Origin of the sequence: Pedobacter sp., from assembly GCF_046462515.1 — a bacterium.
GTDB lineage: Bacteria > Bacteroidota > Bacteroidia > Sphingobacteriales > Sphingobacteriaceae > Pedobacter.
Genome location: NZ_JBKGVD010000002.1, coordinates 57,672 through 115,342, shown reverse-complemented (window position 1 = coordinate 115,342; position 57,671 = coordinate 57,672). Strand labels below are relative to the sequence as shown.

Sequence of the window (57,671 nt, the reverse complement as noted above, 5' to 3'; positions counted from 1 at the left end):
GGACAATGAAGTTTTGCGTTTGCGTATCTCGTCCGCTTTTTCAGGAAACTCGGTAATGTCGGGAACTTTCATCCACGCTTCACGGTGTTTGCCCTCTTTTTCCAACTCGTCCACCTTTGCCATACTTTCTTTGTACTTCTTGTCTTTGGCTTCTTTTTCCTTTTTGGCTTTCTCGGCTTTTTCTTTCTCCATTGCGGATTGTTTTTTGACTTCTTCCATTTGTTTTAGAAATTTTTCCATATCCACCATTACCCCCGAAATGGTTTGTATAGGCGTGGTTATCTGCTCAAAAAATCCCTCGTCAAACTCCTGTGGTGTGGCGTTAAATGTCAATGGGGGAATAAGTTTTTTGGCGTTATCTCCGCATTGCTCGTTATTGAGCAATACCGATACGATTAGGTTATTTTCTGCTCCTTTTGAAATGTTCAGTTGCAATACGCCTGTAAAGTCCAACTGCTGTATCTGATTGAAAAAATTCGTGTTCATCGTTCTGAAATTTTAATTGTTAATGATTGTTTTTTGAGTGTCGTCAGTTTTTCGTACATATCCGTCCAATACGCATTTTGCCGTTTGTCGAACTCGGAAAAACTTTTGTCCTTGTGCCTGTATTCTTTGTAATCTGCTGTTATTCTGATTGCTTCATCAAGGTCGGTTACTTCGATAGGGCAACCGTTCAAATCTGTTACTTTCATCGCTTTTCATCTTTTAGGATTACCATAGTATTGTAGTCAAAAGTATAGTCAAACGCACCGTTTGAAACCCTTTGCCGTCTTTGCAGTTCCACGCCCTCGTCATCCCAACCAAAGTCGGGCAGACCGTTTACCCTTGCCACAAGCTGTGCATTGCTAAGGTGCTGAAAACGCTCTCTGCAAAACCTTTCCAACTCCGTTTCTTCGGTGGTGGGATTGCACAGAATATTGAGGTCAAATTCTTCCGTCCAAAATTCTTCGCTCGTATGCTTGCCGTATGCTTTGTATATGGCGTTGCCACTACGGTACACGACAAGCCTGTAACAGTCCAACCGATTTTCGGGAACGGTAAATGTTTCCTGTTCCTCGTTTTCAAGTTCCACAAATGCCCATTCTTTACCTGCAAGTATTTCCTCAATGTCGGGTTGGTCGTCTTCGCTCGTTCTGTAAAAATCTACTGCGTTATCATAGTAGTTAAGGGATTGGAAATTGCAATCCTCTGCAAAAGGCTTAACGGCTTCCAATCGTTTTGCCTGTTCCTTTTTCCATTCTTCGGAAAGGTGGATTATTGCAAACTCGCAATTATCCCATTCGCTGTTGGTATTGGCTTTTACCAATAGGTGTGCTGTTGCTTTATCTGATAGTTTCATTGTTCTGAATTTTAATGTTGTTCAACTGATTTTCAATTTTCCGTTCCAACAAGGTTTCCAAAATCTCGTAATCACTTTCGTAGGTTTCGCCCTCGAAATGCCACACGGAATTTTCTTCGTCATACTCGTATTTATCAAAATCCTCATCGTCCAAATAAATATCCGTGAGTAGCCTGTCAGAAAATGTTGCCCTGCCAAATACCAAGCACCCCAATTCTTCATAGTCCTGTGTAAAATCTACTTTGTAGTGTTCTGCTATCTTTTGCAAGACTTCCGTATTGGGCGACCATTTTGTTTCATATTGAAAGGTGTCCGTATTGTCATAGTCTTGATAAATGCCGAAGAAATAACCTCCGTTGCTGTCTGCTACAAAGTCGGGCAGTTGTCCGCAACCCTCTTTTTGTTCCTGTTCTGCCATTTCTTTGAATAGCCGTTGTATCTGTCTGATTGCTTCGGGATTTCCCTCGAAAACAACCGTATTGTTGCACCAATTCGCCATATTTTTTGTTTTTAGTAGGCTACCACCGATTAAGGCGGTAGCCTGTGGTTATTTAATTAAGGTTTAGGATTTCCGCACCGTCCAATGCAAATGCGGTACACAATTCAAATGCTTTCTGTGATTTGAGTTGGGCAGTACCGCCCAATACAATGCTCTGTAACTTGGCTTCATCGTTCTTGTAACTTCTTACATTTTGATAGTAGCCTGTAACCGCATTGTATGCTCCAAACAAAGTGCCTTTTGTGGTCTGCATTTGTTGCGTGTCGCTTATCATAGCGTATGCAAATGCGTCCTCTACGGTGTTTTTGAACACGGTGGAAATTTCATCTTCCGCACCTTTCTTGATAAGGTCAAGCGTTTCCTTGTTCGGGCAAAGTGCCAATTGGATTAACTTTCTTACCTCTCGGTCTGTTACCTTTACTTTTGCCCATTCGTTGAAAATGCCCTCCAATTGGTTGCTCAACGTATTGGCAAGCCCCATAATCTTATGAGCGTTCTCGATACGCTGTTTTGCTCCCGAAGTGTGTTTGATACGCACCACATTGGTCATATTGCGGAGTGAAGCGTTAAGGGTATTTTGGCAGACGATACGGATAGGCGTAAACGCTGCGGTAATACTTCCGCTACCATCGTGCGAAGTGGTTAGGAAGATATATTTTTCCGTTACGTCATCGCCATTGCCTACACGGATATAGTCGGGCAGTTTGGCTGTGATAAAAATGCATTCTCCGTTGCCCAATGCTCCTGCGGTTTCGTACAGAATACCCTCGCCACCGCCTACAATGCTGTCAAAGAAATTAAAGGCTTCACGATTTTGTACAATGTGGTAATCCTTACCGACTACGCCCAATACTGCATTGTTGTCGGTGCGTATGTTGGCGAAATAATTGGGTACTTCCAATTCGTTACTGCCTATCTCTATGCCGTTGGAGGTTTCGAGAATGCCCGAACCTTTGGTAAACAGTGGGGATTTTACGACTTCGTAATCCAATCCTGCGTATTTGATAGCTTCCTCGCTTGTAGGGTATTGCTCCACGATTTGCCCCAAACCGTGCCATGCTTTTTGTTGTACGCTAAAGAATGAATAACGTCCTGTTCTCTCGTTGAAATTGATATTATGTGCCATGTTAAAATGATTTTAAATGTTTGAAATATTCGTTGTTAAAATGGGAGGTCGTCCTTTGCCTTGTTGTTGCTCGTTCCTGTGGTAGCTTGTGCAGTTTCCGATTTCTTGCCACCTCCGTGTAGTTTGATGTTTGAGGTATGGAAATTCAGCCCTGCGTGTGCTTCGCCGTCATTGCCTGTCCACGCCCTTGCACTTACCCTGCCTGTGAGTTCTACCAAAGTGCCTTTGGTGAGTATCTTCGCTACGTTCGGGCTAATCCAGTATGAGCAGTCGAAATAGGTTGTTTGCTCTATGCGTTCGCCCTGTTTGTTACGGTAGCTGTCGTTGGTCGCTATCGAAAAGTTTACTACTTGTTTGTCCTGTGACGTTGTGCGTACTTCCGCATCCCTTGTCAGTCTTCCTGTGATGTTCATGTTTTCTACTTTTTTGCGCTATGAAATTTGTTCTGATTTGATTTTTTTAGATTTATTCGGTAATGAGAGGAGGTGCTGAAGTTTCGTTTCACTCTGTTACCGTTTCCAATGCTGTATTTTTCCATTACTGACATTTTTTTTATTCGTCTAAAGAGCCGGAGTATGCTTTGTTTCGTTTCACGAGCATAAAAGGTTAGTGTTTAGCAGGAACAAAGTTTTGCCAAACAAATACGACCCGCATGGGTGGAGATTTTTTGGCAAACCCAAGGGGCATGACCTTGTTCCTGGGTTAAGAACACGATCATACCTTTGCTCTTGAAATGGAACAATAGGGCATACAGGCTTCTTTGAGTAAAAAAACAGTGGAAGCAATGAAGATGGTATTGGCAAATGGTTCCCAATGGATTGAAATAACACTTCCAATTGGTTGAATTTTTAAAACTCTATTTTTAAGTTGTGTGGCTGTGACAGCCACAGAGACAGAGGGTTGAAAAATCGTTTTGTGCGGGAGAAGTACCAGGGCAATATTTTTTAACCTTCTGTTTCAGCAGTAGACAAAAGCTCTTTTACAGAAGGGGAATAGGAGAGAAAAGTAAATGTGCTTTGGCTATAAAAAGTATAGACATAAAAAAAGCAGGACTTAATCCTGCTTCAATCTGACTGTTAAAAAATATACCCTGTTTTAAGCCATCACTTCTTCGGTATCATAAAATCCAAGTGGAGCTTCATTCAATAATTCTATTTCTTCATCTTCGATTTTGACAAGAAACGCATCTTCCATTGCCTTGAATTTAGGTGCTACCAAATCCATATCCTTACTGATTTTCTGGCTGGTAATCTTAGCATAGATCTGGGTGGTGGAAATATTCTTGTGTCCCATCATTTTGCTAAGGCTTTCAAGCGGTACGCCCTCGGTCAAAAACATGGTGGCAAATGTGTGACGTGCGGTATGGAAAGTAACTTTCTGTTCGGTAACAATGCCAGCTTCCTCAATAAGTTTACTGATATGCTTATTACAGGTCGCATTGGACGGAACAGGAAATATATAATCGCTTCTGGTAATGCCTCTGTATTTTTCAATAATGCGTTTGGGGATTTCCATCAGCCTTACGTTTGAAGCAACGTCAGATTTTTTACGCCTGCTGATAATCCACTGGTGGCCGTCGAAGAACGATTGAATATTGCTCCATTTCAGTTTCTTAATATCAATGTAAGAAAGTCCGGTAAAACAACTGAAAAGAAAGAGGTCTTTTACCAGTTCATATTTCTGTTTGGATGGGTTCAGGAACATTAACTTTTCCACATCCTCTTTTAGAAGGTAACTACGGTCGGTTTCCTCCATAGTGATCTTGTAATCATCAAAAGGATTATCCCGTAGCAAACCTTTTTTAATAGCCAGTTCTACCAGTGCAATAACGGGCATTGTATAAACCCAAACCGTATTGTGGGTACATTCTTTATCAATGCGGAGAAAGAAATCAAACTCCCGGATAAAATCGGAAGTGAGTTCCCGGAACGCCATATCCTCCCGATGGTACCGTTCCTTTATAAATTCGCTAAGATGATTGTAAACAGTGGTATACTTGGCATAGGTGCTTTTAGAGCGTTTCCCTTTAGCGACCATTTTTTCAAAGCCTTCATTCTGCTCCTTAAAGACTTTCAGTATGGCATCTTCCATCACACCGACACCCAGAAACGTGAGCTTTACCTTTTGTGCGGTTGCAAAGCCCTCGTGTTTTAGCATATCTTCATAAATCTTGTCGATACGGCCCCGTATGTTATCCAGCTTTTGATTAATACTCAAAGCTGTGGCACTCTTGCCCTCAACTCTTCCGTACTTCAAATCCCAATTATTGGGGTTTATTTCTAACTTTGTCCCGAAAGTCTTGGGTGTGCCATCAATAGTAATACGCCCCATGATCGGGGCATTACCGTTTTTTTTCAGTTCGTTCTTTTTCAGATAGAAAAGCAGCTTGAACGTCGATTTCTTTGCCTGCTCCATAACTCAAATGTTTAATGTTTAAAATTAAATTACATTGAGTTACAAGGGAATAGAGAATGCAGTGCAAAACACTGAAATATAACCTGTTAGGCTGTGTTATTACCTATGTCAATCGGTAACGAATTAGTAACCTAACGTTGTGTTTTCAAGCCCAAAACCTATCCGACACCGAGTTCCACACCAAGACTACTGTTTTATAAAGCGTTGTATTGCAATTGCTTTAACCGTTTTGCTTATTTTTGCTTTTATCTAATCTTTTTTTAAAAAAAAGATAAAAGTCTCAAAATTTTAAGATGTGAGGAAGAAATGGAATGGCTTTTCTGGTTATCCAGCATAGCGTCTCTCAACATCTTTAAAGCATTAGCGATATGATTTTCGACGGTACGCTCAGACAGATCAAGTTTTAAAGCTATTTCTCTATACTTTAACTTTTCAAACCTATTCATTTTAAAGATTTCACGGCATTTTAAAGGTAATTTTTCAATCTCGTCAAACAGCATTACAATTAACTCGTTCTCCTCATCTATTACCTCTGCCTGTTCTTCCGTAAACTCACTCAGCATCTTTTGGTGGTGTTGCTCCAGATTTTTCTGCCTGTTGATGTAATTGATTGAAAGATTAATTACAGAACGATATAAATATGATTTAATGGATTTGATCTGGCTCAGATCTTCAGAACGTTCCCAAATCTTAACAAATACATCTTGTACAATTTCCTCTGCTACATAAATATCTTTTACATATTTATCGCTCTCAATGAGCAGCTTTTTAAAAAATCGAGTGTAGAAATCCGTAAAGGCCGCTACTTGGCCTTTATCAAGCATTCGCTCTATGTTTTCTACTGTCTCTGTTCGTTGCACTCTGAAGGTTTCTGCTTTGGTGAATTCTAATATAAGAATTATAGCAAGTATGCAGCAGAAATTTTACAAATTATATACGATTTTAGAGAATTAAAATCTCGGATGTTCAAATATAATCATTAATTAACTGTAATAAGGTGAGATCATGAGATACACAATAACTCCTGTTACAGCAACATACAACCAAAGCGGATAAGTAATCCTTGCCAGCTTTTTATGCCTGTCAAAATTTTGTGCCAGTGCTCTTACATAAGTAACCAGTACAAATGGTATAATAACTACCGAAAGGCAGATATGTGTAATCAGAATGAAGAAATAAATATATCGTAAAACACCTTCTCCTCCATATTTTGTAGATTCTGATGTCATATGATAAGCTACATACATAGCCAGAAATAAAACCGACAGGGTAATGGCTAATTTCATTAAACGCTCGTGTAAAGTACGTTTGCCATTTTTTACCGCCCAAACGGCTAATATCAATACTATAGCAGTAATTCCATTAATAGTGGCGTAAATAGGGGGCAAAAATGTAAGCGGTTCTACATCATAACCCATTTTACGAAGGTTAACCCCAAAAAGCAAAGCAACAACCAAAGGTATGGCTATAGATAAAACAATAATCCACTTATTATATTTCTGCTCTATGTTATTACTCGTTTCAATCATTATCTACCGTCTTTAATATTTCTTAATTCTTCAGCTATTAATACTTTAATTTCATCTTCAAGTTTTGAAACTGCTTCTTTACTTGTTGCTTCGTAATATCCTCTAACCCTATGCTTGGTGTCAATCAGAACAAACATATTGTTATATACAAATTTTCCTTCGGCTACATTATAAAAAGCGTCTAATCGTAAACCGTTTCTAACAAACTGTTTAACTTGTGTGCTATCTCCCGTCAGCAAATCTATTGTTTTACCCTTTAGGCCAAAAGTTTTTGCATAGTTAGCCAAGTCTTGGGGTTGGTCATTCAAGTAATCTACACTCAGATTTACAAACTGTATAAGATGGTTCTTTTCAAATTCCTTATAAATATCCTTAAGATATTTGTTAGTAATGTCTATGCCATTGCCACTTGCTCTGGTATAAAATAAGTTCACAACTAAAACCTTATCGTTAAAGTTTTTCCAACTTACCTCCTCAGAGTTTTGATTGATGAACTTAAAATCATTAATAACATGGTAAATTGTATCGGGAATTTGCTTGCCTTTTACAGAGTGAAAAGTAGATGCTACTTGTTTTGGCCCAAAAATAGGCAATGGTTTATAGCGGTTTTCTCCTTGTTGCTGTAGCAAATAATATAAAAATCCCGGCACCAATAGTATGGTTGCCAGGATTAATATCTTTTTTGTTGGGTTGTATTTCATTACACTTTTGGCATATGCAGGTGTAAGTAACCACCTTCAATTAATAAAAGCGTTATGAAATAGATGATAAAAATAAATGAAATACCAAGTACCAACTGCAATCCAAATTTTTCAAATTTCAAGTGCATAAAATAAGCTACAATATAGTACGCTTTAAATAACGTTAAAGCAATATATACATAATTACCTACGGCTTGGGTCATATGATGACCTGGGATTGCCCATAACGCAATGATAAATTCTATAACGGTTAAGGCTAATAAGATAAAGAATACTTTCCAGATCCTGCCTTTGGTCATAGCACCGTGATCTCCATGATCATGTGCTTCTGCTGTATGTGTGTTATGCTCTGACATAATATCTTTCGTTGTTAAATTTTAAACCAAATAGAAGAAAGTAAATACGAATACCCAAACTAAGTCTACAAAGTGCCAGTATAAGCCTACCTTTTCTACCATTAAATAGTGACCGCGTCTTTCAAAAGTTCCATTGATTACCATACATAGGATAATGATATTGATTACTACCCCACTAAATACGTGGAAACCGTGAAATCCTGTAATGGTAAAGAATAGATTGGCAAACTGCTGTGCCGAAACTGCAGATATATCACCATCAAAGAAATGGCTCAGATCTTTAGGGATACTTCCCCACCAGAAACCTTCATGGTGTAAGTGTGTCCATTCAATAGCCTGACAGCCTAAGAACATAAAACCACCTATAATTGTAGCAATCATCCAACCGATTACTTCTTTTTTAGAATTACGGTGGCCTGCTTCTACTGCAAGTACCATTGTTACCGAACTCATGATCAAAATAAAGGTCATAATACCTACGAAAACCAACGGGTAACCATGATCAGCTATGCCTGGAATTGATTGAAATACAAGATCTGGGTCTGGCCAAGCAAACTTACTGAAACGTTGCGCACCATAATAAACCAATAATGATGAAAATGTAAAGGCATCTGATAGTAAGAAAAACCACATCATTAACTTGCCATACTCCACAGACCATGGCGAACGACCACCTGCCCATGGTGTAGTTTTAACTTGGTCTAATTTTGATAATGAATCCATTTAATAATTTGTATAAAAGTTTGTTAAAAATTTAACTGTTCAAAAGTAAAAAAACATACAGATATATCCATAATATATCTATAAAATGCCAAAAAATAGAGGCAATTTCCTGTCTATAAACCAATTTAGCATGCACTACATTTCGGTAAGAGCTTACCAATGCGCTTATCACCAATGCCAAACCTGCAACAATGTGCAACAAGTGCATTCCAGAAAGCAGGTAGATCATAGAAATAGCCGCATTATTATTGATTAGCACCGCACCACTCATGTATAAGCTGGTCCATGCCTGAAACTGCAAATAAGCGAAAGCAACCCCTAAAATTAATGTAATCCACAAGTATAACTGCTGCTGTTTTAACTGCTTATTACGCAGAGCTCTGGCAGCCAAAAATAAAAACAGACTACTTAAAACCAGTACAGCTGTACTGTACATGAAAGCATCTGGTAATACCAAACCATGGCCTTTACCTTTTGCCGCTGAAAAAACCAAATAATAACTCGTAAAACCGCCAAACATAATGGTTGAAGAAACCACGAACAACCACATCGCAAATTTGCGGGGTTTGGCATTAAATTCTATTGGAGCATTATTTTGTTGCATTGTATGTACCATAACTACTAAACTACTAAATCAAACAATAAAACAAGTTGCACTAACGGGATATAAAAGAAAGAGCAGAACATTACTTTCCTGGCGCTAGCCAAATCCTGTTTTTGCATTAACTGATAAGCATACCAGGCAAATATTAAACCCAGCACTAAAGAAACAGCAGCTATCACATATCCTCCAAATCCTAATATGGTAGGTAATAAACTTACTGGAATCAGAATCAACGTACTCATAAAAGTAATAGTTGCACTGGTTTTATCTCTTTCTTTAGTTGGTAATAATCTAAAACCCGCAAGCTTATAATCATCATCAACCACCCAGGCAATTGACCAAAAATGGGGGAATTGCCATACAAATTGAATTAAAAACAAAACTATCGCAATCTGATAATCTTTAGGAACATAACCTACTGGAGAATGGCCTATTGCAGCCAGATAACCAATAAGCGGAGGTAAAGCCCCAGGTATTGCACCTACAAATACAGCTACAGGTGATTTTCTTTTCAAAGGTGTATATGCAAATGCGTATAAAAGAATAGAGAAAACAGAGATTAATCCTGTTTCTAAATTCAACTTACCTAATAAAAAAGTACCTGTAATACCCATAACCAAACCAATTACCAAACCCTGCCCTGTAGTCATACGTCCGGCAGGCATTGGACGGTCTTTGGTTCTCATCATTAACTTATCAAGATCTTTCTCTATAATCTCATTGAAACTGTTAGCTGCACCGGTTACCAAGAAGCCTCCTATAATCAGGATCATCCAGTTATACCAGTTTATACTATCGGCCACAGCTCTATCAACCTGTATTTTAGAACCGATTAAAAAAGTAACAGATGCAGAAAAAACTACCAAAAAGGTTAATCTGAATTTTACTAATTTCGAGAAATCTGAAAAAAACTGTTTCAATTTTAATGATTTAAGTTGTCTTATAGGTTTTGGTTCTGTAAACCAGTAAATATAAATAATATTGTAAGCTAAACATCAGTGTTGCAAATAAGATGTGTATGGTTTGTGCGTATGGGGGTAATGCTAGATAAGACAATACAAAACCAGACATTAGTTGCACAATTAGCACGATCATGATATTGTTTGCCGTTATTAAAGGAGAGGCTTTGCCACTAAAACGATCTTTAACCATTTTATACACAATAAAATTGCTGATTGCAACCGCAATAGCCAGATCTCTGTGCAGAGAAAACACATTCCCTAATTTACTTATCCAGGTATTGCGGCCATTATAGCTCAATTCTTTGGCAATACTATCTATATGCTCTCTAACTTCTGTACCCAAAATAATCTGAATAACAGATAAGATTAAAGTAAAAGCCAAAAATCCTTTTAGCCACATGATTCGGTACATAATTACCGTAGGTTCCTGATACAATTGCTTAGCATAGTTATAAGTGTAAATTGCTATACTTAAGATTACAAGTGCTAAAAGCATATGAACAGTTACAACCCACTGCGTTAAATTAGTAGATACTACAATAGAACCCAGCCAAGCCTGATATCCAACCACAAAAAGGTTTAAAATACTTAATATTACTATTCTTTTAGCCTTATTTTTAAAAGTAAAAGAATAAACTGTGGTAAGCAACATAAATATTCCTAAGATTGCTCCCGATAATCTGTTAATGTATTCTGTCCAGGTTTTAGCTACATTAAATTCTTCATGCTCTAAAATAGATTTATCATTTCTGATACTGTTTGCCTGTTCTGTTTTGCCTAAACGTTCCAGATACTTTGCAAACTTCTCGTTTTTTTTCACCCTGCCCTCTACATATTTCTTCTCATAATCAGATGGAAGTTGCTTAACAGAAGTAGGTGGTATATACTGATCAAAACATTTTGGCCAGTCAGGGCATCCCATACCCGATCCTGTACTGCGCACAATACCTCCGGCTAAGATCACTACTAAGGTTAAGATGATAGTAATGAAATTAATTCTAATAAATCTCTTTTCAGATTTAGAAATCATTTCAAACACATTAGATATAAAATAAGGTATCTGTTAAGCCTTTTACTTTGCAGATACCTTATTACATTTATTACAAAGTAAGGTTACTATTCGTTGTTCTTACTCGGATTATTTTTTGCGTTCCATTCTCTCTGGATTTGTTCTGCCTCCGCATTTCCTTCAAAATCATGGAAAAGGTTAGAGTTCATGGTTTCAGAGAAAGGTGTGGTTTGAGGTATAAAGTCTGTCTCAGAACCTGGTTTACTGTAATCATAAGCCCAACGGTGAACAGTTGGGATTTCGCCCGGCCAGTTACCGTGTATACGCTCCACCGGAGTAGTCCACTCAAGTGTATTAGCTTCCCAAGGGTTTTGAGTAGATTTCTTACCTTTAAATATAGAATAGAAAAAGTTAAACAAGAAAGCTACTTGAGCTAAACCAGCAACAATTGCAGACCATGTAACTAATTTATTTACGGTAATCCATTTATGCATGAATTCAAACTCTGTAAATGCATAGTAACGACGTGGAACACCATCTAAACCTAAGAAGTGTAGAGGGAAGAATACCAAGTAAGCACAAATGAAAGTTATCCAAAAGTGTAAATATCCCAGCTTCTCGTCCATTAAACGGCCATACATTTTAGGGAACCAGTGATAAACACCTGCCAACATACCAAATATTGCAGCCGACCCCATTACCAAGTGGAAGTGAGCGATTACAAAATAAGTATCGTGTAAGTTAATATCCAAAGATGCGTTACCTAACCAAATACCTGTTAAACCTCCTGAAATGAATAACGAAACCATTCCGATTGCGAAAAGCATACCCGGGGTAAAACGGATGTTTCCTTTCCAAAGTGTAGCCAGCCAGTTAAAGGTTTTTACCGCAGATGGTACCGCAATAATCAATGTCGTAATCATAAATACACCTCCCAAGAACGGGTTCATACCTGTTACGAACATATGGTGACCCCATACGATAAATGATAATACAGTAATACCAATTAATGAATAAACCATCGCATGGTATCCGAAAATAGGTTTTCTAGCATTAACTGAGATTACTTCTGATGAGATGCCCATCGCCGGCATAATTACGATATATACCTCCGGGTGACCTAAGAACCAAAATAAGTGTTGCCATAAAATTGGCGATCCACCTTCGTTAGGCATGATCTGTGTACCAAAAACCATATCTGATAGGTAGAAACTTGTGCCTACACTACGGTCAAATATTAACAATACTACCCCTGCTACCAATACCGGGAAAGATAAGATACCTAAGATAGCTGTTAATAAAAATGCCCATATAGTTAAAGGCATCTTCCAGAAGTCCATACCCTTAGTACGCATATTTAATATTGTACTTACGTAGTTGATACCTCCCATTAAAGAAGAAGCTACGAAAAGCACCATACTGATCAACCATAAGGTCATACCTAAACCAGAACCAGGAATAGCTTTTGGAACAGCAGATAACGGAGGATATACCGTCCATCCTGCTGATGCTGGACCAGTTTGAATGAAGAACGACGACATCATAATCACACATGCCGTAAGGAAAAACCAGTAAGAAAGCATGTTTAAAAATGGCGAAGCCATATCTCTTGCACCAACCTGTAAAGGAATTAACAAGTTACTAAAGGTACCACTTAAACCTGCTGTTAACACAAAAAATACCATGATGGTACCATGAATGGTAACTAAAGCAAGGTAAAAATCAGGTCTTATTCTTCCTCCTTCAGCCCATTTTCCTAAAAATTGCTCTAAAAGAGGAAAGTTTTGATCTGGCCATGCTAACTGAATCCTAAACAAGATTGATAGAATCATAGCTATTACAGCCATAATGATACCAGTTATTAAAAACTGTTTCGCAATCATTTTATGATCCTGACTAAAAACGTATTTTGTTAAAAACGTTTCATGGTGATGTCCATGATCATCGTGATGCGTATCGTGTGTTGATATTGTTGACATAATAAGGTATTTCCAGTATTATTATTTTTTTAATGCAAGTTGATTTTCTGCCGGTGTTTTAACCGAAGCTGTAGCTGCTGTATCTGTCGCCTTTTCAGGAGTTGCTACAGGAACAGGTAAGTTAAATGCTTTTCTCAAACCATCGTTTAAATATGGTTTCTGATTTGTTAACCACTCTTCGTACTCTTTTTCAGAAACAACTCTAACAACTTTTTGCATGTTAAAGTGGTTGGTCCCGCAAATTTTAGAACAAAGTAATATATAGTGGAAATTAGGATCGCCTGTTTTAGCCTTCATTTCATCAGTTGTAATGGTTGGCGTAAACTCAAAATAGGTAGGCATACCCGGAACCGTATTTAACTGAACTCTAAAGTGAGGCATGTAGAAACTGTGGATAACGTCTTTACTGGTTAAAGTAAAACGTACAGCTTTGTTAACCGGCAATACAATTTCGTCAGCTACTAAATCGTCCTGGCTATTTCTATCATTGAAATCAATACCCAAATTATTGGTACTGGTAATTAATTTGTAGTTCTTTTTACCTACAATTCCATCTTTACCAGGATAGCGTATATCCCACTGGAACTGTGAAGAGGTAACCTCAATGCTCAGAGGCTTATTATTAGGGTCTTCAACTTTATGGAAAATAGATCTCCAGGTTAAAAAGCCCATTAATACCAATACAGTTAAAACTAAGGCCGGAATAATAGTCCAAATGCGCTCTATTGTATTGTTATGCGGATAGTAATAAGCTTTTCTTGCTTTATTGTATCTGTAGATGTAAGCAAATATGAATAATACAATATGCGTAGCGATGAAAACAACAGATGTTAAAATTAAAGTAATTTCAAACATCTGGTCTATTTTCTTACCATGTTCAGACGCAGCTTCAGGCAATATCATTTTGCCATGAACAGTATATTCAAAATATACACCGTATAATCCAACAATTAAAAATATCACAAAAAGAACCGCATTGATCAAATCCCAATTTATGCCTTGTGATTTACCCTGGGTCTCTCTGGTTAGCTCATAAACTTTTAAAGCTTTACCTACAATAGCGACGAATAAACATGCTAATAAGAACAGCAAAACATAAAAGATAGTAGACCTGTAAACCGGTTCCATATCTACTGGTTTTGCTATAGCGGCAGCTTCTTGAGCAAAAACGGCAGTACTCGAAAACAGGGTAAATATTACCGCTAACGCTGCCATTGTTTTATTACCTATTACTTTAATTAAACTCATTTTCTTTAAGTAGTACTAAGTACTTTATCTATTTCAATTATTATATTCTAAAATGCAAGCCAGTCTTACAAATGGTGATGTAAACTCTCTTGTAAGAAAGGGTGGTTTTTAGGCGCAAGGGCTTTTTTACTTAATGCATTTAATACAGTGAAAGTAAACAATCCTAAAAATCCTAAAGCAACTCCTATTTCTATAACTCCAAAACCGCTACCATCTTTAGTACCATGTTCAAAGATACCTGGCATGATCATTTGATAATAGTCAACCCAGTGACCGCATAACACAACTATAGAAACAAACAATAACATTTTCTCACTACGTTTGTTATCACGATCCATTAATAATAATAACGGAGCTAAGAAATTCATTGCAAGATTTAAATAAAACCAGAATTCATAGCTTTCAAAACGTTTATAGAAATAAACTGTTTCTTCAGACATGTTTGCATAATAGATCAATAAGAATTGTGCAAACCATACATAGGTCCAGAAAATTGAGAAACCGAATATCAACTGTCCTAAGTTATGCAAATGACTGTTATTTACCCAGCTCATATATCCTGCTTTTCTTAAGAGAATAAGAATAACTGCAATGGCTGCTAAACTACTTACCCACATAGCGGCAAAGTTATACCATCCAAACATTGTAGAGAACCAGTGTGCCTCTAAAGACATAATCGTATCAAAAGCAAAGATTGGAGTTGTAAAACCGTATATGACTAAGAATATACAAGAATTTTTAAAGCTTTTTCTGTAAGATTCTAAACCTCCGTTCAAATCTTCGTTATATGACCATTTGGCAACAGAATAAGCAAAGATTGAATAAATACCTAAAAACACAACTTGTCTGGTCATGAAGAAAGGTACATTTAAAAACACTGACTTACCAGCGATAAGGCTGTCATAATTTGGTGAGTTAGGATCAATTAATCCTTCTGCATGCCAGTGGTGATAAAGATTATGTGAATATAAACCTAAACCAATTACAAGCAGTAAAATAATTACAGCAAAAGGTAAGGTTTTAGCCATAGCTTGTGGTACACGTAAAATTGACGCAGACCAACCTGCCTGTGCTACAAATTGTACAGCCAGAAAAAATGCGGCCGACATACATACACAAGCAAAATAATAGGCCATTAGTAACAGGTTAGCAAAAGTACGTTCGCTAGCACCCGAAGCAAAGCCGTATCCAATAGCTGCCAGGCCAATTACAATACCTATTATACTTAGGTTTCTAACTTTTCCTGTAAACTCAAATTGTTCGGCTAAATTATAGTGATGAGTTCCCATTTATTTCTGCTTTTCTTATTTTATTTTTTGTAATTCCTGAACATACATTACTACTTTCCATCTCTCGGTCGGAGAAAGTTGTGACGCATGAGATCCCATTGCGTTTAATCCATACATGATGGTATGGTAAATTTTACCAGCCTGTAAATCTCTCATTAAGCCACCTCTAGATGAGTTGGCATCATCTCCATGATAAGCCGGCACACCAGATATACCTTTGTCTAATTTTACGATATGACCTTGACCATCACCTTTCTCGCCATGACAAGGCGCACAAAATACGGTATAAAAGTGCTTACCTTCTGCAAGGTTCTTTTCAGTTACCGGTAATGGGTTTACCAATGCCGCAGAAGCTTCATAACCTTCTTTGGTATTTGGCAATTCATATCTGTCAAAACCTATAGGATTAGTATTTGAAGGAGGCGTTTGCGCCGTTTGTCCTTTAAAACTTTCTAAATCTGGATTTGTAGTTGAAACTGGCTGATCCTGGTTGTAAGCAATTGGATCATACATATTTCTTGCATATTCTAAGCCTGTACTTTTCTTATCTCTACAAGCTGAGAACATTACTACAGCTGATAATAATGAAAAAGTGGCTAAAACTATTCTATTCTTATTCATAGCTAACATACTTCCTTTCATTGTACTTAACCTCTAGAGCTCCAGCACCTTTTAATAGTTCATCAATTTTAGCATGATCTGCGTTTTCTTTTGCATCAACCGCAATGATAAAACGATCATTCGTAGCGCGTAGATCCATTACTCTTGGTGCTCTTCCCGGAAATAAATGTGTTGATGCATAGTAAGAACCAACTAACCCGAAAGCACAGAACAAAATGGTTAACTCAAACGTAATTGGAATAAAATCTGGTAACGCAAAATGAGTTTTACCACCAATGTTTAAAGGCCAATCTACAACAGTTGCCAAATAAACTCCTGTAAGCATGGTTATTGTTCCGGTTATACCGAAAAAGAAAGCAGCAACGTCAAGTCTTGATCTTTTAACTCCCAGTTTTGCTTCAATACCGTGAATAGGCATAGGAGTATAAACATCATAAATAGAGATGTTGTTCTCCTGCAATTTGTCGATGCCATGCATCAACTCATCAGGATCGCCAAAACTGCCTATAATATATTTGATATTACTCATTGTTATAATTTTGCGTATTCTTCTTGTTTAACACTATCAAATTTTTCTAAAGACCCAATGTATTCTTTTACTTGTTCTTTATCCAAATGCCCCTCTTTGATCAGTTCCATTTTAGATTGCTCGCTTGCACTCTTCAAGATCATTTTAACCTCAGCAATAGCAATAGAAGGTAAAACTCTTAAGAACAATAAGAATAAAGTAAAGAATAAACCAATTGAACCCACAAATACACCTACATCAATCCAGGTAGGATAGAACATTGCCCAGCTCGAAGGAATATAATCACGGTGTAATGAAGTTACGATGATTACAAAACGCTCAAACCACATACCGATGTTTACCACAATAGATAAAATCCAGGTAGCAGCAATGTTTGTACGTATCTTTTTGAACCAAAATAATTGAGGAGAAATTACGTTACAAGTCATCATTAACCAGTATGCCCACCAATATGGTCCTGCAATACGGTTTTGGAACGCATACATCTCATAAGGAGATCCTGAATACCATGCGATGAATAACTCTGTTAAATAAGCCACACCTACGATTGAACCTGTTACGATGATGATTTTGTTCATCGATTCGATATGGAACATCGTAATATAATTTTCTAAACCTAATACTTTACGTACAACCAATAATAAGGTTAACACCATGGCAAAACCTGAGAAAATCGCACCTGCCACGAAATATGGAGGGAAGATTGTAGTATGCCACCCCGGAATTACCGAAGTTGCAAAGTCCATAGATACGATAGTGTGTACCGAAAGTACTAATGGCGTTGAAATACCTGCTAAAATCAATGATACCGCCTCAAAACGTTGCCAAGTTTTTACGCTACCTGTCCAACCGAATGAGAAAATAGTATAGATTTTTTTACGTAAGCCTGTTGCTCTGTCTCTGATCGTTGCGATATCTGGTAATAAACCTGTGTACCAAAATAATAATGATACCGAGAAATAAGTTGAGATCGCAAACATATCCCATACTAAGGGAGAGTTAAAGTTTACCCAAAGTGAACCGAACTGGTTTGGCAAAGGAAGTACCCAATATGCTAACCAAGGACGCCCCATGTGCGATACAACATAAGTTGCGGCACAGATTACGGCGAAAATGGTCATTGCCTCTGCTGAACGGTTAATGGAGTTACGCCAGTTCTGACGGAAAAGTAACAATACCGCAGAAATCAGCGTTCCGGCGTGACCGATACCTACCCACCATACGAAACCGGTGATATCCCAAGCCCAACCTACTGTTTTATTTAAACCCCAAGCACCAATACCGGTCCAGAAAGTATAACCAACCGCAAACACCCAAAGCGATGCGCCACAAAGCGAAACGATGAAACCAATCCACCATGCTCTGTTAGGTTTATTCTCTACTGGCAACAAAATCTCATCCGTAATTTGTGCATACGTGATGTTCTTGCCGGTAATTAATGGTTCTCTTAAAATTGATTCGTTATGTCCTGACATAATAATTTATACTCTAAATACAGCTGTTAAGCGTGCACTTCTTTTGTTTCTGAATCGATATTTCTAATTTTTGTCATGTAGCCAATTCCTGGTTCTACATTGATTTCCTCTAAAACATAGTATGTACGTTCGCTACGTAATGCTTTCGATACTTCTGAGTTAGGATCATTCTTATCTCCGAAGATGATTGCATTTGCCGAACAAGCTTGCTGACAAGCCATTTTAATATCACCATCTTTTAGTGCACGTTTCTCCATTTTAGCAGCTAATTTACCTGCCTGGATACGTTGAATACACATTGAGCATTTTTCCATAACACCTCTTGAACGAGTAGTTACATCAGGATTTAACACCAACTGCGTAAATTCATTATTTAAATAATTATCGAAACGAGAGTCGTTCCAGTAGTTAAACCAGTTAAAACGACGCACTTTGTATGGACAGTTGTTTGCACAGTAACGTGTACCTACGCAACGGTTATAAGCCATGTGATTTAAACCATCTGATGAGTGTACCGTTGCCAATACCGGACATACGGTTTCACATGGTGCGTGATCACAGTGCTGGCATAACATTGGCTGATGTACCACAGATACATTATCCAAGTTATCCATTTTAGCAATCTCTGTTTCTTTAGTTACATCATGACCTGTTTTCTCATCATTAAAGCTGTAATAACGGTCAATACGTAACCAGTGCATCTCTCTACGACGACGAACTTCGTCTTTACCAACAACAGGAATATTATTTTCTACGTTACAAGCAACTATACAAGCACCACAACCAGTACAAGCATTTAAATCAATTGCCATTACCCAGTTGTTACCCAACATTTCGTGCTTATCTGTAGTCCACAAATCATATACTTTATGTTTATGGTGGTTACCAGAACCTGCTGCCGGATCTTTTTGATAATCTTTGAAAGAAGCTTCACGTATTACGTTTCTTCCTTCAAAAGAATAGTGTGTTTGTGTTTGTGCTAATTCTTCTCTACCCCCCGCTGAAGCTAAGGTAGCAGTAGTAGCATATTGTAAAGTTCCGTTTGTAAAACTTACAAATGGATAAGCGTTTTTACCTACATTGTTACCTGCTTTACCTGCTTTGGTACGGCCATAGCCTAAAGCTATAGCGGCAGTTCCCATTGCTTGTCCAGGCTGGATCAATACAGGAAGAATAACTTCATATCCGTTTGCACCTTTTACAGAAACCAGATCAAACTCCTTGTAGCCTAATTTATCTGCCTGTTTAGGAGATAAAGCCAAGAAGTTATCCCAGGTTACTTTAGATACCGGATCTGGTAATTCTTGCAAGAAGGCATTGTTAGCCAGTTTACCATCACGCATTGGGATATTCTCATAAACCAATAACTCGATGTCTTTTTGTAAAGCCTTGCTGCTTGCTATAATAGAAGAAACTACGGCATCTAAAGCTAAGCTAAAGCCATAAGAAGAAGCTGCTTTAGGGGCTTTGGTTACCAATCCATCTTGTAGCAGATCATTCCATGATTTACCTGTTCCAGGTAAAATATTTTTCTCCCAGTTGCTACGTACATACTGGTAATAATCTTGTACCGGAGCATCAGACCAGATTAATAAACTCTGCTCTGGCTGACGTGAGTTGAATACCGGATTGATGGTTGGCTGTACAATTGAGTAATAGCCTTCGTAAGTATTGGCATCGCCCCACGATTCTAAATAATGAGGAGCAATAGCAACAACATCGCAGTTTTCAGCGGTTTCATCCTCTCTATCAGCAAAAGAAACTTTTAAACCAACTTTAGCTAAAGCTTCATTAAATGCTTTAGTATTAACAGCATCATAAGAAGGGTTCGCATCCATAAAGAATACTGCCCCTACTTCTCCTCTGTTCATCTCATTGATCAACTCTGCAAACTCTGCATCATTACCTTCATAACGTTTGCAAGGATTATCTATATCAATAGTGGCACCATAGCTACCAATAGCAACGTTAATGGCATTAACTAATGTTTGTGTAGACACATCATTAGAACCACAAACTACAAGCGCTTTACCTTTATTCTGGGTAAGTTCTTTAGCAACCAGCTTAATGGCTTTATCTGCTGTAGTGTTATTTGGTAAACCTGCTCCCGGTAAGCTGTTTCCTGTAATTGCATTATAAAGCGCAATTAAAGCAGGTCCCTGCTCTGATAATTTAACTGTAACACGCGTATCAGCGTTGGTACCCGTTAAACTCATACCAGTTTCGAACTGGAAATGACGAGACATTTTACCTTTTTCCAATGATTTGTAATTTCTGTTAGAAATGTACTGAGCAGTGAATTCTTCTCCACTGATCCATGTCCCTAAGAAATCGGCAGCAAAACTTACAATAAGGTCTGCCTTATCAAAGTTATATTTAGGCAATACGGCTTTACCAAAGCTGTTCTCATTTGCTTTGATAATACCTGTATATGAAACTGGATCGTATTGTACATGCTTTGCAGTTGGATATTTAGCTGCAAAATCAGCAATTACAGATTTAGCCGAAGGACTGTTTAAACTTGAAGATACAATACGGATTTTTTTGCCCGCAGCCTGTACCTTGTTCAACTCCCCTTTAACATAATCATCCAATTTAGCCCAAGTTGTATCTTCTTTCTTTAAAACAGGATTCTTCAGTTTAGAAACGTCATACAAATCTAAAACTGAAGCCTGAGCCTGAGCATCTGTACCATTATTGAAAACGCCTGCTTTAGGGTTTGCTTCAATTTTAATAGGACGCCCAACTACGGTTTTAACTAAAACGCTGTTACCTTTAAAGGTAGAAACATAATAGTTCGGGATACCAGGCACAACCTCTTCCGGTCTAATTAAATAAGGAATTGATTTATGTACCGGTGCTTTCTGACAGGCAGCTAAAGTTACAGCTCCCAAACCAAAACCTAACGCTTTTAAAAAGTCGCGACGTGGGGTTACCGTACTTAATCCTGCTTCACTTAAAACATCTTCTATTGGAAGCGGCTCAGCAAATTCATTCTTGTTATTTTCAAGAAACTCTGGAGTTTTATTTAACTCCTCTAAGCCTTTCCAGTATTTCTTATTGCTTTCCATTTAAGCTATATTACTGTTTATCGAACGTTCTTAACTAAACTCTTTATTAATAGTGACACTTACCACACTCTAAACCACCTAACATTGCCGGGGTAATTTTCTCACCTTTTTTGATTTTTTCGTGAGCAGCAATTACGTTAGCATAAAATGCATCGTTTTTCTTGTTAGAAATATCAGCTTCTTTGTGGCAGTTGATACACCATTTCATGGTTAATGGAGAATATTGATAAATCTCTTCCATTGTATTAACCGGACCGTGACAAGCGAAACATACAGGATCTGTAGGTTTTAAGCCTTTTTCTTTACGGATAGCCTCTTCTCCAACTACAACGTGCTGTGAGTGGTTGAAATAAGCAAAATCCGGCAAATTGTGAACACGAACCCATTCAATTAGCTTCTCTTTTGTTTTATCATAAGTTTGCTTATCGGCATCGTAGCCTAAAGCATTGTAAATCTTCTGGATTTCTGGAGAAATCTGTCCATCTTCAGTTCTGGCCTGAACGTTTTTATGACAGTTCATACAAACATTTAAAGATGGGATAGTAGCATTTTTAGATTTAAACGCTCCCGAGTGACAGTATTGACAGTCAATCTGGTTGATACCGGCGTGTAGTTCGTGAGAGAATTTAATTGGCTGTGTTGGTTGGTAACCAGTATGAACACCGGTTTCCCACATGCCCATCCAACCGAATGAACCTAAAACAATTACAAGACACAGTACCGTAAAGAAAACAAACTTCTTGTTTTTGAACAAGCCTTTAACACCTGTTACTAAAGAAACATTTTCTTCTTCAGCAATCTCAATACCTTGTTTCTCAAGAATTAAGCGCTCTAAAACTTTAATGGCTCTTCCTAATACAACTAATACAACTATCGATAAAACGATAATAGCTATAATACCCACGATAGAAAGGCTTGAAGCTCCTTCATCTTTTACAGCAGCACCCACAGCAACCTCTTTTTTAGGCTCACCTGCCTTAGCATAAGCAATGATGCTTTTAATTTGATCATCGCTCAAGTTAGGGAAAGTAGTCATTTCAGAAGGCGAGAATTTTGCCGCTTCTATAGCTTGTTTGTTACCCGAAGCTCTTAATGATACGTTGTCTCTAATCCACGCAATCAAGAAAGCCTCGTCTAATTCATTAACTTTTGGCGTTAAAGCCGGACCTGTTAAATCATGATCTAACGCGTGACATGACTTACATTTTGCTGTAAATAATGTCTTACCCTCCGCTACATCCTGCGCTTTTGATACAGTTACAATAAAAAAAGATAGCGCCGCCAAGATCATGGCCGACTTTCTAAACTTTTTAAATCCTAATGAGATATTTCTCATAATGAGTATTTTATGCTATAATTTGAAATAATTTTTTTGTTCTGAACAGTTTTCCATCGGTTTACCACTCAGAAATATTTGGACAAAAGTAATCTTTATTAAGTTATCAATGACACATTAATGACAGTGAAATACAATTTATAATCATTCTAAATTAATAAGAATTGTTAGCTTTAAAGGCATATAAGCACAATTTCAGTCTAATAATCCCCCCTATTTTCTAACAATTAATCAAATAAAGATTTTGATCTTTGGATTACTGTTTCAATATCCATGCAAAAATCAGAGGGGCCACAATTGTAGCGTCTGATTCTACAATAAATTTTGGTGTATTGATATCTAATTTACCCCACGTAATTTTCTCGTTAGGTACAGCTCCTGAGTATGAACCATATGAAGTAGTAGAATCTGATATTTGGCAGAAATAGCTCCAGAAAGGAATATTTTCCATTTCCATATCTTGATAAAGCATTGGTACCACACAAATAGGGAAATCACCAGCAATACCTCCACCTATCTGGAAAAATCCTATGCCTTTACCTGATGAGTTTTTCACATACCAATCTGCAAGGTAGCCCATGTATTCTATACCGCTTTTCATGGTAGTAGCTTTAAGTTCTCCTTTAATTACGTAAGAAGCAAAAATGTTACCCATAGTTGAATCTTCCCATCCTGGCACCACTATAGGAAGGTTTTTCTCTGCCGCAGCTAACATCCATGAGTTCTTTGGATCAATTTCGTAGTATTGCTCTAAAACTCCGCTTAAAAGCATTTTGTACATATATTCATGCGGAAAATAACGTTCACCATTATCATCTGCATCTTTCCATATTTTATGGATATGTTTTTGTAATCTTCTAAAGGCTTCCTCTTCTGGGATACAGGTATCGGTAACACGATTGTAATGGTTCTCTAACAAATCCCACTCATCTTGTGGACTTAAATCACGGTAATTAGGTACACGTTTATAATGAGAGTGCGCTACAAGGTTCATGATATCCTCCTCTAAGTTTGCACCTGTACAAGATATAATAGAAACTTTATCTTGTCTGATCATCTCGGCTAATGAAATTCCAAGCTCAGCAGTACTCATTGCACCCGCAAGCGTAATCATCATTTTACCACCTTCATCTAAATGGGTTTCGTACCCTTTTGCCGCATCCATCATAGCTGCAGCATTAAAATGGAGATAATTGGTCTCCATAAATTTGGATATTGGTCCTCTTGTAGTACTCATTATTTAATTTATTTTAATTGGCAAAAGTAACCAATTACTTTAATCTTTGCCAATCTATGTTGTTTATTTGTAACCTTACAGCAAGGTGCTCAAAACAAGTTAATTATAAAATTTTAAACGCATTTAAGCTATTTGTAATAGCTTTGTCCCTATGAAAAAAGTTGTACTATCCTTTTTAATGAGTATAAGCATATTGGTATGCAGTGCACAGGGCAAACTGATCAGAAAATTATTATCAAACGAAAAAGATACTACCCGTAAAGCAAGCTTTATGCCTGTACCTGTATTGGGTTATGCACAGGAAACAGGAGTTGAATTAGGCCTCGGCGCGATATATTCATTATATCTCGATAGGAAAGACACTTTAAATCGCAGCTCCAATTTTTACGGGATGGGATCTTATTCTACAAAAGGCACTTACAGCGTTACTTTAAAAGGAGATGTTTGGACAAAAGGTAATAAACATCATCTTATCGGCGACATTCGTTTTAAAGACATGCCCTTTAATTTTTATGGTTTAGGCAACAATACACTGGCTGCCAATGAAGACAAACTTGTACAACGCTCTATAAAAATGTTATTTGATGCTGAAAAGAGTTTCGTGGCGAAAAGTTATAGCGGAGTTTCTTTGGGTTTTGAAAATTATAGCTTTACAGATAAAATGGCTGATGGGATTTTTGCGCAAGACCCACTCATCTTCGATAAAGATGGAGGCTCTGTAGTATTTATAGGTGTATCACAAAGTTTAGATACACGAAACAGCAATAACTTCCCTACCAAAGGTTTTTTTGGCCGAATTTCGTACCAATATGCTCCCGATATTTTTGGAGGAGATAATTTTAAGGGTAGCCAGCTTAAGCTAAACTTACGCAGTTTCTGGTCCTTTACACCTAAAATAGTTTTAGGTGTACAAGCTATTTACCATACGGTTCAAAGCAATCATACCCCTTTTTACATGTTGCCGCAATTGGGTAACGATGAAATTATGCGTGGTTATTATGCAGGTCGTTACCGCGATGAAAACCTGCTTCAGGGACAGGCCGAGATACGTTACCGCTTTATGAACCGTTTTGCTTTTGTGGCTTTTGCAGGTTTAGGCAAGGTATTCAACAACAACGAAGTAAATCTAAACCATTTCAAGCCTAACTATGGTGTTGGAGGCAGGTACTTTTTTGATACGGCCAAAGGTTTAAGTGTACGTTTTGATTATGGTGTAGGCGAAAAACGTCCTGGAGAAAAAAGGCAGACAGGCTTTTATATTGGCTTAGGCGAGGCATTTTAATAGCCATCCGCAAAATGTTAGAGAAACGCTAAGTAAAAATATACGTGAAAATTAAACACTTGCTTTATATACTAAGATAAAGTTTAGATATTCGTTAAAGTTAACTAAATCTTAAATTCGTATATGAAACAGTTGTTGCTGCTCTTATTTCTTCCTTTAACCTTATTTGCGCAAAAATTAACCCCAACCGAAATTTCCAGTTTAGAAAAACAGGCAAAGCAGGTACAGATCATCAGAGATAAATGGGGAATACCGCATGTATACGGCAAAACAGATGCTGATGCCGTTTTTGGCCTCTTATATGCGCAATGCGAAGATGATTTTAAACGGGTAGAATTAAACTATATAGAAAAATTAGGCAGGTTATCTGAAATTAACGGCGAAAAAGATCTTTTTAACGATTTACAGATTCGCCTGTTAATTGACAGTGCCGATGCCATTGCTGATTATAAAAAAGCAGCACCGTGGTTAAAAAAATTATTAGATGCTTATGCAAACGGCATCAACTATTACCTGTATAAAAATCCGCAGGTAAAACCCGCTTTATTGACCCGCTTTAAACCTTGGTATCCTTTTTTATGGACAGACGGTAGTATTGGAGCCATTAATACGGGCAATCTTACTGTTGCCGAACTTAAACGGTTTTACACCAACGATCATGAACCAACAGCTTATATTCCCGAAATAAAAGATCAGCAAAGTGGTTCCAATGGTTTTGCATTCGCGCCTAAGATTACCGAAAATGGAAAAGCAATCTTATATCTTAATCCGCATACCACTTTCTATTTCAGGCCCGAAGTACAGATACACAGCGATGAAGGCTTAAACGTTTACGGTGCGGTTACCTGGGGGCAGTTTTTTGTGTACCAAGGCTTCAATGATTTCTGTGGCTGGATGCACACCTCTAATAACGTAGATATTGCAGATATGTATGCAGAAAAAATTACCAAAACAGGGGGAAATATTTTTTATGAATATGACGGGAAAAAACATCCGGTAAAAATTAAAAATGTAGAAATTAAATATACCGAGAATGGCCAGCTGAAATCTAAATCTTTTAAAACTTACTTTACCACAAACGGACCTGTAATGGCCATAAGAGATGGTAAATGGATCACATTGCGGCACCAGAACAGAAACCCCGAAAGTTTGGTTCAAAGCTGGGTACGTACAAAATCAAAAAGTTTTGATGATTATAAAAAAGCAATGGATTTACGTGCCAATGGCTCAAACAATACGGTATATGCAGATGCAGCAGGTAACATTGCCTACTGGCATGGCAATTACATACCCATAAGAGATATCAAATACAATTGGGCTGAGGTAGTAGATGGTTCTACTTCTGCAACTGCCTGGAAAGGTTTACACCCCGTAAGCGAAAGTGTACACGTTTACAACCCCATAAATGGCTGGTTGCAAAACTGCAACTCAACACCGTTTACAGTAGCAGGTGCAAACAGTCCTAAAAAAAGCGACTACCCTAGTTACATGGCTCCAGATGGTGAAAATTTCAGAGGCGTATCTGCTTTACGTTTATTGAATAGGCCTGTTAAGTATAACATGGATAAAGTGATCGCCATGGGATACGACACTTACCTTTCGGCATTTGAGGTTTTATTACCTGCACTCATCAAAGCTTATGATGGTTTACCTACAACAGATAGCCTAAAGAACACTTTAAAAGATCCTATTAACATTCTAAGAAAGTGGGATTATTACAGCGCCGAAAATTCTGTCGCGGCTGCTTTAGCTATGGAGTGGGCCCCTCGCTTAAACAGCATGATACAAAAGGTATATATAGATCCCGAAGAAAAAGACCAGGTTACTTCTACAACTGCATTTGCCCAAACCGCAAAACCTGCAGATTTATTGATACCCCTAAAAGCCACTATCAATAATTTAAACGAGCGTTTTGGCAAATGGCAGATAAGCTGGGGCGAAATAAACCGCTTTCAGCGTTTAACCGGAAACGTAGATGAACAATATGACGACAACGCACCAAGCTTGCCCGTGGCTTTTGGCTCGGGCATTTGGGGACAATTACCTTCATACCGCAGCAGTATGTTCAAAACCAATAAACGTTATGGAACAAGTGGAAACAGCTTTGTATGTGTGGTAGAATTTGGCGACAAGATAAAAGCAAAATCTGTTTTAGCCGGTGGAAACAGTGGGGATCCTAAATCTAAACATTTTAACGATCAGGCGCTGATGTACAGTAAAGGACAGTTTAAAGACATCTATTTTTATAAAGAAGATGTACTAAAAAATGCAGAGCGGATTTACAGACCAGGAGAATAATTAAAGCACAGGCGTTTGCCTAAATTGAAGTTCATAAGGATTTAGGCAAACGCTTTATTATCCTGCAATACCTGCTGCAGCATTAATAGTAAGCGCAATAATACAGGTATTGAACACAAAAGAAATTACACTGTGCCACAAGGTCAACCTTCTCATTTTGCGAGTAGTTACATCAATATCAGACACCTGAAAGGTCATACCTATTACCAGTGAATGGTAAGCAAAATCTATGAAATCAGGTTCGTCATCATGCGGAAATTTTAATCCTCCCTGTATTTTATTACCATGCATCTCATAATACAGATGGGCATAACGTATAGTATAAATGGTATGTACCAGAAACCAGCTTAAAAACATCCCCAACATCCCTAAAACAAGATATAACCAAGCATGACTTTCATTCACTTTGGCCTTGGCTATCAAAATGAATACGGCCAGTAATCCTGCAAAAGTTGCGAGTAATACCACCAAGAAAATAGCAGCCCTACCCCCATCCTCAATATTTGCATGTTGCTGTGTTTGTTTAGGTGTGGTATGGTTAAATATCCACCAACTGGTAGCAATCTGCACAACACAAAACATAATCCATCCAGCCATAAGCCTACTGATCAGATCAAGATCAAACATTTCGCTAATAAAAAACGTGAATATGCCGCAAGCAACACTTATGGCAAAGCGTTCTCCCGCTTTCTGTTTTTGTATTTTGCTCAATCCTGATGTATTTTTCATATCAGTACTTTAACTTAAAATGTTCTTTAGCCTGTCCTTTTCTAAAATAAACCAGCCCGATCCAAAACAAATCTACGGTTACCGTTACTTTTGGATGGGCTTTAATTTCGGCCCAAGCTTCTTTCATACCCTGGCTCCAGTAAATATCATCAAAAATAAGCAGGGTATCTTCATGTACCTTAGATAAGCACCAATTAAAATAATTCAATGTAGCTTCTTTGGTGTGGTTTCCATCTACGTACACAAAATCTAATTTTTTTCTTGATGCAATAGCATCTGGTAATAGATTATCGAAATTACCTACCTGCAACTCTATGTTATCTAATTGCAGTTCTTTAAAGTTCTGTGCGGCAACAGCGGCTGTTTGCGGGCAGCCCTCAATAGTTAAAATATCTGCCTTAGGACAGGCTTCCGACAAATATGCTGTTGTAATTCCCAAACAAGTACCCAGTTCTATTATATTTTCTGGATGGTGGTCTTTTGCCAAACGATGAATAAGCTGCGCTAAACGGGGTGTTTTCAAGGCATTTTTTGCAATCTGTTTAACTTTCTTTGTACGATTTTTATTGAGATGAGATCCTGCCCCTAAATCGGTAACAGTTATCAGTCTATCGTCATTTAACAGCTTTTTACGTTGTGTTTCTATTTGCTTGTATTCGTTTTTCTCTGAAAAATCGTAAATTACCTCATCTGCCAGTTTGTAAACAAAAGGCGAATGTGTTCCATGCCGGCTTTTTGCTGTTAAACGGTGCTTAAAAAAATCTGTAAGGAAAGTTAAAACCATAAACAAAAGTAAAGACTGAACTTGTAATTGCATAATAATGAAAAATTTTGCTGAGATAGATGCGTTGGTAAGATTGCTTGATGATCCTGATGAAGAGGTTTTTAAGCATGTGGAGGAGCGGCTGATCAATTATGGCAGCGAGGTAGTTTCTTATCTGGAAAATGCATGGGAAAAGTCTTTAGATACCGTGATGCAGGATCGCATTGAGAACATTGTACACACCATACAGTTTAACAATGTAAAATTAGATCTGAACTTATGGTATCAAAGTGGTGCTTTTGATCTGTTACAGGGTGCCCTGATCATTAACCGCTACCAATACCCTGATCTGGATGAGCAACAGGTAATTAACCAGATAGAAGAAATAAAACGTGAAATCTGGATGAGCCTGCAATATGAGATGAGCTCTATTGAAAAAATAAAGCTGATCAATCATGTTTTTTATACTCAGTTTGGATTTAGTGGCAATACCAAAAACCATCATGATCCGCAGAACTCTTACATCAGTCAGGTATTAGAGAGTAAAAGAGGAAATCAGATTTCTTTAGCTATCATCTATGCTACTTTAGCGCAAAAGCTTGATATCCCGGTTTATGGTGTAAATCTACCCCAACATTTTATTTTAGGTTACATAGACGAGACCAATCCCGATAAAGAAAAGGCTGTACTGTTCTATATCAATGCTTTTAATAAAGGTGCTATTTTTGGCAAACATGATGTTGACCAGTTTTTGCGCCAACTCAATTTAGAACCGCAACCGGGTTTTTATGCACCTTGCAGTAATACCGAAATTGTACGTCGTATCATTAGGAACCTGATTTCTGCTTACGAGAACTTAGGCGCGGCAGAAAAGGTTGCCGAGCTGAAAGAATTGCAGGAGGTTTTATCTGAAGATATCTGATCTACGCTGCAGTTATCTCTTTAAAACTTGATTACATTCAGGGCTTTATCAATCAAAAATCCTTGTGCAACTTTTAAGTCAAACGAAGCTTTGCGTTTTGCCTTAAATCTAATGATAAACAAATCTTGTGTGCCTTCTAAAGTCTCCTTATTTCCTATATTCACAAAAGTGGGATATAACACCTTATTGCCATTGGTATGTAACCTATCGTTGGTAAGGTTATCCATTTCTTTTATGTTCAGTGGTTTTATATCTACAAATTCAAAATCTTGATTGGTATAAGGCAATGCAAAGCTTAAAGCATTTACAGCTTTTAATCCTGATCCTTTTACAGTTATTTCTGCCATTTCATCTTTATTGTATACAGCCTTATTTCCGGCAAACTCTATTTTACCTTCTATTTTGTCTGCTCCGGGTTTTGCACCTCCGTCAAGCTGCGTTGCCACCACTGAAATATCATAGGCATCTATTATTCCATTATGGTTCATATCTCCATTGCTGATATAGCCTTCAAAATCAGCATCGCCTTTACGTAACCCTGTATAATTTGTATAAGAGATCAGGTCGTTACGGTCTATTTTTCTATCGTTGTTGATATCTCCCGGCAAATAACTTTCTGTTCCCGCCACTTTAAATACATAAAGTTCACGCCCTGAGCCATAGCCCCCAACCCCTTCAGTAAGGGTAATTTTTAGGTAACGTGCACTTGGATGTTCAGGAAAATTAAAAATCTTTACTTTATCATCTCTTTCCCAGTTAAACGGTCCTACTTCTGTCCAGGTTTCTTTATCATCACTGTAATAAACCTTTCCTTTTAGCCATATACCATTACCTCTTCCGCTACGTGGTAAATAATGCAGTTTATCCAGTTTATTAATACTTTTCAGATCCAGTATCAGGTCAAACGGAACAGCTTTGGCTCCCCATTTGGTATGCCACATACTGGCCTCGTCAAAATCAAAGAGATTTTCTATTTCTTCACCTTCCTGATTTTGGGCTGTGGTTTGTGCTATAATACCCTTAACAGCGAATTGTAAGGGATTTACTTTTGTTTTGGCATTTATAGTAACCCATTCTGAAGTTCCGCTCTTGTTTACGGCTCTTAACCTGAAAGTATAACTTGTTTCGGGTTTTAAGCTTTCAAATAAAAAGCTTTCATCTTTGATATGGGTATAACGCATCTGGTTAAACTCAATCTCGTAATAGTCTGCGTTGCTTACTTTATCCCAGCTTGGTTTTAAGGCATAAGCTTCTGTGTTGACATCAGAAACTAGTGCATTTTGAGGAATACTCAACGCTTCTGTTGATTTCTTCAACTGATCTGTAGGATTAAACCGATACCCTGAAATACTTAACGTTACTGGTGTTGTGGTAACATTTACTGCATTTACTTTAACCCATAACTGAGGGTTTTTAGTCATCTCAACCTTTTCAAATTCACTACCTTTTGTGGCAAATTCATTAAAGTTAGGATGCGTGTTATAGTAAAATACATTCTGACCTTTTGTAAAATCATCTATGTTGTTTACTTCGCTTAATTTGATTGTTCTACTACCGGCTTTAACCGCTATTTGCTTGGGTTTATCCGTAACATTTACTTTAAACCAGGTTGATTTATTCTTCACAAAACCATCAAAATTACCTTTGGTTACATGAATAGTTATAACTGCTGTTTGCTGGTTCAGATTACTTTCAATCAAGGTTGTAGTGCCCTGTCCTCTTTTATAATTTTCGGTTTTCCCATCATCATCATAAGCCATAAAGCTACTTTTACCATATGGATAAAGCTCATAAATACGGGTATGCTCATCAATATCTTTCACATGGTTATTAGGGTTAACCATTGGAATAATCGCGCCTGCTTTTACAAATACAGGCAATTTCCATAAAGGCGCATCAAAACTGTTAATCACCACGCCGCCTTCATATTTTTCACCTGTGAAATAATCATACCATATGCCTTTTGGCAAATAAATGTTGTTACGAATGTCGTTACCTTTTTGATCAGCCTGAGTTGGCTGATAAATAGGTGCTACCAGAAAATAAGGCCCGTACATAAACTGATATTGCGTGGCAACGCCTAAGGTATAGGTATTTTGATCTGCTAAAAACATAGCCCTGATGATAGGTAAGCCTTTTACAGCTTCTTTGGCTATGCTGTAAGTATAAGGTAATAAAGCCGATTTGAGCTTTAAATAGTTACGGTTAATAGAGGTTACGGGTTCGCCCAATGCTTGCGGATATTTTTCATTGGTTCCCCATCCATCCATATTCAGCTGCATGGGTGTAAAGGTTTTCCATTGAAAATCGCGGGTGTTTACTACCGGATTTTGTCCACCAAAAATACCATCCATATCTGAAGTAATATTTGGCTGACCTGAAAGTCCTGAACCAATGTAAGTAGGGATGTGAAAACGGATGTATTCCCATACACCTCCGGTCTGGTCGCCTGACCATATGCCGGCATAACGTTGCGTTCCAGCCCAGCCATCAAGTGAAATGATAAAAGGTCTGGCATGATTTCCATACTCAGGCATGATCTTACCTACATCGGCTACTCCATTTAATCCAAAAGAATAACCCGCTCCTACCCAGGCTACATCTGTTTTTAGCACTCTTACACCTGCATCTCTCACTTCTTTGATAATATCACGTTGTAAAAGCGGACTGATATCTTCTTTAGGGTGCAGATCAGATTGTGTCCAAAGCCCAATTTCTACCCCATTTTTACGGGCATACTCTCCAAAGCTTTTTAGATTTTGGATATTACCCTCTAAAGTTTCTGTTTGTCCATAGCCTGCACCATAACCATCGTTAGGGAGTATCCAGCCCAAGGGCATGTCATTTTTCTGATAGCGGTCTATAACGGCGCGTGCAGAAAACTGATAATTATTTTTTTCTCCATTTAATGATTCTTTAATACCGCCATTGTCTTTCTGGCTTTCTTTGTATTTTTTGCCATCTTCAAATAAAATTCCCTTCTCGTCTTCTTTCCAGTAATCGCGGTTATAAGCGTTCAAATGTCCCTGATAAAAAGCGAATTTTGGCAACAGTACAGGATTACCTGTTAGCTGGTAAAAATCATTTAGTAAAGCTTCAGGTTGTTGATTTACCATGAAGAATACATCCAAGTAATTGGTTTCATGGTAAGCTTTTACAACCGATTTATTTTTAGAACCAAAATCGTATTTACCTTTTTTAAAGGTGTACCACATTAGACCATAACCCTGAGTTGACCAGTAAAACGGTGTTGGAGAAGCCACTCCTCCGTCTGTCCAGCTGTTCTGGTTTTCAATGGCAATCATTTTTCCTTTATGAGAAAAACGGCCGTTTTGTACGCCACCTCCGTAAAAATATTCATCAGGTTTAGCTTTAATACTTAAGGTAACTTTGCCGCTTTCAAATAAAACTGGTTCGGCTTCTTCTAAAACCACTTTTTTGGTTTGGAGATCAACCAATTTAAAAAGTGTACTGGTTTTATTAAAGCTTAGACTAATGCTTGGTGTGCTAATCAATATCTCACGTCCGTTATCTGTTAGTTTTAAGCTTGAAACAGGTTTACGGGGCTGATCAACTAAAATCTGTGCTTCGGGCTTGGCCTGTGGAGCTCTCATTGCTCCGCCGCTGTTATCTTGAAAAAGCCTGAAAATATGATTGCCATAAAAATCGATTAACAGCTTATGTTGATTTACAAGAGTAAGCTCTATTGTGGTTGCATTCGATTTTTTTGCATTGACAATTCCATTGGTTTGTGCGTACAGATATTGATTTTGCAAAATCAATAAGCCCGCTAAAAGAATCGGCAACCTAACCATATTTAAACCAAATACATTCAATACCTTTTTCATATTTTCAAATTATGAGAAGTAAATTTAAAGGTTATGATATGAACTAACTGTAAAAATTCAGCATTAGCTAATGGTAGGGAAAGAAATCCCTTTTATTTTACTATAAAGCTCTACCGCGTACAGATCTGTCATACCCGAAACAAAATCCAGTGCGCTCTGTATTTTAGCATAAGTATTATCTTCCTTATGCAAGAATTGCGGAGGTATGAGTTTTATTAATTTCTCGTAGTAATGGGTATCGTTATTTACCAATGCGGGTACAAATTCTTCCAATAACCCGGCCATTACTTTATAACCTGAAACTTCTTTTTGGATAACCGATTCGTAATTATAGATCTTTTCAACAGAAATTGCCCCAATCTTATCCCAGGTATCAGAAAGCGATGGAGGTAAACTATCAGTTAGACTTTGGTTAAAAGTTCCATTCAAAAATTCAGTCTGTTGCTCAAAAAATATTTCAGAACACTCAGCAATTAAAGTATTAATGGCTTTTGCTCTCAACAAACTAATCTTTGCATCATTATCTTCAAATTCGTTCTTTAATCGCTGTTCCAATCTTTCATCATTGCAAAGCGGGATTAAAAGATCTTTAACAGTTTCATAACTGAGGATTTTTAACCGATGTGCATCTTCCAAATCAATAATGCTGTAGCAAATATCATCCGCAGCTTCTACTAAATAAGTTAAGGGATGACGTTTGTAAACCAAGGGCTGATCTGATACTTTTTCTATACCCAGTTCTTGAGCAATATTACGATAAGTATCTATTTCAGTATAAAAGAACCCGTATTTTTTGGTATAAATATTGGCTTTGTTATGACCAGCAATAGATTGACAAGGGTATTTGGCAATAGCTGCTAAAGTAGAATACGTTAAAGCATAAGCACCATTTCCTTTTCCGCTAAAAGGATGTGTTAAAATACGCAGCGCATTTGCATTTCCTTCAAACCGCACAATATCGCTCCATTGCTCTGTGGTAACCTTGCTTTGGTATTGCTTGCCATCGCCATCTGTAAAATATCTTGATATGGCCGCTTCTCCCGAATGCCCAAAGGGGGGATTTCCCATATCATGTGCTAAAGCAGCAGCAGCTACAATATTACCAGCCTCGCTCATTAAAGGCAATTCCTCATCAAGATTAGGATTATGCTTTTTAAGTTTGTTGTAAAAAATACGGCCCAGAGAACGGCCCACACTGGCCACTTCTAAACTGTGTGTTAAACGGTTATGCACAAACACACTGCCCGGCAAGGGAAAGACCTGTGTTTTATTCTGCAGCCTCCTAAAAGGTGAGGAAAAAATTAATCGGTCATAATCTCTTTGAAACTGCGAACGAGCTTCATCTGTATCTTCGTGCCTCTTGGCATGTCCCCATCTTCTTGACGACAACAGGTGTTTCCACTCCATCATAGCGTATATTTTGAGCGGCTAAACTAACAATCTTTTTTCAGAGTTTCATTTTGCTAATGAAATCGTTAATAGCTTTTTCAACACCGGGTACATCTTTAGAGGTAATATATGAGCCGATTACATGATTTTGTGTATTAGGGAGCGCAACTTTCATTTTTTTATCTTGCTGAGTGCCCAGCTGGTCGTACATCTTAAGCATAGCGTTAACCTTCACTACCGGATCCTGATGTTTGTCATCTTTAAAATAATAAAGTAATAAAACCGGTTGATGCACTTGAGCAAACAGCTCTTTATGCATGGTTGTTTCTACCAGTTCCTGTAACTGAACTACCGATTCCAAACGATAATGAGTGTACCAGTATTTGCGGTACAGTTCATTATTGCCTGAAGTTTTACGTTCTTTTCCTCCCTCTACCAGACGAGCCATCTGCAAGCCCCAGGGCATGGTTAGTAACCAAGCTTTATTATCATTGATAGCGATATTTGGCGAAAGTAGTATGATGCTGTTCACTTCAGGATAATTTGCCGCCAGTTGTAAAGCCAAAGTACCTCCTGTTGAGGTCCCCACTAAAATTACTTTTTTGCCCAATTGCCTGCCTATAGCATAAGCTTCTTTGGCCGATCTCCACAAGCGCTCTGCCGTAAAATACTGCATAGGTGAAATAGTATCAATACCATGATCGGCTAAACGGCTGAGGTAAAGATTTGCCTTTAAACGTTTGGCTAAGTTCAGGTGTACCGGACTGCCCTCTTCTTTGCTAGCAGAAAATCCATGCAGATAAACAATGGCGTACTCTGTTTGGTTATGGGCAGAATCTGCCCAAATAATTTCTGCTTCATTTCCAGGTTTAATTTTATGCTGCTGATCATTCTTCTGAATAAACCTTGGCAATAGATCTATAGAAGGAACAACAGGTAAAGCAGTATTATATATAGGTTGCGAAGGTCTTGGCCCAAAAAAGTAAACCGCCAAAATAATGGCTATGAATGCAATGGATAGCTTTTTATAGTTTTTCATAGTAATAAGTTACATAAAAATACGCTTTTGGAGGAATTTAACTAAGTTTGCAATCAGATTTTTAACATGAAGCCCGGATTAGACCAGATTAAGCAACCTATTGCAGCAGAAATCGATGCGTTTGAGATCAAGTTTAAAGATTCGATGCGCAGTGATGCGCCCTTACTTAATAGAATTACCCACTACATCGTAAAAAGTAAAGGCAAACAAATGCGTCCGATGTTTGTATTTTTTGCTGCTAAATTATGCGGAGGTATACAGGAATCTACACATCGCGGAGCGGCCTTGGTTGAATTGCTTCATACTGCCACACTGGTACATGACGATGTAGTTGACAATGCTTATGAGCGCCGTGGTTTTTTCTCAATCAACGCTTTATGGAAAAACAAGATTGCCGTTTTAGTAGGCGACTATCTGTTAGCTAAAGGTCTTTTACTCTCGGTAAACAATAATGAATTTACTTTGTTAAAAATAGTATCCGAAGCGGTACAACAGATGAGTGAAGGCGAATTGTTACAGGTTGAGAAAGTACGCCGAATGGACATTAGCGAGGAGCTTTATTTTAACGTAATCCGTCAAAAAACGGCGTCGTTAATTGCTTCATGCTGTGCCTGCGGAGCTGCATCGGCTGGAGCTGATGAAGCAACTATCGAAAAGATGCGCCTCTTTGGTGAAAAGGTGGGTATTGCTTTCCAGATCAAAGACGATACTTTTGATTTTGGAACAGATGATGTGGGCAAACCTTTAGGCATTGATATTAAAGAAAAAAAGGTAACCTTACCTCTGATTTATGCACTTAACCATAGTAACAGAGCAGAACGTAAACATATTATCAACCTGGTAAAAAATCATCAGGACGACCCTAAGAAAATACAGGAAGTTATTGATTTTGTGAACAGCAAAGATGGTGTACATTATGCCAACCAGAAAATGCTCGAATACCAGCAGGAAGCTTTTGAAATTTTAAATCAGTTTTCCGAGAGCGATGCCAGAGTCGGATTAGAGCAATTAGTTAGATATACCACCGAGAGAAAAAAATAATGTCGAGCGAACTTTTATTCATTACAGGCTTCTTACTTTTTATAGTACTGATCCTTGCACTTGATTTGGGCCTTTTTAGTAAAAAAGACCATGTGATCAGTTTAAAGCAAGCAGGCATTATGAGTTTTGTAATGGTCATATTGGCATTGAGCTTTTACCTGTTGTTGGTTTTAAAGGGTGAATATCTACACGGCATTCATGATTATGGTAGTTTAGCAGAAGTGGTAAAAAATCATAAGCATCCCATAGAGTTAATTCCAGGTAATTTTGATGCAAGCTTACGTCTGTACAAGCAAAACTTAGGCCTTGAATTTTTAACCGGATATGTTATAGAATACGCGCTTTCTGTAGATAATATCTTTGTAATCGTACTTATCTTCTCGGCATTTGCTGTACCTGAAAAATATTATCACAGAGTATTGTTCTGGGGTATTTTAGGCGCTATTATCATGCGTTTCATCTTTATTTTTGCAGGTGCTGCACTGATCAACAAGTTCGACTGGATCTTGTATGTTTTTGGCGCTTTCTTATTGTTTACCGGAATAAAAATGTTCTTATCTAAAGATGAGGAAGAAAAAATAGATACCCAAAATCATCCGGTGGTTAAATTTGCCTCTAAATTCTTCGCTATCCATCCACATTATGTTGGTAATCATTTCTTTCACAAAGTAGACCATAAGAAAATGATCACCCCTTTATTTCTGGTACTGCTCATTGTGGAGTTTACCGACCTCATCTTTGCCGTAGATTCAATACCAGCAATTTTTGCAGTTACCAAAGACCCTTATATCGTTTTCTGTTCTAATATTTTCGCCATTATGGGCTTAAGGTCTATGTTCTTTTTACTGGTGAACATCATTCATAAATTCCATTACCTGAAAACAGGATTAGCCATTTTGCTGGCTTTTATAGGCATTAAAATGCTGGGCCATGGTTATTTAAAGGCATGGGGCTTTACTACCGAGCATTCGTTGATTATTATTGTAGCCATTTTGGCTATTAGCATTATAGCTTCATTGGCTTTCCCTAAGAAAAAAGGAATTAAGACTAACTAGCTTTACCTTAACCGTTTCTTATTATCACTCATAAAAGCTTCCCATCCCGTATAAGTCTTACTTTTACCGCCAGAAGTAATTTTTTGAAAAGAGTGACAAACCGCTACCGCCAAACCATCTGTAGCGTCTAAAAATTCAGGAGTTTCTTTAAAATTAAGCAGACGTTGTAACATAGCTGCTACTTGCTCTTTGCTGGCGGTTCCTTGTCCGGTTATAGATTGTTTTACCTTTCTTGGGGCATATTCGCATACCGGTATATTTTTGGCCAAAGCCGCAGCCATAGCTATGCCCTGTGCTCGCCCTAATTTTAACATTACCTGTATATTCTTACCGTAAAATGGCGCTTCAATGGCTAAGGCATCTGGATTGTATTGTTCAATTAATGCGGTTGTTTTTTCAAAGATACGTTGCAGTTTCAAGAAATGATCATCCAGGTAATCCATTCTTACTACACCCAGGCTCAGCAGTTCCATTTTATTTCCTTTTTCTAAAATAACACCGTAACCCATAATGGCCGTACCGGGGTCTATTCCCATGATAATACGTTCCTTTTTTTCAACCAACATAAAACAATATTAAGCATATTTGTACATACAAACGTTAATATTTTGACATCAGGCCTTAAAAAATCTTTTTCCTTATTACTTAAAATAGCTATTGTAGCATTTGCTTTTTGGTTCATTTATACCAAACTGATTAGCAATAATGACCTTAAAAAGTTTGCAGCCCTTATTCAAAGCATCCCTGTATCAGAAGTTTACCTGTATTTAGGTGTTGTTTTTATACTCATGCTTATTAATTGGGGCTTAGAGGCCGTTAAGTGGAAAAGACTGATTGCTCAGGTAGAACAGATCTCATTATGGCGGGCTATTGAATCTGTATTTTGCGGTTTAACCTGGGCTATCTTTACACCCAATCGCTTAGGCGAATATGGCGGCCGGGTTTTCTTCTTATCACCCAAAAGGCGTATTGCCGGTGTGGTCGTCATGACAGTCGGTAATATTGGTCAACTGGTATTAACCAACGTATTTGGAGCCATTGCTATTTGCATTTTTGTTTATCGTTTCACCACTTTAGAACCTATTTTGTTCTTTGCACTATGTGTACTGGCCTTTGCTTTTGCCGCATTCTTTTTGGTTTTCTATTTCAATATCAAATGGGTTAACGGCATTCTACTTTCTATAAAATTTACCCGAAAGTACAAAAGGTTTTATGCCTTTCTGGCTCGCTACAAAAAAACTGAATTGTTTAAAATATTGATGATCTGCCTGATACGTTATATCGTTTTCACGTTTCAATATCTCATCATGTTTATGTGGCTGGTACCTTCACTTGCCTTTACAGATATTTTAATGTTAGTACCCATTTTATTCTTTGTACAGTCATCGCTACCCTCATTAGACCTGTTTGATATCGGCATAAGAAGCGTAACAGGTTTATTTTTCTTTAAGTTTGTTACGCAGCAAAATACAGCAGTTGTGGCATGTATTGCAAGTATCTGGCTGATCAATATTATAATTCCTGCTATATTAGGCTCTTATTTTGTATTTAAACTCAATTTCTTTGGAAATACTCAGCGTAATTAATTATTTCTCTGCTTTTTTAGCCGTTATTTATGTGCTTGTGGTCTGTTTTTTTATTATAGGCTGGATTCGCATTAAATATTACCGACCTACTACCAAAACCGGCAATACAATGGTATCTATTATTATTGCGGCACGTAACGAAGAAGATAAAATTGACGCTACCATAAATGATGTACTGGACCAGAATTATAACAAAGACCTCTTTGAGCTGCTTATCATAGACGATAATTCTACTGACAACACCCCATCAATCATCAGTTCTTATGCGGATAAAGGTGTTATTCTGCTTCAGTTGAAAGAAGACAAGCTAACCAATTCATACAAGAAAAAAGCCATACAAACCGCAATAGGACAGGCCAAAGGCTCATTGATTATTACCACCGATGCCGATTGCCGTATGGGACCCGATTGGTTAAAAACCATTGTAAATTATTACGAAGAGAACGGTTTCAAAATGATTTCTTCACCGGTAGCCTATTTTCAAGAAAAGAATTGGTTCGAAAATGCTCAATCTCTTGAGTTTTCATATTTAATAGGTTTGGGGGCATCAACTATTGGCAACAAAAATCCAAGTACTTGTAATGGTGCAAACTTGGCCTATGAAAAAAAAGCATTTTTTGAAGTCGGCGGATTTAGGGGTATTGATGATCTGGCATCAGGAGATGATGAACTGCTTTTGCATAAAATGGCAGCGCTTTATGGTAACAAAATAGGATTTCTAAAAAACAGAGATGCAATAGTTTATACCCATGCCAAACCCAATTTAAATGAGTTTATACAACAACGCAGGCGGTGGGCATCTAAAAGTACCCGATACAAAGAAAAATCAGTGATTATTTTAGGCGTGAGTATCTGGCTATTTAACCTAAGTATTATCGTTAACGCTTTATTGGCTATATTTTTCCCTGAATCTCTGCCCTTTTTAATCTTTCAGTTAGGTATTAAATTCGTTGCAGAGTTTATTTTTCTCTATAAAGTAACCGATTTTTTTAAACGCAGAGCACTGCTGGTTTTATTGCCGGTTTTAACCCTTTTGCATATAATTTACATTGTTTATATTGGCATCGCCGGAAATTCAGGCAAATACAACTGGAAAGGAAGAATGGTTAAGTAATAATGAGCAACAGCCCATCAAAAAAAATCTGGATTAAATTTAAGCGCAATAAGCTGGCTGTAGCTGGCTTAATTTTTATCTCTCTTTTGGTCATCTTAGGTACTTTAGGTTATTTGATCACTCCAGATCAAACACCTTATGCCAACACCATGCACCTGCAGCTGAGCAATAAAAAACCGGGCAGATCGTTTGAGTTTCTGATCATCAGCCGCAACGACAAAGTGAAGCAGATTAATTTCTTCAACAAAATGCTTTTCGGCCAGGAAGCCAACTTTAAAAGTATTCCCATTACTTCTTACAGGGTTAGCCAGAATAAAGTTTATGCCCGCGAGTATATTGGTGATGACGAACAGGCAGAAGAAAAAGCCTATCCTTTAGTAAACGGAGAAAACACTTATAAGCAAACTTTCTATTTAGGTACGGATATTTATGGCCGCGATTTATTGAGCCGCCTTATTTTAGGCATCAGAGTTTCGCTTTCTGTAGGTTTAATGGCTGTTATCATCTCTCTCTTTATTGGAGTGGGCTTAGGTGCCATTGCCGGTTATTTTGGAGGAAAGGTTGATGCCGCCGTAAGTTGGTTCATGAACGTGATATGGTCTTTGCCTTCACTCTTATTGGTTATAGCCATTTCATTTGCATTAGGCAAAGGGTTTTGGCAAATATTTATTGCCGTTGGCCTTTCTACATGGGTTGATGTAGCCCGCTTAGTTCGCGGACAAGTGATGGCCTTAAAGCAAGTTGAGTTTGTTGAAGCTTCAAAAGCCTTAGGCTTTTCAACTTCACGCACTATTGTAAGACATATTTTACCCAATATAGCTGGCCCTATTTTAGTGGTGGCTTCTGCAAATTTCGCTTCTGCAATCTTATTAGAAACTGGTTTGAGCTTTTTAGGTTTTGGCGCCCAGCCACCAATGCCAAGCTGGGGCGGTATGATTAAAGAACATTATGGCTACATCATTATGGATGCCGCTTATTTAGCTGTTCTACCAGGTTTGGCTATTATGCTTACCGTATATGCCTTTAATCTGGTAGCCATTAGTTTACGTGATGCCTTTGATGTTAAAGGACAAAACGCAAGTATATAAGCACTATTTAGATATTCAAATACAAATAAGTATTAATTTTGCATTCATGCTGCTAAACTGTTACCAACAAGATCTGATTGAGGCCGGTTGTGACGAGGCCGGAAGAGGCTGCCTTGCAGGTCCTGTTTTTGCGGCTGCTGTTATCCTTCCTAAAGATTTTTATCTGGAAGGACTGGATGATTCAAAAAAACTCAATCATAAACAACGCGAAACACTCAGGCCCTTAATTGAAGAGCAGGCCCTTGCTTGGGCTGTGGGCGTAGTAGATCATCAGGAAATTGACCGTATCAATATCTTAAATGCCTCTTTTCTGGCTATGCACCGGGCCATTGAACAGCTTAAAATTAAACCCGGTTATTTAATCATTGATGGTAACCGCTTTAAAAGCTACCCAGATATTCAACATAGTTGCATCATTAAAGGTGATGGAAAATATTTAAATATTGCCGCAGCCTCTGTTTTAGCTAAAACGCACCGTGATGCTTACATGAACGAAATCGACAAGCTTCACCCAGAATATGAATGGAGAAAAAACAAAGGCTACCCCACCATTACACATCGTAAGATAGTAATCGAACAGGGCATGTCGCCATTTCATCGAAAAACCTTTCAAGTTAGTTCTCCGCAGCTCAGCATTAACTTTATTGAAGAAGAGTAATTATGAAAGCGCTTTTGCTAACCAACAGGGTCCCTTTTCCACCTAATAACGGATATTCTATTGTGGTTTACAATACAATTAAAGGCTTGTTAAAGCAAAATGTAGAAATCACATTATTCAGTATTAATAGTTCAAAACATTATATTGATGTAGATGATATTTATGATCCTGTTTTTGAAAAAATAGATTTCCATTCTTACCACATTAATACAGAGGTAAATATATGGGGTGCATTCTTCAACATTTTCTCATCAGATTCTTACAATGTTTCTCGCTTTTATAGCGAAGAAGCCGCAAAACTGCTGGAAAATATCTTACGTGAAAAAGAATTTGACATTATACAATTTGAAGGCCTATTTGTTGTTCCCTATCTCGATACGGTAAAAGCGCTTAGCCATGCCCGGTTAATTTATCGTGCACACAATATAGAGCATGATATATGGGAGCGGTTAGCCATAAAAGAACACTTCAGGCCCAGAAAAAAATACCTCGAATTTTTAGCCCGCCGTCTTAAAATATATGAAACCGAACAAATAAATCGGTTTCACCAGATTTTTGCAATCAGCCAACGTGATAAACAGAAATTTGTATTGATGGGATGTCAAACCAGATTAGATGTTTTTCCGGCAGCGATAGACCTAACAAAATATAGGGTTGATGCTTCTAAAACGGTGTACCCTACTTTGTTTCATTTAGGTGCCATGGACTGGAGACCTAATAAGGAAGGATTAGCCTGGTTTTTAGATGAAGTATGGCCCGATATAGAAAGTCTTAATCGCGAACTCCGCTTTTATATAGCCGGAAAAAATATGCCAAAAGATTTTTTTGAGTATGATTCTGAAAATCTTATCGTAGAAGGTGAAGTGTTTGATGCCGTTGATTTTATAAACAGCAAGGCAATTATGATTGTGCCTATTTTAACCGGTACAGGTATGCGTGTAAAAATTATTGAAGGTATGGCTATGCAAAAATGTATCATTGCCACTACAGCCGCGGCAGAAGGTATAGAATACCAGCATAAAAAGAATATTCTCATAGCCGATACTACAGATGAATTTTACCGTCTGATTTTACAATGCTTAACACAGCCCGGCATTATACAGGAAATTGGCATTAATGCCCGTATTACTGCAAAAACCAATCATGATATTTATCTAATCACAGAAAAAATGTACGAATCTTATAAAAGTTTAGTGGAAACAGCTTAAATCTATCATCATCTTTAAACCATAATTAAAAAAAGATATCATACATCAATAAAAATAACCGTTCTAACAAATAGCTTTGCACAAACTAAAAATCCTGATAAAAAATGAAATTAAAAAACTCTTTAAGCTTAGCATTAGCTCTTGTAGCTAGTTTTGCATTTTTCGCTTTTACAACAAAGCCTACTGCTTACACTGTTGATGTAGCAAAATCAAGCATCACTTGGGAAGGAAAGAAATTTGCGGGTTCTCATAATGGTACAGTTAGCTTAACCTCTGGTACTTTAGGCTTTAACGGCACCAATTTAGCAGAAGGTAATTTTATAGTTAACATGACTTCTATTAAAGACGCCGACGGAAATGCCAGTTTAGAAAAACACTTAAAAGCAGACGATTTTTTCGGGGCAGATAAATTTCCATCTGCATCTTTCGCTATTAAAAAAGTAGAAGGTAAAGGAGCTAAAGTAAATATAACTGGTGATTTAACCATTAAAGGCGTTACCCAATCTGTTACTTTTCCAGCAAACATTACTTGGAACCCAGATAAAACTGTAACTGCTACCGCAGAAAAAATTAAAATAGACAGAACTAAATACGGTATCCAGTATAAATCAAAATCAATTTTCAGCAACATTGGCGATAATTTCATCTATGATGAGTTTATCATCAACGTAAAACTTGTTGCGAGCAAATAATTGCAAACAAAAAAAGAAAGATCCGGTTTTTAATTAACCGGATTTTTTTACAAAAAAAGATTAGATAAAAGCAAAAATAAGCAAAACGGCGAAGTCCGTTCAAACACAGTAGTTTATGAAACTCGGGGCTAAAGTTGGAAGTCTCTGTACTTTAGTTTTTGGGCTTAAAAAGACAGGGTTAGGTTACTAAATCGTTACTGGTTACCGCCCAACCCCGACTGATATAACAGATTATATTTCAGTCTTTTGCACTTCTTTTCATCTTCCCTTGTAACTCATTGAAATTTAATTTTAAACATTAAACAATTGAGTTATGGAACAGTCGAAAAGGTCAACGTTTAAGCTACTTTTCTACCTAAAGAAAAACGAGCCTAAGAAGAACGGAGCAGTTGCTATTATGGGGCGCATCACAATTGATGGAAAGCCCGCATCTTTCAGCACCAAGCTGGAAATCCACCCTGATAATTGGGATTTGAAACATGGGCGTGTATTGGGGAAAAGTACCCAAGCACAAAGCACCAATAAGAAATTAGATGATGTACGCCTGCGAATTGACAAGCATTACGAGGAATTGCTCAAATACGATGGCTTTGCTTCTGCACAGAAATTGAAGCTGGCATTTTTAGGCGTGGGCGTTATGGAAGAAGCTATTCTAAAAGTATTCCAAGCCCACAACGATGATTTTGCCAAGATGGTTGCTAAAAAGGAACGTTCCCAAAGCACCTACGACAAATATAAAGTCGTGTACAACCATCTTTCCGAATTTATCCAGCTACGCTATTTAAGAACAGACATGGCTTTCAAAGAGCTTACCTCTGACTTTATCCGTGAGTTTGATTTTTACCTGCGTATAGACAAGGAATGCACCCACAATACAGTTTGGGTTTATACGATGCCTGTATTGCGAATGGTAGAGCTGGCAATGAAAAAGGGTATGATACGCAATAACCCTTTCGAGGATTACGAAATTACCATGAAAGAAACCGACAGGGGGTTCTTACTGAAAGAGGATGTAGAAAAGATTATGCTTTGCAGTCTTCCCAAACCAAAGTATGAACTTGTACGTGACCTGTTTATTTTCAGTTGCTTTACCGGGCTTTCTTATGCAGACATCAAAAAACTGAAACGGAGCAATATTCAGAATTTCTTTGACGGACACCAATGGATTATCAGCCGCAGAAAGAAAACCGATGTTTCTTCCAATGTGAGGTTATTGGAAATACCCAAGAAAATCATTGAAAAGTATTTGGGTACAACTAAGGACGAGTTTGTGTTCCCTATTCCGTCAAACGCTACCTGCAATGCTCATGTACTTAAAATCACGGAAGCCGCAGGAGTTGTAACAGAACAAAAAGTTACTTTCCATACAGCCCGACACACGTTTGCCACTATGATACTGACAGCAGGTGCATCACTTGAAAGCGTACAAAAGATGATGGGGCATACAAACATTACCACTACTCAAATCTATGCCAAGATACTTAACGAAAAAGTAGGTATGGATATGGACATTGTTGCAAGAAACCTAAAGGCAATGGAGGTTTCATTTAGTGCCATGCAAACGGAGCCTGTTTCGCAGGAGGAAATTATTTCTAATGCTGTAATTGTTATGGATAAAGAGGAATTGGAAATTGCCATATAGCAAGAGTTTGTAACGTAATGAAAGAGCAGGATTTTACCGTCCTGCTTTTTTTGTTTCCATATCTGACCCCAAAGCACATTTAATGCCCTCCACACATATCTTTTCACTTAAAAGAACTTTGTTGGGTGTTCGGATAAAGCCTATTGAAAAATAACCCTGCATAAGCCCACACAATTATTTTTCAATACCCTTTATGTGGCTTTCACAACCACGCATTGAAAAACAGTGTTTGAATATTCTGTGAATTGGAAGTAGAATTTTCATCCACCTGGAACCATTGCCAATGCCATCTTCATTGCTTCCACGGTTTTTTATTCAAAGAGCCAGTATGCCGTTTTGTTCCGTTTCAAGAGCAAAGGTATTTCCGTGTTCTTAACGCCGCCAAAAGGTCATGCAAGTTTGGAAAAAAATCTCCACCCTTTGGGTAGTATTTATTTTCCAAAACCTTGTGTCGGCTAAACACTAACCTTTTTCTGCTCGTGAAACGAAACATAGCATACTCCGGCTCTTTAGACGAATAAAAAAAATGTCAGGTATGAAGATTAACAGCATTGGAAATGGTAATAGGGAAACGAAACAGCACCTCCTCTCATTACCGAATAAATCAAAAAAAATCAATTCAAAACAATCATTAAAAAATAAAAATCATGGCACACAATCTAAATTTCAACAACAGAACAGGACGTTATTCATTCTTTAGCGTAAAAGAAAAAGCATGGCATGGATTAGGACAAATCGTACAAGACTACCCCACAAGCGAGGAAGCAATAAAACACGCAGGGCTGGATTATGAAGTAGTAAAAAGTCCACTGTACACCACCGGCTCAAACATCATAGAAACTGCACAGGGTATCGAAATAACAGACAATCAACTCCACGTACCGAACTACTTTGCCAATATCCGAAGCGACAACAATGCCGTATTGGGTGTAGTGGGCAAGGATTACCATATCGTACAGAACCGTGAAGCCTTTGCTTTCTTTGACGCAATTATAGGTGGAGGCGATGGCATATTGTATGAAACAGCCGGAGCATTAGGTAATGGAGAACGCATATTTATCACTGCAAAGTTGCCTGACTACATCCGTGTAGGAAACGGTGATGATGTTACAGAAAAATACATCTTCTTAACAACAAGCCATGACGGTAGCGGAAGTATTACCGCAGCATTTACCCCTATCCGCATCGTTTGCCAAAATACCTTAAATGCTTCACTTCGCAACATGAGTAACGTTGTACGCATTAAACACACCGCAGGAGCTAAACAGCGGTTAGAAAATGCTCACAAGGTTATGGGGCTGGCTAACACTCTAAGCAACCAGTTGCAAGATATTTTCAACACATGGGCTAAAGTAAGGGTAACGGACAGAGAAATAAGAAAGCTAATCGAGTTGGCATTATGCCCTAACAAAGAAACCTTAACTCACTTAGAAAAAGGTAACTACGATGAAATTTCCACTGTGTTTAAAAACACTGTTGAAGATGCTTTTGCGTACGCCATGATTAGCGACACACAACAAATGGACACAACCAAAGGTACATTGTTCGGAGCATATAACGCCGTTACAGGTTACTACCAAAATGTACGCAATTACAAGAGTGGGGAAGCGAAGCTGGAAAGCATTGTAATGGGTGGAACAGCACAACTAAAAACACAAAAGGCTTTTGACTTATGCACAGCCTTTGCACAAAACGGGGCAGATATTTTCAGTTTTAATTAATCAATCACAGGCGACCGCCTTTGCAGGCGGTCGCTTTAAAAAATATACATATATGAAAGCATTAAACAAAATGGACAATCTGGATAAAGGAACGTTACTAAGCAAACTGTTTCCCGAAGCGTTACAGGGCATTCAAAACGCAATAGAAAAGCAATGCGGTTACTTTCTGCAAAATGAAACTGCCTTTCGTGAGGGCTGGCATCAAAAAGGGTTTTTCACCGCAGAATTTTGGTACAGACTTGTAGAAAATGCACACAAGACAATTGAGAAAAACGACCGCCAACTATGGAAACGCCCAAATTGGTTTGCAGACCATTTCTTTGACGGACACAACTCATTGTTTACTGTACACTGTCTTATTGAGTATGCAGACAGCGAAGATTGCAACCCTGATTTAACACAGGCGATACACTTGCTTTTTGGAAGTGAGAAGCTATTAAAAATAATCCCAAACGATAATTAAAAACTACGGGCGACCGTCTGCAATGGCGGTTGCTTTTTAAACTGAACAACGATGAAAGTAAGAGATAAAAACGGACAATGCATTGAAGTTACCAATCTTAAAAAAGCTATTCAGCAGGCAAGTTGGTATAAAACGTATCAACACAACCCTCCAGTAGAAAGTGACAAGGAGCGGCAGGCATATTGGGCTGATATGCATGAGAAACTGTTAGCATTAAAAGTAAAACAGTCTTGTAACACTTAGGTCGTTCCTTGCAGTCACCCACATTTATATTTTGTATTTTTGTTTATAACGGATTGGATAGTTTTTGTTAAATTAAATGGTAGAATTATGGTATCATCATTAGTCATAGGAATAATATTTTTGGTAGCAGGCTTGGCGTTACGTTATTGGATTAACCGCAGGAAATTTTACAGGCGAAGCCCTACCGGAGCCGAAGGATTTTCAAGCTATGAAAAATCATTAGCTATAAAGTTCATCGAACGTGTGGGCAAATGGATAGCTTATGCTTTGATTATTTTCGGGCTATTGTCGCTATGGGTATATTCAAGAGAGAAGAAGGAAATAGCAACCAAAAACACGGAGGTACAGAAGCCACGATAATCAACAACTTACTTTATTCAATGGTATAGGTCTTTACAGGCTTGTACCATTTTTTTGTGCCAAACCTTACCACTCAACGCCAAACACGCCCACATTTATAAGACACCTTAAAACCTTTCCTAATTTCCTTTCCTAACATGAAAAAGTGAGGAAAAGATTATGGAAGTGATAGCAATACCGAAATCAGTTCTTAAAGAACTGACCACAGAGCTGGATGAACTGTTACAGCGTACCACAGATGCGAGCAAAGCCTATGTAGGCATTTTCAACGAAGAAAGATGGCTGGACAATCAGGAGGTGTGCCTCATGCTTGGCATAACCAAACGCACCCTGCAATCATACAAAGACAAAGGGATTTTGTCTTTTTCAAAATTGAACCGAAAAAATTATTACAAACTTTCGGATGTACAGCGTTTGCTTGCTCCTGATACCACACACAAAACAAATGAGTATGGAACTTTTTGATACCGATGCCGAAGAAATAGCAAACTATAAAAGAAAGTTTGAGCAGCTCCGTATCCAAACGGAAATGATACTGGAGAACTTTCGCCCGGTAATGAACGGAGAAATTTATTTGTCAGGGGATGATATTTGCAAACTGCTGCATATCAGTAAACGAACTTTACAACAATACCGTGATGACCAAATTTTGCCGTATATACAAATAGGAGGCAAATTAATCTATAAACAATCAGATTTGGTAACGATATTGGAAAAGCATTATATAAAATAAAATGTGGTTAGTGATGATTTCTAAATTTCCTTTTCAGATGATAATATCGAAAGAGTAAGCGATCATACCACAGCGCAAAAAATAATAATCCCACCGGGAGTAAAAGAGTTTGCAACTTGAAATTCGTATAAACCAGCCCCCCTATGATACATCCTAAAAAGAAACAGCTAATAATAGCTAACTTCAAGAAGATGCTTTTATTTAACTGCATCTTTGCTGGTCGGTCTTTATAAAAGAACAACTGTGAGAGTTCAATTCCGAGGTCAGTAAACAATCCTGTTAAATGCGTAGTTCTTACTACCGATTGAGATACCCTCGTCACTAATGCATTCTGTAATCCCATAGCAAAAAGCAGAGCAGACGATAATATAATCGAAAATTTGGGATATTCGTTTGGTACAAAAAATACTGAAGTACTAATTGCTAAAAATATGAATACTTCAATCAATATAGGTATCACATAAGAAGTTTGTGGTTTATATTTTGATACCAATTCCATAATCAGGCTTGAAACGAAAGCACCAAATAAGAAAAAAAGAATGTAAAATAAATATGCAAGAGCCATTTTGTTATTTCTTAAAATAAGTTCTTCAGAAAAATAAGCGAAATGTCCTGTTACGTTGGTTGTTAATGTATGCAATTCTAAAACACCCGTAATATTTACGATGCCAGCAACGCCTGATAATATGGAAGCTAATTTTAGATTATGTGCATAAGTCCGACCTTTACCCTTATGTCTAAACATTTATAAATTTTTTTTATTGCAAACTTACAAAACTGTTTTTCTAATAAGTTTATAGCCATATAAAAAGCATTTCAGCTTTAAAAATGTGTATTTTGGGCAATCCTGCAAGCAAATTATGTATCATTATATTGTCTCTAATTTTCTATTTGATTGAATAACGTTCAGAGATATTGTTTTCGTACAGCCTTGTGGTGCTGTTAAGGATATTCGGCTAACATAGATATATCAAATTTCAAATTGGGTAAAGCTTTGTATTCAAGATTAAGCCCAATAAGACCTACATTATTGTTGTTAGCAACAATTTCTTAAACTAACCCATAACAATATTTAATGCGGCAACTTTTCTCTGAAATAGCCGTAAACCCAAGTCCCTGCAACAGCACTCAGAAGCGTAACGGCAATGACGGTTGCCCCTGTTCCAATTTGAGCAAACAACGGCCCGGGACAGGCCCCGGTAATTGCCCAACCAAAACCAAAAATTAAACCACCGTAGATTTGCCCTTTATTAAACTCTTTGGGTGCAATTTTAATCGGCTCTCCATAAATGGTTTTGATGTTGAATTTTTTAATCAGAAAAACGGAAATCATTCCTGTTACAACGGCACTTCCTATTATTCCATACATATGAAACGATTGCAAACGAAACATTTCCTGAATACGAAACCAGCTAATGACTTCGGCTTTTACGAACACAATGCCAAATAAAATTCCGACAACTAAGTATTTCAAATTATGATACCATTTGTGCTGTAAATGGCTTTCATTTACGCACATTGCGTCCAGCTCTCTTTGTGCTAAATCTTTTTCTGTATCTATATGTTGCTGCATTTTTGTTTTAGTTAATTTCTGTTTTACTTAAAGTGAAAGAATAAAAGGCAAAATCAGGTTCGCCATAATGAAACCGCCCATCATAAAGCTAATGGTAGCAATCAGGGACGGCAGTTGTAAATTGGACAATCCCATAATAGCGTGTCCGCTGGTACAGCCACCTGCATAGCGAGTTCCGAAACCTACTAAAAAGCCACCGCCTACCATCATTATAAAGCCTCTTAATGTAAACAGCGATTGCCAGCTCATAATGTCTTGTGGAACCAGATTATTAAAATGGGTAATGCCATAACCTGCTAAATCTTGTGCTAATTTAGGACTAACCTCAACCGGATTGGGATTAGCCAAAAGGCTAACTGCCAATGCTCCGCCCAGAAATATACCGAATACAAAGAGTAAATTCCATATTTCTTTTTTCCAGTCATATTTAAAAAACAGAATGTTGGCAGGCACGCACGAGGCACAAATGTGTCGTAGAGATGAGCTGATACCAAAGGATTTATTTCCTAAAATCATCAATGCAGGAACAGTTAAGCCGATTAATGGGCCTGCTATATACCAAGCCCAGGGCTGTTTTAAATATTCTATCATTCTTAGTTTATGTATTTGCTATAATCAGTCTTTCTAACTCGTTTGCGGGCACAACGCTCGATTGTCGCCAAAGCGGTTTCCCGTTTTTAAATAAGATAAGCGTGGGTACGCCACGTACCTGATAAGCTGATGCAGCTTGAGGGTTTTTGTCTACATCAATTTTTATGATGTTTGCATTTTCGCCAACACGTTGCTTTACGTCTTCCAATATTGGCGACATCATTTTGCAGGGGCCACACCAAGTGGCAAAAAAGTCCACCAATACAGGTTTGTCCTGATTTATTATTTCCTGAAATGTCATGCTGTTTTTTTTCTGCTTTTTTGAAACATTGAGAATAGAAGGCCACCCATAACTGAACCGTATAAGCTACTGTTAATAGGATTTGAAGTAATAGCACATTGCCCCGAATTGCAACCGACCGTTTTCCAATAGAGATAACCTGCCAATGCCCCTGCAAATACGCCAACTATTGTGAGCAGATTATTTTTAGCGAACTTCTTCATAGCTTACCTCTTCCACTTTCTTGTTGCTTTTTGAAACAGGCGTAGTGCACCCCGATGTGCCACAACAACCGATATTCAATATTGGCATCAGTGAAAACAAAATACCTGCTCCCATAAAAAGCCAATCTTTTGCAATAACGCTTTGCACGATAATAAGGATGCCCAATGCTAACCGCAGTACTCGCATAAAGCTCCAGTTTTCAAAATGTTTTTTCATTTCTCTTTCTTTTTAAGGGTATTGATGCCAAACGGCAGGTATAAAGGGCAAAAGCTCATAAATGAAGTAAGCACAAATGCTATGGCTAAAATACCCAAGATGATTGCCATTATACCGGAAATGGTATTTGTGAAATATAAAACACCTATCACAATCGCAATGAGTATGCGAATTGCTTTGTCTATTGTTCCCATATTCTTTTTCATATCTGATCTATTTGTTGTTTACTAAGTTATTTACGTTGTGCCAGGTTCCGCCATTGATTACATTTTGAATGCCTTTTCTTTCCAGAATACTTTTTGACTGGCTGCTGCGGTTTCCGCTACGGCAAAATACAATGATGCTTTTTTTGTTTTTGAATTTGGATAACTGACTTTGAACTTTATCCAGCGGTATGTTTACCGCACCTTTTACACTACCTGTCGAAAATTCGGCAGGTGTGCGAACATCCACTAAAAAAGCACCTTCTTTTATCGCTTCTGATAGTTGGGTATTGTCTGTTGACGAGAACATATTTTTGAAAATTCCAAACATTGCTATTGTTGTTATGGTGATATAAATTAGCTCAACATTTTACTTTGACATACAAAATCGGTTTTAGGAATACTGGTCTGTGCAATGGCGTTAAAACCACCCTCTACTTCCGTAAAGTTTCTGTATCCTCTTGCCTGTAAAATACTCGCAGCTATCATACTGCGGTAGCCGCCTGCACAATGCAGGTAAAAATGCTCTTTCGGGTTGAGTTCTTTAACCCAATCATTGATATATGCCAATGGTTTGCTGTAAGCATCTTCAACGTGCTCTGCCGTATATTCGCTTTCTTTGCGAACATCAATGACCTTGCTGTTGTCATAATAATCTTTTGAAAATTGGTCGGCCGTAATCCGATTTATGATGTCAGTTTCTTTTGCTGCTTTTATCCAGGTTTCAAAACCATCTTTTAAATGTCCCAGTACATTGTCAAAACCAACACGGCTCAATCGTGTTACGGCTTCTTCTTCCGTACCGTTGTCGGTAACCAACAAAATCGGTTGTTTCACGTCAACAATCATCGCACCCACCCAAGGTGCAAAATCGCCTTTCAAACCTATATTGATAGATTTCGGAATAAAGCCTTTGGCAAAATCCTTATCGCTTCGTGTGTCTAAAATCAATGCTCCTGTATTTTCTGCCGCCGCTTCAAATTCTTCTGCCGAGAGTGCTTTCATTCCGTGGCTCAACACTTCTTCAAAACTGTCATAACCTTTTTTATTCATGGCTACGTTCATACCGAAATAAGCAGGTGGTGGTAATAATCCATCAGTAACGGCTTTGATAAAACTTTCTTTATCCGGCTGGTTTAGCGCATAGTTGATACTTTTCTGATTACCAAGGCTATCAACCGTTTCTTTCATCATATTTTTTCCGCAAGCCGAACCTGCACCGTGTGCCGGATAAACAGTGATATCATCCGATAGTGGTAAAATCTTATGATACAAACTGTCATAAAGCAAACCTGCCAATTCTTCCTGTGTGAGGTTTGCCGCCTTTTGTGCCAGATCCGGTCTGCCTACATCGCCAAGAAAAAGTGTATCGCCACTAAACAATGCTGTTTCATTGCCATTTTCGTCAATCAACAAAAAACAGGAGCTTTCCATTGTATGCCCCGGGGTATGCAATACTTTAATTTTCACGTTGCCCAATTCAAAAATCTGATTGTCTTCTGCTACGATGGCTTCAAACTCTGGCTTTGCCGTAGGCCCGTAAACAATTGATGCATTTGTTTTTTTACTCAGATCAACGTGTCCGCTTACAAAATCAGCGTGAAAATGCGTTTCAAAAATGTATTTGAGCTTCACATCATCTTTTTCCAAACGGTCTAAATACGGTTGCGTTTCACGTAATGGGTCAATAATGGCAGCTTCACCATTGGAAGTAATATAATATGCACCTTGTGCCAGGCAGCCTGTATAAATTTGTTCTATTTTCATTATCCAAATTTTTCTTGTTTATGATTTGATACTGCGAATTTCCGAATATTGGTTTTTCGGTACAGCTACTTTTGTCACATTAGGCAATTTCAGGCGTTAATGTAATTTCTGTTTTCATTGAGTTGGTTACTAAACAGCCAGCTTTTGCTTTTTCGGCAACACGCATGGCCTTATCCATATCGGTTCCGGGATTAATCAATTTTATTACCGGAAACATTTCTGCCTGCGTGATGAGGTATTTTCCTTCTACCATTTCCAATCTGGCAATTGTTTTACAACTAAAGTTTTCGATTTCTACTTTAAAATTAGAAGCAATTGCCAGGAAGGTTGCCATATAGCAACTGTTAATAGCTGCTACAAAAAGATGTTCTGGCGACCATACACCGGGAACGCCATTAGGAAATTCCGGTGGTGTAGCGCATTCAATAGTTTTGTTTAATACCGGCGATGACAGTTCGCCTGTTCTGCCATCTTTCCATTTGATGTTTACTTCGTAAAAATGTGTTTGTGACATAATTTTTGAATTGAAAAAGGACAGTTGACATTGCCCGCTGTAGTGGGTTATATTATTTGTTACAAATTTCTGAAGATTGATTTTCCTGTACAGCTACTTTAGTCACATAAGGGATTTTATTTCACAATGATTTCTTTGATCATAATGTAAATACCCATTGACAGCACAAACCAACCGAAAGCAGGTTTCAATTTTTTACCATCAATTTTTTTAGAGATAAAGCTTCCTATCAGCACCCCGATAATAGCCAGTGCCAAAATTTTGAGAAGAAAAATCCATTCAACCGTTAGATGTGTAGCCGATACAGCAAATCCAAAAAGTGAATTGACCGCAATAATGACCAGTGAGGTTCCGATTGCTTTCTTAATATCTAAATGTAGCAGATTAACCAGGGCAGGGATTATTAAAAAACCGCCACCTGCACCGATAAGCCCGGTAACTATACCCACAAATAATCCTTGGATAATAACTAATGAAGTGCGCTTAGGGGCTGTTTTGGAAGGCAGGCAATCTTCTCCTTTACACTTTTTTATCATACTGTAAGACGCAAAAAACATCAATACAGCAAAAAGCAACATCAAGAAAATGTTTTTGGTAATGATAAAACTGCCGATGCTAAAAATTTCCTGCGGTATGGCGGGAACAATAAAAGCCCTTGTTAAAAAAACGGCTATAATAGACGGGATGCCAAATGCAACAGCCGTTCTAAAGTTAACCAACCCTTTTTTGAAATAAGAGAATGAGCCTACAACGCTGGTAGTTCCAACAATGAAAAGAGAATAGGCGGTTGCTAAAACTGCATCTATATGAAATAAATAGACTAAAACAGGAACGGTAAGAATGCTGCCGCCACCCCCGATTAGCCCTAATGAAATACCTATTAAAATTGATGCTAAATAACCTGCTATATCCATAAGTTTCTGAAATTTCTGCTGCAAAAATGCACCAACTCCAAAAACTGTACAGCTACTTTGGTCACATAAGGGTTATTTTGTTTCTGCCCAATTTTACTTTTCCGTTTTCTTCCAACTGTTTTAGCAGGCGGGAAACAACTGCTCTTGCTGTTCCCAATTCGGAGGCTACTTGTTCGTGGGTAATGTTCAGTGTTTTGTTTCCTGTAAGTGCTACTTTTTTATCCAGCAAATTCAGCATTCTTTCGTCCACTTTTTTAAAGGAAATGGCATTTACGATTTCCAATAACTCTTCAAACCGTTTGTGGTATAAACGGAAAATATAATCCAACCATTGGGGATATTCTTTGATAAATAATGATACTTTATCAACAGGCAAAAACAGAATTTCAGCATCTTCTTCCACCTCGGCTCTTACTTTGCTTATTTCGTTGTGCAGTCCACCCAAAAAAGACATAATACAACTTTCACCCGCTTTAATATAGTACAGCAAAATTTCTTTTCCATCTTCTTCTGTTCGGATCACTTTTAAAGTTCCTTTCGCTACAATCGGAATAGAACGAATGTGTGCATTTTCGTTTAAAATAATATCACCCGCTTTATAAGTCTTTTGTATACTGTGCTTATACAGTTGCTCCACTAATTCAGGCGATGACTTAAATTCTGTTATCTGTTGCAAATCACTCATAGTGCAAAATTAAAAATTTAATTACAGGAAATTGGCTATGGGAAGTCTAATAATCGTATTAATTACATCTATACTTAAATAGGGGTGATTTTTTAGTATATTTGCTATTGAAGATATAAAAAATTTAAAGTGTTTTTGCTTTAAATCTCGATACTAAAAACTGGTAATTTTTAAAAATCCCGAGATAATAAGTAAGAACGCTCATGCTATGGCGTGGGCGCTCGCTTATTCGGGATTAGGCGTACCAGTGCCTTAGTATCGGTAAGTGTGGTTGCCTGCGCCTCTTTTTGTTGCAGGCTTCCAATACTAAAACGGATATTATGGACACTGCAAACAATACCTACCTTGCCTTTCAATTTTCTGCCTCCGAATTATCGGCTTTTGCAGTTGCCAGTGGCATTTTTACCATATCACTTAAAAACGGGAAGATAGTACACTTTTGCCCCAATGATGTCCAACATTTTCATGATTGGCTGACCGCTCATGAAATCAGAGATATACAAAAAGAAGAAAGGACAAAGCCAACCCCTCCATCTACAAATAAAAGCTGGTGGGGACGGATTAAACGTAACAAATAATATTGCAAGATTATGAACAGTAATGAAAAAGCAATTCGCATAGCCATTATAGATAACAACGAACATCTGGGATATACTTCCATAAATCAACTTGAAAATGCTGGCTATATTGTACAATTTCAAGTGAGTGACAGCGAAAAAGCATTAATGAAAATAGATGAAGACGGCGAGCTGCCCGATGTGTGCATCGTCGAAGAAGATTT

At 37.8% G+C, this 57,671-nt stretch carries 62 protein-coding genes (2 of these 62 cut by a window edge); 20 read left to right on the top strand and 42 right to left on the bottom strand.

The window, feature by feature from the left end:
* The 24 genes from ACLHG9_RS01340 to ACLHG9_RS01225 form a co-directional block, all read right to left on the bottom strand.
* Positions 1 to 486, bottom strand: partial view of a PRTRC system protein E gene (locus ACLHG9_RS01340; protein WP_410219744.1) — the 5' portion only. The gene continues 126 nt to the left of window position 1, outside the view; the window shows 486 of its 612 coding nt (coding positions 1–486); its start codon is at positions 484 to 486; the stop codon falls past the left edge of the window.
* Positions 483 to 692 carry a hypothetical protein gene (locus ACLHG9_RS01335; protein WP_410219743.1) on the bottom strand — a complete coding sequence of 70 codons (210 nt, stop codon included), beginning with the start codon at positions 690 to 692 and terminating at the stop codon, positions 483 to 485. The genes ACLHG9_RS01340 and ACLHG9_RS01335 overlap by 4 nt, the downstream gene beginning before the upstream one ends.
* Positions 689 to 1,339, bottom strand: a complete 651-nt coding sequence (locus ACLHG9_RS01330) for a hypothetical protein (RefSeq protein WP_410219742.1) — start codon at positions 1,337 to 1,339, stop codon at positions 689 to 691. Before ACLHG9_RS01330 ends, ACLHG9_RS01335 begins: the two co-directional genes overlap by 4 nt.
* Positions 1,323 to 1,838: a hypothetical protein gene (locus ACLHG9_RS01325; RefSeq protein WP_410219741.1), complete on the bottom strand. Its 516-nt coding sequence runs from the start codon at positions 1,836 to 1,838 to the stop codon at positions 1,323 to 1,325. Before ACLHG9_RS01325 ends, ACLHG9_RS01330 begins: the two co-directional genes overlap by 17 nt.
* Before the next feature lie 52 nt (positions 1,839 to 1,890).
* The gene (locus ACLHG9_RS01320) at positions 1,891 to 2,964 is read right to left on the bottom strand and encodes a DUF932 domain-containing protein (RefSeq protein WP_410219740.1); all 1,074 of its coding nucleotides are present in this window, start codon (positions 2,962 to 2,964) and stop codon (positions 1,891 to 1,893) included.
* 35 nt (positions 2,965 to 2,999) lie between these two features.
* On the bottom strand, positions 3,000 to 3,377 hold the full coding sequence (locus tag ACLHG9_RS01315; RefSeq protein WP_410219739.1) for a single-stranded DNA-binding protein: 378 nt from the start codon (positions 3,375 to 3,377) through the stop codon (positions 3,000 to 3,002).
* A 682-nt stretch (positions 3,378 to 4,059) separates the two neighbouring features.
* The gene (locus tag ACLHG9_RS01310; RefSeq protein ID WP_241313533.1) at positions 4,060 to 5,379 is read right to left on the bottom strand and encodes a site-specific integrase; all 1,320 of its coding nucleotides are present in this window, start codon (positions 5,377 to 5,379) and stop codon (positions 4,060 to 4,062) included.
* 260 nt (positions 5,380 to 5,639) lie between these two features.
* Positions 5,640 to 6,239 (bottom strand): RNA polymerase sigma-70 factor, encoded by a 600-nt coding sequence (locus tag ACLHG9_RS01305; RefSeq protein WP_410219738.1) that lies wholly within the window; start codon positions 6,237 to 6,239, stop codon positions 5,640 to 5,642.
* Between the two features lie 123 nt (positions 6,240 to 6,362).
* Positions 6,363 to 6,908 (bottom strand): DUF420 domain-containing protein, encoded by a 546-nt coding sequence (locus ACLHG9_RS01300; protein ID WP_410219737.1) that lies wholly within the window; start codon positions 6,906 to 6,908, stop codon positions 6,363 to 6,365.
* Positions 6,908 to 7,609 (bottom strand): SCO family protein, encoded by a 702-nt coding sequence (locus tag ACLHG9_RS01295; protein ID WP_410219736.1) that lies wholly within the window; start codon positions 7,607 to 7,609, stop codon positions 6,908 to 6,910. Before ACLHG9_RS01295 ends, ACLHG9_RS01300 begins: the two co-directional genes overlap by 1 nt.
* A complete protein-coding gene (locus tag ACLHG9_RS01290; RefSeq protein WP_410219735.1) occupies positions 7,609 to 7,965 on the bottom strand; it encodes a cytochrome C oxidase subunit IV family protein in 357 nt (118 codons plus the stop codon). Before ACLHG9_RS01290 ends, ACLHG9_RS01295 begins: the two co-directional genes overlap by 1 nt.
* A 21-nt stretch (positions 7,966 to 7,986) precedes the next feature.
* Positions 7,987 to 8,688 carry a cytochrome c oxidase subunit 3 gene (locus ACLHG9_RS01285; protein ID WP_410219734.1) on the bottom strand — a complete coding sequence of 234 codons (702 nt, stop codon included), beginning with the start codon at positions 8,686 to 8,688 and terminating at the stop codon, positions 7,987 to 7,989.
* A gap of 31 nt (positions 8,689 to 8,719) precedes the next feature.
* Positions 8,720 to 9,304, bottom strand: a complete 585-nt coding sequence (locus ACLHG9_RS01280; protein ID WP_410219733.1) for a heme-copper oxidase subunit III — start codon at positions 9,302 to 9,304, stop codon at positions 8,720 to 8,722.
* Between the two features lie 5 nt (positions 9,305 to 9,309).
* Positions 9,310 to 10,212, bottom strand: coding sequence for a heme o synthase (cyoE, locus tag ACLHG9_RS01275; RefSeq protein ID WP_410219732.1), 903 nt, complete (start codon positions 10,210 to 10,212; stop codon positions 9,310 to 9,312).
* A 10-nt stretch (positions 10,213 to 10,222) separates the two neighbouring features.
* Positions 10,223 to 11,284, bottom strand: coding sequence for a COX15/CtaA family protein (locus ACLHG9_RS01270; RefSeq protein WP_410219731.1), 1,062 nt, complete (start codon positions 11,282 to 11,284; stop codon positions 10,223 to 10,225).
* Between the two features lie 86 nt (positions 11,285 to 11,370).
* The gene (locus ACLHG9_RS01265; protein WP_410219730.1) at positions 11,371 to 13,242 is read right to left on the bottom strand and encodes a cbb3-type cytochrome c oxidase subunit I; all 1,872 of its coding nucleotides are present in this window, start codon (positions 13,240 to 13,242) and stop codon (positions 11,371 to 11,373) included.
* 21 nt (positions 13,243 to 13,263) lie between these two features.
* Positions 13,264 to 14,490, bottom strand: a complete 1,227-nt coding sequence (locus ACLHG9_RS01260) for a cytochrome c oxidase subunit II (protein WP_410219729.1) — start codon at positions 14,488 to 14,490, stop codon at positions 13,264 to 13,266.
* A gap of 65 nt (positions 14,491 to 14,555) precedes the next feature.
* Positions 14,556 to 15,779, bottom strand: a complete 1,224-nt coding sequence (locus ACLHG9_RS01255) for a quinol:cytochrome C oxidoreductase (RefSeq protein WP_410219728.1) — start codon at positions 15,777 to 15,779, stop codon at positions 14,556 to 14,558.
* A 15-nt stretch (positions 15,780 to 15,794) separates the two neighbouring features.
* The gene (locus tag ACLHG9_RS01250; protein WP_410219727.1) at positions 15,795 to 16,400 is read right to left on the bottom strand and encodes a c-type cytochrome; all 606 of its coding nucleotides are present in this window, start codon (positions 16,398 to 16,400) and stop codon (positions 15,795 to 15,797) included.
* Complete coding sequence (locus ACLHG9_RS01245; protein WP_410219726.1) at positions 16,393 to 16,929, bottom strand: DUF3341 domain-containing protein; 537 nt, start codon at positions 16,927 to 16,929, stop codon at positions 16,393 to 16,395. Before ACLHG9_RS01245 ends, ACLHG9_RS01250 begins: the two co-directional genes overlap by 8 nt.
* 2 nt (positions 16,930 to 16,931) lie before the next feature.
* Positions 16,932 to 18,404: an NrfD/PsrC family molybdoenzyme membrane anchor subunit gene (nrfD, locus tag ACLHG9_RS01240; RefSeq protein ID WP_410219725.1), complete on the bottom strand. Its 1,473-nt coding sequence runs from the start codon at positions 18,402 to 18,404 to the stop codon at positions 16,932 to 16,934.
* Between the two features lie 26 nt (positions 18,405 to 18,430).
* Entirely contained in the window at positions 18,431 to 21,475 is a 3,045-nt protein-coding gene (locus ACLHG9_RS01235; protein WP_410219724.1) for a TAT-variant-translocated molybdopterin oxidoreductase, read from the bottom strand.
* Between the two features lie 46 nt (positions 21,476 to 21,521).
* Positions 21,522 to 22,811, bottom strand: coding sequence for a c-type cytochrome (locus ACLHG9_RS01230; RefSeq protein ID WP_410219723.1), 1,290 nt, complete (start codon positions 22,809 to 22,811; stop codon positions 21,522 to 21,524).
* Positions 22,812 to 23,067: 256 nt separating this feature from the next.
* Entirely contained in the window at positions 23,068 to 24,048 is a 981-nt protein-coding gene (locus ACLHG9_RS01225; RefSeq protein ID WP_410219722.1) for a deoxyhypusine synthase family protein, read from the bottom strand.
* 151 nt (positions 24,049 to 24,199) lie between these two features.
* Here ACLHG9_RS01225 and ACLHG9_RS01220 point away from each other — a divergent pair, with 151 nt between their 5' ends.
* Positions 24,200 to 25,330 carry a BamA/TamA family outer membrane protein gene (locus ACLHG9_RS01220; protein ID WP_410219721.1) on the top strand — a complete coding sequence of 377 codons (1,131 nt, stop codon included), beginning with the start codon at positions 24,200 to 24,202 and terminating at the stop codon, positions 25,328 to 25,330.
* A gap of 123 nt (positions 25,331 to 25,453) precedes the next feature.
* A complete protein-coding gene (locus ACLHG9_RS01215) occupies positions 25,454 to 27,628 on the top strand; it encodes a penicillin acylase family protein (protein ID WP_410219720.1) in 2,175 nt (724 codons plus the stop codon).
* Between the two features lie 57 nt (positions 27,629 to 27,685).
* Here the strand turns inward: ACLHG9_RS01215 and ACLHG9_RS01210 are convergent, their stop codons facing one another.
* The gene (locus ACLHG9_RS01210; protein WP_410219719.1) at positions 27,686 to 28,357 is read right to left on the bottom strand and encodes a DUF1345 domain-containing protein; all 672 of its coding nucleotides are present in this window, start codon (positions 28,355 to 28,357) and stop codon (positions 27,686 to 27,688) included.
* 1 nt (position 28,358) lies between these two features.
* On the bottom strand, positions 28,359 to 29,174 hold the full coding sequence (locus tag ACLHG9_RS01205) for an O-methyltransferase (RefSeq protein ID WP_410219718.1): 816 nt from the start codon (positions 29,172 to 29,174) through the stop codon (positions 28,359 to 28,361).
* Positions 29,175 to 29,178: 4 nt separating this feature from the next.
* Here ACLHG9_RS01205 and ACLHG9_RS01200 point away from each other — a divergent pair, with 4 nt between their 5' ends.
* Complete coding sequence (locus ACLHG9_RS01200; protein ID WP_410219717.1) at positions 29,179 to 30,042, top strand: transglutaminase-like domain-containing protein; 864 nt, start codon at positions 29,179 to 29,181, stop codon at positions 30,040 to 30,042.
* A 20-nt stretch (positions 30,043 to 30,062) separates the two neighbouring features.
* Here the strand turns inward: ACLHG9_RS01200 and ACLHG9_RS01195 are convergent, their stop codons facing one another.
* The 3 genes from ACLHG9_RS01195 to ACLHG9_RS01185 all read right to left on the bottom strand — a co-directional run bounded on the left by ACLHG9_RS01195 (position 30,063) and on the right by ACLHG9_RS01185 (position 36,318).
* Complete coding sequence (locus tag ACLHG9_RS01195; RefSeq protein WP_410219716.1) at positions 30,063 to 33,890, bottom strand: TIM-barrel domain-containing protein; 3,828 nt, start codon at positions 33,888 to 33,890, stop codon at positions 30,063 to 30,065.
* A gap of 63 nt (positions 33,891 to 33,953) precedes the next feature.
* Positions 33,954 to 35,297 (bottom strand): deoxyguanosinetriphosphate triphosphohydrolase, encoded by a 1,344-nt coding sequence (locus tag ACLHG9_RS01190; RefSeq protein ID WP_410219976.1) that lies wholly within the window; start codon positions 35,295 to 35,297, stop codon positions 33,954 to 33,956.
* 40 nt (positions 35,298 to 35,337) lie between these two features.
* Positions 35,338 to 36,318, bottom strand: a complete 981-nt coding sequence (locus tag ACLHG9_RS01185) for an alpha/beta hydrolase (RefSeq protein ID WP_410219715.1) — start codon at positions 36,316 to 36,318, stop codon at positions 35,338 to 35,340.
* A 66-nt stretch (positions 36,319 to 36,384) separates the two neighbouring features.
* On the opposite strand from ACLHG9_RS01185, the gene ACLHG9_RS01180 reads away from it, so the two are divergent.
* The gene (locus ACLHG9_RS01180; RefSeq protein ID WP_410219714.1) at positions 36,385 to 37,359 is read left to right on the top strand and encodes a polyprenyl synthetase family protein; all 975 of its coding nucleotides are present in this window, start codon (positions 36,385 to 36,387) and stop codon (positions 37,357 to 37,359) included.
* A complete protein-coding gene (locus tag ACLHG9_RS01175) occupies positions 37,359 to 38,414 on the top strand; it encodes a TerC/Alx family metal homeostasis membrane protein (RefSeq protein ID WP_410219713.1) in 1,056 nt (351 codons plus the stop codon). Before ACLHG9_RS01180 ends, ACLHG9_RS01175 begins: the two co-directional genes overlap by 1 nt.
* A gap of 2 nt (positions 38,415 to 38,416) precedes the next feature.
* Here the strand turns inward: ACLHG9_RS01175 and ruvC are convergent, their stop codons facing one another.
* Positions 38,417 to 38,980, bottom strand: coding sequence for a crossover junction endodeoxyribonuclease RuvC (ruvC, locus tag ACLHG9_RS01170; RefSeq protein ID WP_410219712.1), 564 nt, complete (start codon positions 38,978 to 38,980; stop codon positions 38,417 to 38,419).
* Between the two features lie 42 nt (positions 38,981 to 39,022).
* Between ruvC and ACLHG9_RS01165 the strand changes: the two genes are divergently transcribed.
* The 13 genes from ACLHG9_RS01165 to ACLHG9_RS01105 all read left to right on the top strand — a co-directional run bounded on the left by ACLHG9_RS01165 (position 39,023) and on the right by ACLHG9_RS01105 (position 49,922).
* A complete protein-coding gene (locus tag ACLHG9_RS01165; RefSeq protein ID WP_410219711.1) occupies positions 39,023 to 40,000 on the top strand; it encodes a hypothetical protein in 978 nt (325 codons plus the stop codon).
* Positions 39,978 to 41,114 carry a glycosyltransferase family 2 protein gene (locus ACLHG9_RS01160; RefSeq protein WP_410219710.1) on the top strand — a complete coding sequence of 379 codons (1,137 nt, stop codon included), beginning with the start codon at positions 39,978 to 39,980 and terminating at the stop codon, positions 41,112 to 41,114. Before ACLHG9_RS01165 ends, ACLHG9_RS01160 begins: the two co-directional genes overlap by 23 nt.
* A gap of 2 nt (positions 41,115 to 41,116) precedes the next feature.
* A complete protein-coding gene (locus tag ACLHG9_RS01155) occupies positions 41,117 to 42,202 on the top strand; it encodes an ABC transporter permease (protein WP_410219709.1) in 1,086 nt (361 codons plus the stop codon).
* Positions 42,203 to 42,248: 46 nt separating this feature from the next.
* Positions 42,249 to 42,860: a ribonuclease HII gene (locus tag ACLHG9_RS01150; protein WP_410219708.1), complete on the top strand. Its 612-nt coding sequence runs from the start codon at positions 42,249 to 42,251 to the stop codon at positions 42,858 to 42,860.
* A 2-nt stretch (positions 42,861 to 42,862) separates the two neighbouring features.
* A complete protein-coding gene (locus ACLHG9_RS01145) occupies positions 42,863 to 44,068 on the top strand; it encodes a glycosyltransferase (protein WP_410219707.1) in 1,206 nt (401 codons plus the stop codon).
* Between the two features lie 104 nt (positions 44,069 to 44,172).
* Complete coding sequence (locus ACLHG9_RS01140) at positions 44,173 to 44,760, top strand: YceI family protein (protein ID WP_410219706.1); 588 nt, start codon at positions 44,173 to 44,175, stop codon at positions 44,758 to 44,760.
* 313 nt (positions 44,761 to 45,073) lie between these two features.
* Positions 45,074 to 46,402 carry a site-specific integrase gene (locus ACLHG9_RS01135; protein ID WP_078794938.1) on the top strand — a complete coding sequence of 443 codons (1,329 nt, stop codon included), beginning with the start codon at positions 45,074 to 45,076 and terminating at the stop codon, positions 46,400 to 46,402.
* A 647-nt stretch (positions 46,403 to 47,049) separates the two neighbouring features.
* On the top strand, positions 47,050 to 48,123 hold the full coding sequence (locus ACLHG9_RS01130; protein ID WP_054281033.1) for a DUF932 domain-containing protein: 1,074 nt from the start codon (positions 47,050 to 47,052) through the stop codon (positions 48,121 to 48,123).
* A gap of 52 nt (positions 48,124 to 48,175) precedes the next feature.
* Positions 48,176 to 48,586, top strand: a complete 411-nt coding sequence (locus ACLHG9_RS01125) for a hypothetical protein (protein ID WP_054281032.1) — start codon at positions 48,176 to 48,178, stop codon at positions 48,584 to 48,586.
* Between the two features lie 51 nt (positions 48,587 to 48,637).
* Entirely contained in the window at positions 48,638 to 48,829 is a 192-nt protein-coding gene (locus ACLHG9_RS01120; RefSeq protein WP_054281031.1) for a hypothetical protein, read from the top strand.
* Between the two features lie 87 nt (positions 48,830 to 48,916).
* The gene (locus ACLHG9_RS01115) at positions 48,917 to 49,189 is read left to right on the top strand and encodes a hypothetical protein (RefSeq protein WP_054281264.1); all 273 of its coding nucleotides are present in this window, start codon (positions 48,917 to 48,919) and stop codon (positions 49,187 to 49,189) included.
* Positions 49,190 to 49,348: 159 nt separating this feature from the next.
* Positions 49,349 to 49,654, top strand: coding sequence for a helix-turn-helix domain-containing protein (locus ACLHG9_RS01110; RefSeq protein ID WP_054281030.1), 306 nt, complete (start codon positions 49,349 to 49,351; stop codon positions 49,652 to 49,654).
* On the top strand, positions 49,641 to 49,922 hold the full coding sequence (locus tag ACLHG9_RS01105) for a helix-turn-helix domain-containing protein (RefSeq protein WP_054281263.1): 282 nt from the start codon (positions 49,641 to 49,643) through the stop codon (positions 49,920 to 49,922). Before ACLHG9_RS01110 ends, ACLHG9_RS01105 begins: the two co-directional genes overlap by 14 nt.
* A 7-nt stretch (positions 49,923 to 49,929) precedes the next feature.
* Here ACLHG9_RS01105 and ACLHG9_RS01100 read toward each other — a convergent pair whose 3' ends face one another.
* The 12 genes from ACLHG9_RS01100 to ACLHG9_RS01045 form a co-directional block, all read right to left on the bottom strand.
* Positions 49,930 to 50,667, bottom strand: a complete 738-nt coding sequence (locus ACLHG9_RS01100; RefSeq protein WP_054281029.1) for a YoaK family protein — start codon at positions 50,665 to 50,667, stop codon at positions 49,930 to 49,932.
* Positions 50,668 to 50,994: 327 nt separating this feature from the next.
* Positions 50,995 to 51,495: a DUF6691 family protein gene (locus tag ACLHG9_RS01095; protein ID WP_054281028.1), complete on the bottom strand. Its 501-nt coding sequence runs from the start codon at positions 51,493 to 51,495 to the stop codon at positions 50,995 to 50,997.
* A gap of 27 nt (positions 51,496 to 51,522) precedes the next feature.
* Entirely contained in the window at positions 51,523 to 52,086 is a 564-nt protein-coding gene (locus tag ACLHG9_RS01090) for a YeeE/YedE family protein (protein WP_054281027.1), read from the bottom strand.
* Positions 52,087 to 52,093: 7 nt separating this feature from the next.
* On the bottom strand, positions 52,094 to 52,387 hold the full coding sequence (gene trxA / locus ACLHG9_RS01085) for a thioredoxin (RefSeq protein WP_054281026.1): 294 nt from the start codon (positions 52,385 to 52,387) through the stop codon (positions 52,094 to 52,096).
* Positions 52,384 to 52,590 carry a DUF6132 family protein gene (locus tag ACLHG9_RS01080; RefSeq protein WP_054281025.1) on the bottom strand — a complete coding sequence of 69 codons (207 nt, stop codon included), beginning with the start codon at positions 52,588 to 52,590 and terminating at the stop codon, positions 52,384 to 52,386. Before ACLHG9_RS01080 ends, trxA begins: the two co-directional genes overlap by 4 nt.
* On the bottom strand, positions 52,574 to 52,807 hold the full coding sequence (locus ACLHG9_RS01075; protein WP_054281024.1) for a hypothetical protein: 234 nt from the start codon (positions 52,805 to 52,807) through the stop codon (positions 52,574 to 52,576). The genes ACLHG9_RS01080 and ACLHG9_RS01075 overlap by 17 nt, the downstream gene beginning before the upstream one ends.
* Positions 52,804 to 53,013 (bottom strand): DUF2892 domain-containing protein, encoded by a 210-nt coding sequence (locus ACLHG9_RS01070; RefSeq protein WP_072188815.1) that lies wholly within the window; start codon positions 53,011 to 53,013, stop codon positions 52,804 to 52,806. Before ACLHG9_RS01070 ends, ACLHG9_RS01075 begins: the two co-directional genes overlap by 4 nt.
* Positions 53,014 to 53,020: 7 nt before the next feature.
* Positions 53,021 to 53,341 (bottom strand): rhodanese-like domain-containing protein, encoded by a 321-nt coding sequence (locus ACLHG9_RS01065; RefSeq protein ID WP_054281022.1) that lies wholly within the window; start codon positions 53,339 to 53,341, stop codon positions 53,021 to 53,023.
* Between the two features lie 26 nt (positions 53,342 to 53,367).
* Positions 53,368 to 54,777, bottom strand: a complete 1,410-nt coding sequence (locus ACLHG9_RS01060; protein ID WP_054281021.1) for an MBL fold metallo-hydrolase — start codon at positions 54,775 to 54,777, stop codon at positions 53,368 to 53,370.
* Between the two features lie 79 nt (positions 54,778 to 54,856).
* The gene (locus ACLHG9_RS01055) at positions 54,857 to 55,291 is read right to left on the bottom strand and encodes an OsmC family protein (RefSeq protein ID WP_054281020.1); all 435 of its coding nucleotides are present in this window, start codon (positions 55,289 to 55,291) and stop codon (positions 54,857 to 54,859) included.
* A gap of 116 nt (positions 55,292 to 55,407) precedes the next feature.
* Positions 55,408 to 56,205 (bottom strand): sulfite exporter TauE/SafE family protein, encoded by a 798-nt coding sequence (locus ACLHG9_RS01050; RefSeq protein WP_054281262.1) that lies wholly within the window; start codon positions 56,203 to 56,205, stop codon positions 55,408 to 55,410.
* 61 nt (positions 56,206 to 56,266) lie between these two features.
* Complete coding sequence (locus tag ACLHG9_RS01045; RefSeq protein ID WP_054281019.1) at positions 56,267 to 56,890, bottom strand: Crp/Fnr family transcriptional regulator; 624 nt, start codon at positions 56,888 to 56,890, stop codon at positions 56,267 to 56,269.
* Between the two features lie 320 nt (positions 56,891 to 57,210).
* On the opposite strand from ACLHG9_RS01045, the gene ACLHG9_RS01040 reads away from it, so the two are divergent.
* Entirely contained in the window at positions 57,211 to 57,468 is a 258-nt protein-coding gene (locus tag ACLHG9_RS01040; RefSeq protein ID WP_054281018.1) for a hypothetical protein, read from the top strand.
* Positions 57,469 to 57,480: 12 nt separating this feature from the next.
* Positions 57,481 to 57,671, top strand: partial view of a response regulator gene (locus ACLHG9_RS01035; protein ID WP_054281017.1) — the beginning only. Its footprint extends 241 nt past the window's final position; the window shows 191 of its 432 coding nt (coding positions 1–191); the start codon lies at positions 57,481 to 57,483; its stop codon lies off the right edge, out of view.

Bases quoted from the DNA above. Each gene is read 5' to 3' on its own strand.
- ACLHG9_RS01045 (WP_054281019.1), bottom strand. From the start codon at position 56,890: ATGAGTGATTTGCAACAGATAACAGAATTTAAGTCATCGCCTGAATTA.
- ACLHG9_RS01235 (WP_410219724.1), bottom strand. From the start codon at position 21,475: ATGGAAAGCAATAAGAAATACTGGAAAGGCTTAGAGGAGTTAAATAAA.
- ACLHG9_RS01075 (WP_054281024.1), bottom strand. From the start codon at position 52,807: ATGAAAAAACATTTTGAAAACTGGAGCTTTATGCGAGTACTGCGGTTA.
- nrfD (WP_410219725.1), bottom strand. From the start codon at position 18,404: ATGTCAGGACATAACGAATCAATTTTAAGAGAACCATTAATTACCGGC.
- ACLHG9_RS01220 (WP_410219721.1), top strand. From the start codon at position 24,200: ATGAAAAAAGTTGTACTATCCTTTTTAATGAGTATAAGCATATTGGTA.
- ACLHG9_RS01130 (WP_054281033.1), top strand. From the start codon at position 47,050: ATGGCACACAATCTAAATTTCAACAACAGAACAGGACGTTATTCATTC.
- ACLHG9_RS01050 (WP_054281262.1), bottom strand. From the start codon at position 56,205: ATGGATATAGCAGGTTATTTAGCATCAATTTTAATAGGTATTTCATTA.
- ACLHG9_RS01120 (WP_054281031.1), top strand. From the start codon at position 48,638: ATGAAAGTAAGAGATAAAAACGGACAATGCATTGAAGTTACCAATCTT.
- ACLHG9_RS01095 (WP_054281028.1), bottom strand. From the start codon at position 51,495: ATGCAGCAACATATAGATACAGAAAAAGATTTAGCACAAAGAGAGCTG.
- ACLHG9_RS01320 (WP_410219740.1), bottom strand. From the start codon at position 2,964: ATGGCACATAATATCAATTTCAACGAGAGAACAGGACGTTATTCATTC.
- ACLHG9_RS01180 (WP_410219714.1), top strand. From the start codon at position 36,385: ATGAAGCCCGGATTAGACCAGATTAAGCAACCTATTGCAGCAGAAATC.
- ACLHG9_RS01115 (WP_054281264.1), top strand. From the start codon at position 48,917: ATGGTATCATCATTAGTCATAGGAATAATATTTTTGGTAGCAGGCTTG.
- ACLHG9_RS01110 (WP_054281030.1), top strand. From the start codon at position 49,349: ATGGAAGTGATAGCAATACCGAAATCAGTTCTTAAAGAACTGACCACA.
- ACLHG9_RS01245 (WP_410219726.1), bottom strand. From the start codon at position 16,929: ATGAGTAATATCAAATATATTATAGGCAGTTTTGGCGATCCTGATGAG.
- ACLHG9_RS01210 (WP_410219719.1), bottom strand. From the start codon at position 28,357: ATGAAAAATACATCAGGATTGAGCAAAATACAAAAACAGAAAGCGGGA.
- ACLHG9_RS01265 (WP_410219730.1), bottom strand. From the start codon at position 13,242: ATGTCAACAATATCAACACACGATACGCATCACGATGATCATGGACAT.
- ACLHG9_RS01225 (WP_410219722.1), bottom strand. From the start codon at position 24,048: ATGAGTACTACAAGAGGACCAATATCCAAATTTATGGAGACCAATTAT.
- ACLHG9_RS01055 (WP_054281020.1), bottom strand. From the start codon at position 55,291: ATGTCACAAACACATTTTTACGAAGTAAACATCAAATGGAAAGATGGC.
- ACLHG9_RS01250 (WP_410219727.1), bottom strand. From the start codon at position 16,400: ATGAATAAGAATAGAATAGTTTTAGCCACTTTTTCATTATTATCAGCT.
- ACLHG9_RS01150 (WP_410219708.1), top strand. From the start codon at position 42,249: ATGCTGCTAAACTGTTACCAACAAGATCTGATTGAGGCCGGTTGTGAC.
- ACLHG9_RS01310 (WP_241313533.1), bottom strand. From the start codon at position 5,379: ATGGAGCAGGCAAAGAAATCGACGTTCAAGCTGCTTTTCTATCTGAAA.
- ACLHG9_RS01185 (WP_410219715.1), bottom strand. From the start codon at position 36,318: ATGAAAAACTATAAAAAGCTATCCATTGCATTCATAGCCATTATTTTG.
- ACLHG9_RS01100 (WP_054281029.1), bottom strand. From the start codon at position 50,667: ATGTTTAGACATAAGGGTAAAGGTCGGACTTATGCACATAATCTAAAA.
- ACLHG9_RS01040 (WP_054281018.1), top strand. From the start codon at position 57,211: ATGGACACTGCAAACAATACCTACCTTGCCTTTCAATTTTCTGCCTCC.
- ACLHG9_RS01315 (WP_410219739.1), bottom strand. From the start codon at position 3,377: ATGAACATCACAGGAAGACTGACAAGGGATGCGGAAGTACGCACAACG.
- ACLHG9_RS01190 (WP_410219976.1), bottom strand. From the start codon at position 35,297: ATGGAGTGGAAACACCTGTTGTCGTCAAGAAGATGGGGACATGCCAAG.
- ACLHG9_RS01195 (WP_410219716.1), bottom strand. From the start codon at position 33,890: ATGAAAAAGGTATTGAATGTATTTGGTTTAAATATGGTTAGGTTGCCG.
- ACLHG9_RS01300 (WP_410219737.1), bottom strand. From the start codon at position 6,908: ATGATTGAAACGAGTAATAACATAGAGCAGAAATATAATAAGTGGATT.
- ACLHG9_RS01135 (WP_078794938.1), top strand. From the start codon at position 45,074: ATGGAACAGTCGAAAAGGTCAACGTTTAAGCTACTTTTCTACCTAAAG.
- ruvC (WP_410219712.1), bottom strand. From the start codon at position 38,980: ATGTTGGTTGAAAAAAAGGAACGTATTATCATGGGAATAGACCCCGGT.
- ACLHG9_RS01255 (WP_410219728.1), bottom strand. From the start codon at position 15,779: ATGGGAACTCATCACTATAATTTAGCCGAACAATTTGAGTTTACAGGA.
- ACLHG9_RS01335 (WP_410219743.1), bottom strand. From the start codon at position 692: ATGAAAGTAACAGATTTGAACGGTTGCCCTATCGAAGTAACCGACCTT.
- ACLHG9_RS01140 (WP_410219706.1), top strand. From the start codon at position 44,173: ATGAAATTAAAAAACTCTTTAAGCTTAGCATTAGCTCTTGTAGCTAGT.
- ACLHG9_RS01285 (WP_410219734.1), bottom strand. From the start codon at position 8,688: ATGGATTCATTATCAAAATTAGACCAAGTTAAAACTACACCATGGGCA.
- ACLHG9_RS01205 (WP_410219718.1), bottom strand. From the start codon at position 29,174: ATGCAATTACAAGTTCAGTCTTTACTTTTGTTTATGGTTTTAACTTTC.
- trxA (WP_054281026.1), bottom strand. From the start codon at position 52,387: ATGACATTTCAGGAAATAATAAATCAGGACAAACCTGTATTGGTGGAC.
- ACLHG9_RS01230 (WP_410219723.1), bottom strand. From the start codon at position 22,811: ATGAGAAATATCTCATTAGGATTTAAAAAGTTTAGAAAGTCGGCCATG.
- ACLHG9_RS01295 (WP_410219736.1), bottom strand. From the start codon at position 7,609: ATGAAATACAACCCAACAAAAAAGATATTAATCCTGGCAACCATACTA.
- ACLHG9_RS01270 (WP_410219731.1), bottom strand. From the start codon at position 11,284: ATGATTTCTAAATCTGAAAAGAGATTTATTAGAATTAATTTCATTACT.
- ACLHG9_RS01280 (WP_410219733.1), bottom strand. From the start codon at position 9,304: ATGGTACATACAATGCAACAAAATAATGCTCCAATAGAATTTAATGCC.
- ACLHG9_RS01260 (WP_410219729.1), bottom strand. From the start codon at position 14,490: ATGAGTTTAATTAAAGTAATAGGTAATAAAACAATGGCAGCGTTAGCG.
- ACLHG9_RS01325 (WP_410219741.1), bottom strand. From the start codon at position 1,838: ATGGCGAATTGGTGCAACAATACGGTTGTTTTCGAGGGAAATCCCGAA.
- ACLHG9_RS01070 (WP_072188815.1), bottom strand. From the start codon at position 53,013: ATGAAAAAGAATATGGGAACAATAGACAAAGCAATTCGCATACTCATT.
- ACLHG9_RS01090 (WP_054281027.1), bottom strand. From the start codon at position 52,086: ATGATAGAATATTTAAAACAGCCCTGGGCTTGGTATATAGCAGGCCCA.
- ACLHG9_RS01105 (WP_054281263.1), top strand. From the start codon at position 49,641: ATGGAACTTTTTGATACCGATGCCGAAGAAATAGCAAACTATAAAAGA.
- ACLHG9_RS01330 (WP_410219742.1), bottom strand. From the start codon at position 1,339: ATGAAACTATCAGATAAAGCAACAGCACACCTATTGGTAAAAGCCAAT.
- ACLHG9_RS01175 (WP_410219713.1), top strand. From the start codon at position 37,359: ATGTCGAGCGAACTTTTATTCATTACAGGCTTCTTACTTTTTATAGTA.
- ACLHG9_RS01155 (WP_410219709.1), top strand. From the start codon at position 41,117: ATGAGCAACAGCCCATCAAAAAAAATCTGGATTAAATTTAAGCGCAAT.
- ACLHG9_RS01200 (WP_410219717.1), top strand. From the start codon at position 29,179: ATGAAAAATTTTGCTGAGATAGATGCGTTGGTAAGATTGCTTGATGAT.
- ACLHG9_RS01145 (WP_410219707.1), top strand. From the start codon at position 42,863: ATGAAAGCGCTTTTGCTAACCAACAGGGTCCCTTTTCCACCTAATAAC.
- ACLHG9_RS01290 (WP_410219735.1), bottom strand. From the start codon at position 7,965: ATGTCAGAGCATAACACACATACAGCAGAAGCACATGATCATGGAGAT.
- ACLHG9_RS01065 (WP_054281022.1), bottom strand. From the start codon at position 53,341: ATGTTTGGAATTTTCAAAAATATGTTCTCGTCAACAGACAATACCCAA.
- ACLHG9_RS01080 (WP_054281025.1), bottom strand. From the start codon at position 52,590: ATGAAGAAGTTCGCTAAAAATAATCTGCTCACAATAGTTGGCGTATTT.
- ACLHG9_RS01125 (WP_054281032.1), top strand. From the start codon at position 48,176: ATGAAAGCATTAAACAAAATGGACAATCTGGATAAAGGAACGTTACTA.
- ACLHG9_RS01215 (WP_410219720.1), top strand. From the start codon at position 25,454: ATGAAACAGTTGTTGCTGCTCTTATTTCTTCCTTTAACCTTATTTGCG.
- ACLHG9_RS01060 (WP_054281021.1), bottom strand. From the start codon at position 54,777: ATGAAAATAGAACAAATTTATACAGGCTGCCTGGCACAAGGTGCATAT.